Raw genomic sequence first — 57,671 nt, 5'->3', positions numbered from 1 at the left:
GAAGAAGCATGGCCATTTGCTAGTGTATCTACTGAAATTACTTATAGAGTTCAAGATGAAGCATTTGATTATTTAGATGCACCAATTAAAAGAATTACTACTGCAGATACACCTGCGCCTTATTCACCAGTATTGTTAGAAAAATGGATTCCAAATTCTAACGATGTAGTAAAAGCAGTAAAAGAAGTTATGTACTTATAAAAGTATACTTATCATATTATAAAACCCTTTTCCAATGGAAAAGGGTTTTTTGTTTTAAATACCGAAAACCATTAAGTAAATTTTAGCCTAAAATCAAAAATAAACCTCATATATTCACTATTTTTGAACAATATTATTTTAAATAAAAAACAATGAGTAAAGAACAAAAGAAGCCGATAACATTTGATGTACTAATAGAAATACCTAAAGGAAGTAGAAACAAATATGAATATGATTTTACATTAAATAAAATTAGATTTGATAGAATGTTATTTTCCTCTATGATGTATCCTGGTGATTATGGATTTATTCCTGAAACTTTGGCATTAGACTCAGATCCTTTAGATATATTAGTATTAGGACATCAACCAACATACCCAATGGTTGTTATGGAAGTTAGACCAATTGGTGTTTTTTATATGACGGATGAAAAAGGACCTGATGAAAAAATAATTTGTGTTCCTGTATCAGATCCTATTTGGAATAACAAAACTGATATTTCTGATTTAAATCCTCATAGATTAAAAGAAATAGAACATTTCTTTAAAGTTTATAAAGACTTAGAAAAGAAAAAAGTTGATACAGGTGGTTGGGGTAATGCAGAAGAAGCAATTAAAATATACCATGAATGTGTAAAACGTTATGATAATAGTGAACACAAGAAAAAAAGAACCTTCACTATATAATTATCATATCCTTAAAATATCGCTAAAAATTTAAACCATCTTTAATTTAAGGTGGTTTTTTTTATCAATTTGGTTTTTATACTTTTGTTTCCGTTATAAACTAATCAAATTATAAATATTTATGGAATCAATAATGATTTACATGCCAATTGCCATGGCAGTTTTAGGCTTAATCTATATGTGGGTTAAGAAATCTTGGGTTATGAAACAAGATGCAGGAAATGGTAAAATGAAAGAAATTTCTGATTACATCTACGAAGGCGCATTAGCTTTTTTAAGTGCCGAGTATAAACTACTCACTATTTTTGTTGTTATAGTAAGTATTGCTTTGGCAGTGGTATCTTTTATAGTGCCAACAACAGACATCCTTATTGTAGTCGCTTTTATTTTTGGAGCTGTTTTTTCTGCTTATGCAGGAAATATTGGAATGAAAATAGCAACTAAAACAAATGTTAGAACAACTCAAGCGGCAAGAACAAGTTTACCAAATGCTTTAAAAGTATCTTTTGGAGGAGGAACAGTAATGGGGCTTGGAGTTGCTGGTTTGGCTGTTTTAGGCTTAACTATTTTTTTTATCATTTTTTACAACTATTTTATGAATGGCGCATCAGGAACTTTTTCTGTTGATAAAATGACAATTGTTCTAGAAACCTTAGCAGGGTTTTCTTTAGGTGCAGAATCTATTGCTTTATTTGCTAGAGTTGGAGGAGGAATCTATACAAAAGCTGCCGATGTTGGTGCTGATTTAGTGGGTAAGGTTGAAGCAGGAATTCCTGAAGATGATCCTAGAAATCCTGCTACAATTGCAGATAATGTGGGTGATAATGTAGGTGATGTAGCAGGTATGGGAGCAGATTTATTTGGTTCTTACGTAGCAACAGTTTTAGCCGCAATGGTTTTAGGAAACTATGTGATAAAAGATATGGGAGGAAGTATTTCTGACGCTTTTGGTGGTATTGGCCCAATCTTATTACCAATGTCAATAGCCGGTGTAGGAATCATTATTTCTATCATAGGTACAATGTTGGTAAAAATTAAAAGTAACGATGCTAAAGAAACACAAGTTATGGGTGCTTTAAATCTAGGAAACTGGGTTTCTATTGGTTTAGTAGCTGTAGCATGTTTTGTATTATGTAAATGGATGTTGCCAGAAACTATGCAAATGGAATTCTTTGGTGAAGGTTTACAAGAAATATCTTCTATGAGAGTTTTTTATGCAACTTTAGTTGGTTTAGTTGTTGGTGCTGTAATATCATCAGTAACTGAATATTATACAGGATTAGGAAAATCTCCAATCTTAAAAATTGTTCAACAATCTTCAACAGGGGCTGGAACAAATATTATTGCTGGTTTAGCTACTGGTATGATTTCTACTTTTCCATCAGTACTATTATTTGCTGGTGCAATTTGGGCTTCTTATGCTTTTGCTGGTTTTTATGGGGTTGCCTTAGCAGCTTCTGCAATGATGGCAACAACTGCTATGCAATTAGCAATTGATGCTTTTGGACCAATTTCTGATAACGCAGGTGGTATTGCAGAAATGAGCGAACAAGAACCAATTGTTAGAGAAAGAACTGATATTTTAGATTCTGTTGGTAATACAACTGCTGCAACTGGTAAAGGTTTTGCAATTGCTTCTGCAGCATTAACATCATTAGCATTATTTGCTGCCTATGTAACATTTACAGGAATTGACGGAATTAACATTTTTAAAGCGCCTGTTTTAGCAATGCTATTTGTTGGTGGAATGGTACCTGTTGTATTTTCTGCCTTAGCAATGAATGCTGTTGGTAAAGCTGCTATGGAAATGGTGCAAGAAGTACGTAGACAATTTAAAGAGATTCCTGGAATTATGGAAGGAACTGGAAAACCTGAATACGATAAATGTGTGGCAATTTCTACACAAGCATCTTTAAAAGAAATGATGTTACCAGGTTTATTAACTATTGGTTTTCCTTTAATTATTGCTTTTGTTCCAATGATTTTTGGAATGAATAATTTAGCAATTGCTGAAATGTTAGGTGGATATATGGCTGGAGTTACTGTTTCTGGTGTTTTATGGGCAATTTTTCAAAATAACGCGGGTGGTGCTTGGGACAATGCTAAGAAATCTTTTGAAGCTGGTGTAGAAATTAATGGTGAAATGACTTACAAAGGTTCTGAAGCTCATAAAGCTGCCGTAACTGGTGATACTGTAGGAGATCCTTTTAAAGATACTTCTGGACCATCAATGAACATTTTAATAAAACTTACTTGTCTAATTGGATTAGTAATTGCTCCTATTTTAGGAGGTCATTCTACTAATAATCATGCAATGAAAAATGAAGTTAAGAAAGAAGTTAGTGTTGAGGTTAAAAGCAATGATTCAGAAATGGCGGTGGCTACAATTACTACTACTAAAACAATAGATGGTAAAACAACTACTAAGGTTCAAGAAATTGAAGGTACAATTGCAGAAATTGAAAAGAAAGCTAATGAAGCAGGAGAAATTGTTTCTGTAAATATTGAAAAATCTGACGAAAAAGTAACCCAAGAAATAAAAGTTATTGTTGAGAAGAAAGAATAACTCTTATAAATATTATTTCATAAAACAAGTATCCATTTTTGGATGCTTGTTTTTTTTACGAAATAATCATATAATTTCTTTTCCATAGAATTTAATATTCTTGCTACTAACAAATTTTAGATGTTTTAATGCTTTCCAAAAACAAAAAAAAACTTTTCATTCGTTGTTTTTTGACTTAACTTACTTATAGAATTATTTGTTAATTGTAAAACTCTTGGATAACCACCAGTAACTTGGCAATCTTTCATCAAAACAATCAATTTACCAGATGGGGTTAATTGTACTGTACCAGGTAAAACCGCAGATGTAAGAATTTGAGGTAAATTATTTTCTATAATTTCAACAAGCCTATACCCCATTCTATTATTATCTATAGAGATAGTAAATAACTGACTTTCTAATTGTTTTTTTTGAGATACATTTAATAAATTAAATTCAGGACCTATATTACATGCTATTTCTTGTGATTGAAAATGTGCATTTTGATTTTTTATTGAAGAGTTTGAAGTTTTTAAATCACTTTTTAAAGAAGAAATTGGTAACATGTCTCCTTTTTTAATAAAAAGCTGATGAGTTACATTAGAATAAAAACTTCTACTATTTAAAACTTTATCTGTTAAAAAACCACCTTTTACAGCCAAGTAACAACGTACTCCTGAGTTTATTTTTCCAAAAGATAATATATCATTTTTAAAAACCTTAATTCTTGAATTCAAATTAATAGACTTGTTGTTTATCTTAGGTGAAAAATTACCTCCAGAAATACAAATAATGGTTTCTGTAAAAAATTCTAATTTACATCCACTAAAAGTAATTTCTAAAACAGCATCATCTAATGTGTTATTTAAAACATTGTTTGCTAAATTTGAAGAAAAAGAATCCATAACACCAGAAACTGGTACGCCAATGGAAGCAAAACCATCTCTACCTCTATCTTGAATAGAAGTAAAAAAACCAGCTTTTATTACTTTAATCATACAATAACTTTTTTAGAAATTATATAATTACTTTTTTCTACTTCTTTTTCTAACGCTATAAATTCTTTTAAAGAAATTTGTTTAAATTTTATTTGATCTCCAGCTTTTGCAAAACAGGGATTTTCTTTTTGAACATCAAAAAAATTGATTGGAGTTAAACCTATAATATTCCAACCTCCAGCAGATTCCGATGGATAAATCCCAGTTTGTTCTCCTCCAATTGCAACAGTACCTTTAGCAACTTTTAATCTAGGATTTGGCTTTCTATTAAAGAATAATTTTGAATCTAACCCACCTAAATATAAAAAACCAGGTAAAAAACCGATAAAGAATACTGTATAGATTTTTTCTGAATGCAATTTTATTATTTCTTGAATTGACAGGTTAGATTTGGTAGAAATTTCTTCTAAATCTACTCCAAATTTAGTATCATAACAAACAGGAATTTCCCAAATAAAATTATCCTTTTTTAAAAATTGGAAATCTATTTTATATATCGATTTTAAATATTCTACTTCATTTAAAAAATTATTAATTTTTTCTTTATATTTAATTGTAAGAGAATTGTAGCCAACTATTAAATCGGTATAAAGATCCGGTTTTTTATTTCTTAATTTTTCTTTGAAAAGCAAAATATCATTTAAAATATTTTTATCGATACTTGCATTCCACTCTATTAAAACAGCTTGTTTCCCAAAAGGTTTATATGTTAGTTTATGCACCAATTTTAACGCATTCTTTTTTTAGTTTTTCTGATAAATATTTTGCAATTTCTACGGCATTTTTTGTATCACCATGAATACAGAAAGTGTCCCCTTGTATTATTTTTTCTATACCAGAAATAGTTTTTACCTTTTTATTTTTTAGCATATAAAAAACATGATTAAAAACTTGGCTTTTATCAATTATTAAAGCATTATTTTCACTTCTAGAAACCAATGTTAAATTATCATTGTAATTTCTATCTGCAAAAACTTCATATTTTATTTTGATATTATTTTTTATAGCAATTTTCTCAATCACAGAATTAAACGGTACATATAAAAAAGTAGTTTTTGAGTATTTTTTTATCGATTTTATAAATACCTCTGCATAACTTTTATCAACAGCAATTAAATTATACAAAGCTCCATGAGGTTTTATATGATGGAGTTTTGCCCCAAAAAAAGATAATCTTTCAACAAATAAATTTAATTGATTTTCAATACTGTCTTGCAATTGTTGAAATGATATATTCATCACCTTTCTTCCAAAATTTTCTTTATCTGGAAATGAAGGATGCGCCCCAATTAAAACATTGTTTTTTATTGCTAATCTAACAGTTTCATCTATTGTTTTAGCAGTTCCAAAATGACCTCCACAAGCAATATTACAAGAAGAAATATAAGGCATTAGCAAATATTCATTTTCTATACCTTCACCAACATCACAATTAATATCAATTATCATTTTCTAAATCAAATTAAATACTTTTAAAATTCCTTTTATTCCTAAAAAAATGGTGATCATTAAAATTACAAAACCAAAAATATTTTGAGTTTTAGAATTTACAAAATCCCCTAAAAGGGCTTTTTTATTCATAATCCATAATAAAATTCCTGCAATTACTGGCAATAGCATTCCATTTGCAACTTGTGCAAATTTTATTATTTCAATTGGTTTTATTCCAATTGATGAAAATAAAACACCTAAAGACAAAATAAAAATCCAAACAAACCTAAAACGTTTTGATTTTAATCCACCTTTCCATCCTAAACACCCTTTTGCAACATAAGCAGCTGCTAAAGGAGCAGTAATTGCTGACGTAATTCCTGCAGCAAATAACCCCAATGCTAAAAAATATTTAGCAAAATCGCCATATAAAGGTGCTAATCCTTGTGCTAAATCTGCAACATTAGAAATATCTTTATATGGTATTGCTGCAGCAGAAACAATAATTGCCATAGAAACTAATCCTCCTAAAATAATAGAAACTATTGTATCCTTTTTAGCTAATGGTAAATCTTCACTTTTATTCCATCTTTCTTTTACCAAAGAAGCATGTAAAAATAAATTATAAGGCACTACCGTAGTACCGATTAAACCAATAATAGTTAGCAAACTTTTTTCTGGAAACTTTGGAATAAACATCCCTTTTAAAACTTCTATAACATTAGGTTTTGTTACAATTGCAGTAATTATAAATGAAACACTCATAATTAAAACAAGTGTTACGAGTACTTTTTCTAAAAATTTATAATTTCCAATATATAAAAGCACAAATCCAATAACACCAATTAAAAGACTCATTAAATTAATTGATATATCACCAATATTTAAAATTGATTCTCCAAAAACAGTTTCTAAACCTAAAATTCCGCCACTTATATTTGCTGCTTCGTAAGATGCATTGCCAATAACAATTGCCGATAAAATTAATAATGTAATAAACTGTTTTAAAAAAGGAATTTTTATTTCTTCTCTAATAACTTCTGATAATCCTTTCTGTGAAATAATACCTAATCTTGCAGCCATTTCTTGTAAAACAATGGTTGCAATGATAGAAAGTAACATTGCCCACAATAAATTAAACCCAAAATTTACACCTGCCAAAGTACATAATGTTACCGTACCTGGACCTATAAAAGCCGCTGCAACTAAAGTACCTGGACCAATATTTTTAAAAATATTTTTAATCATTATCTATAGAGTTTAAAGCATAAATAGCAAAACTACCTAACCAATGACCTCCTTCATAACTATCTCCAACAATACTTGGTAATGAATAATTAATATGCTGATTTGCAATATTTTTTAAATGATCATACTCTGGCATTCCTTTAATTATTTTATTAATTGCCCAAGCTCTAGAAAAATTTACACCATCTAAATGCACTAATTTTCCATCTGTTCTATCAGAGACTTTACCAACCTCAAAAACGAAATTTTTATCTTTTAGTTCAGGAAGAAAATCTGAAAACCATACACTATATTCTTCTTTAGACAAAATACGTTTCATAATTGCTGCTTCTTGCAAACAAGGTGATAGAAAATCATAGCCACTTGGCTCCCATGATAATGGACAATTTGCGTCTTTTAAATAAAAATATTTTGCTCTTTTTTTTATAAGTTCTTTTAATTTTAAATTTCCAAGTGTAGTTGCATAATCCCAAGCAAAAGTTAATCCAAAAGCGGTATTGGTATGCTCTCCTACCCTAATTGGGTAATTTAATTTTGGTAAAAAAGCCATGTAATTTTCAACAATTAAATTGGTTAACGGTTGTAAATTAGTTTCCAATTCTCTTGCAGTTTCATCATCCCAAGTATGTAGTTCTTCTGCTAATTTTAAAAGCCAAGCCCACCCATAAGTACGCTCGAAAGTTTTGTTATGTTCTCCATAAAAATAGCTGATTTCTTTTGCTATTTTTTCTTTTGTAATATTTGCTAAAAGTTTTTGTTTTATCTCAGATGAGTTTTTTAAACCAGGAAACTGTTTTAATAATGATACCAAACTCCAATGACCATGAACAGAAGAATGCCAATCGAAACAACCATAAAAAGCGGGATGCAATTCTTTTGGTGATTGTAAATCTTCACTACTTCCAATAGTTTGATTTAACCTATTTGGGTATTCAACATTAATACAATTGATAGGTAAACTTGCTAAATTATTAGCTTGTTTTAAATTTAATACCGGAGTTTCAACTTTTTTTATTTGACTTCTGTTTTTCTTAACTGAAGTTTTACAAGCTATTATTGATAAGAGAATAAATGAATAAATAAGTTTTTTCATTCTATTTTTTTTTTAGATTATTTATAAAAATAGTAAAAAGATTCCACAAAAAAAGCATCTAAATTTAGATGCTTTTAAAAAATTATTTTTATTTAAAAAGAATAGCGTTGTGGACCTCCTCTACGTATATCTTCACTAGCAACTTCTTCAAATTGCGTAAAGTTATGTCTAAATGCATTTGATAATTTAAATGCTGTTTTATAATAAGCTTCATCATCATTCCAAGTTGCTCTTGGGCTCAATAATTCTGTTGGAACACCAGGGCAAGTTCTTGGTTGTGCAACGCCAAATACGGAATGAATATGATAATCTTCATATCTGTAGCTACCTAAATCACCATTTAAAACAGCAGAAATCATTGCTCTTGTATATTTTAAAGGCATTCTTCTACCAACGCCATATTGTCCGCCAGACCAACCTGTATTAATTAACCAAACGTTTACACCAGCATCTTTCATTTTTTTACTTAACATCTCTGCATATTTTGTTGGATGCAAAGGCATAAAAGGCGCTCCAAAACAAGCTGAAAAACTTGGTGTTGGCTCATTAACTCCTGCCTCTGTTCCTGCAACTTTTGCTGTATAACCAGATATAAAATGGTATGCTGCTTGGTTAGGTGTTAATTTTGAAATTGGAGGTAAAACCCCAAAAGCATCAGCAGTTAAAAAGAAAATATTTTTTGGGTTTTTCCCTATTGATGGTTTTTGGATATTATCTATATGATAAATTGGATAACTTACTCTTGTATTTTGAGTAATTGAAGTATCAGTAAAATCAACAACACCTTTGTCATCCATTTTTACATTTTCTAAAATTGCACCTTTTTTTATTGCTGCAAAAATTTCTGGCTCCTGTTCTTGCGATAAATTAATCACTTTTGCATAACAACCTCCTTCAAAATTAAAAACGGTGTTTTCGGCTGTCCAACCATGTTCATCATCACCAATTAAACTTCTATTTGGATCTGTAGATAATGTGGTTTTTCCTGTTCCTGAAAGTCCAAAGAAAATTGCTGTATCACCATCTTTACCAACATTTGCAGAGCAATGCATTGGCAAAGTGTTTTTATAAACTGGTAAAATAAAATTTAATGCTGAAAAAATTCCTTTTTTAATTTCACCAGTATAACCAGTTCCACCAATTAAAGCTATTTTTTTTGTAAAATTTAAAATTGCAAAATTATGTTGACGAGTTCCATCTTCATCAGAGACAGCCATAAAACCAGGAGCATTAATAACCGTCCATTCTGGAGAAAAATCTTTTAACTCTTCTGCAGTTGGTCTTAAAAACATATTGTAAGCAAACATATTGCTCCAAGGGTATTCATTTACAACCCTAATATTTAATTTGTAATTTTCATCTGCACAAGCATAACTATCTCTTACAAAAATTTCTTTTTCAGATAAATAATCAACTACTTTGTTGTATAATTTATCAAACTTATCTTCTTCAAAAGGTAAATTTATTTTGCTCCACCAAACTTTATCTTTTGTAATTTCATCTTTTACGATAAATCGATCCATTGGAGAACGCCCTGTAAATTCTCCAGTATTAACAGCAATTGCTCCTAATGAAGATACAATCCCTTGTTCTTTATCAATTGTTTCTTGATGTAATTCGTTAGATGTTAACTGATAACGAACTGTTGCATTTTTGATTCCTAGATTATTTAACGAAATCGATTTCGTATTTGTATCTACCATATCAATATTTTTTTGTTTTTATTAAGTAGCAAAATTAAACAATATTTTAAAGCAGACTTATTTTTGTGAAAGAAATATGAAATTATTATTAATTTTTGATTTTTTTTACAAATAATACAATCATTGAAATCCAACCTATTATAAAAAATAAACCACCTAAAGGTGTAATAAACCAAATAGATTTTGCTGTTATTGTAGTTAATTGAATTACATAAATTGACCCTGAAAAAAATAAAATTCCAAAAAAGAAAAGAAAACTAATGTTTCTTTTTTGTTTTATAGAAAAACCATCATAAGTATTCACAAATAATAAAACAATTACATGATACATTTGGTAACGAACAGCAGTTTCAAAGCTAGAAAGTGCTTCTGATGATAAATTTTCTTTTAATGCATGAGCACCAAAAGCTCCTAAAATAACAGCTGATAATCCTAAAAAACAAATTAAAATTAAATTTTTAAACATTTTTAGTGATTTTTGTTAAATTTTAAACAATTATAGTATCTTCGTCAATACACAAAAATACATTATTCTTCATGAAAAATATATTGATTATTGGCGCAGGAAAATCGAGTTCATTTTTGATTGAATATTTGTTAGAAAAATCTGATATTGAAAATTTATTTTTAACAATTGCAGATATTTCTACTGTTAATTCTTTAAAATTAATTAATAATCATAGAAATGCAAAAGCTATTATTTTAGATGTTTTTAATAAAGAAGTGAGAGAAGAAAATATAAAAAATTCTGACATTGTTATTTCAATGTTACCCCCTCGTTTTCATATACAAATTGCTAAAGATTGTATTACTTTTAATAAGCATTTAGTTACCGCTTCTTACATTACAAAAGAAATGAAAGAGCTAGATAAAGCTGCAAAAGAAAAAGGATTAATTTTTATGAATGAAATTGGTTTAGACCCTGGTTTAGACCACATGAGTGCGATGCAAATTATTGATAAAATTAGAAATACCGGAGCAAAAATGTTGCTTTTTGAATCTTTTTGTGGTGGAATTGTAGCTCCTGAAAGTGATACTAATTTATGGAATTATAAATTTACATGGAATCCTAGAAATGTTGTTTTAGCAGGGCAAGGAGGTGCTGCAATGTTTATTCAAGAAGGTACTTATAAATACATCCCTTATCATAAATTATTTAAAAGAACTGAGTTTTTAAACATCAACGGATATGGAAAATTTGAAGCATACGCAAACAGAGATTCTTTAAAGTATAGAAGTGTTTATGGCTTAGATAATATACCAACAATGTATAGAGGAACTATAAGAAAAGTTGGTTTTTCTAGAGCCTGGAATATTTTTGTACAATTAGGAATGACTGACGATTCTTATACTATTGAAGGTTCTGAAAACATGAGCTATCGAGATTTTGTAAACCTTTTCTTAGCTTATTCTCCATCAGATTCTGTTGAATTAAAATTACGATCTTATTTAAAAATTGATCAGGATGATATTATGTGGGAAAAATTAATTGAGTTAGACATTTTTAATCCAAAGAAAAAAATTGGATTAAAAAAAGCTACTCCTGCACAAATGCTACAAAAAATACTTGAAGACTCATGGACATTGCAACAAAATGATAAAGATATGATTGTAATGCAGCACCTTTTTGGCTATGAAATAAATGGAAAAAAACAACAAATTGAAAGTAGTTTGGTTGTTTTGGGAGAAAACCAAACTTATACAGCTATGGCAAAAACAGTTGGCTTGCCAGTGGCAATTGCAGCATTAAAAATTTTAAAAGGAGAAATTAAAACACCAGGTGTTCAACTTCCAATTACGAAAGAAGTATACGAACCTATTTTAAAAGAGTTAGAAAACTATGGTATTAAATTTACCGAAAGAGAAACATCTTATTTGGGGTACAATCCAAACAATGTAATTGGTTAATTACATTTTTAAATAGAAGTCTTTTGTTAAATTAATATACGCTTCTGTATATTGATGACGCTCAATTTCTATAATTAAACTTTCTTCTTTTAATTCAATTTTATTAAAAGAAAACTCCATTAAGCTTCTTTTTACTTCGGATTTTTCATTTCCTTTTACTCTGCAAACTCTATTTAAAAACAAGTTATTTTCTTTGGCTAAAGAGATAAAATTTTCTTCTTCTTTAAAAGGAATTACAACAGAGAAATTTCCGCTTTCTGATAAAATTTTTACAACTCCAGAAATTAATTCTTCAAAAGATAAAGAACTAGTAAATCGGGCTTTATTTCTAGAATCATCATTAGTTTCATACATATCAGTATAAAATGGTGGGTTTGAAATTATTAAATCATAGGTTTCTTCTTCTTCAGAAATTTCTTCTGCAAATTCTTGAAAAGTTGAGTTGTAACAATACAATCTATCTCCCCAATCAGAATTTTCAAAATTTTCTACAGTTTGTTCGTAAGCATTTATATCAACCTCAACAGCATCAATAGTCATCGCATCGCATCTTTGAGTTAACATTAAAGAAATAACTCCTGTACCGGCACCAATATCTAAAATAGAATCTGGATAAGCATCAATAGAACACCAAGCACCTAACAAAACTGCATCTGTACCAATTTTCATGGCTGTTTTATCTTGATTAACAATAAATTCTTTAAAAATAAATGGTTTGGACATTATTAATATTTTATAAACTAAAACAAGTTTCTATTTTTTACTATAATCTAAATATTAAAGTAAAGTTTATCTTATTTCTTCATTTTAAACGAAGGTAAGAATTTTGAGTATTTTGATTGAAAAACATCAAAGATTAAAAAAAGCCTCGCAAATGCAAGACTTTTTATTAAAAATATAATTTTAATCTAAAATATCATCAATACTTTCAATAATATCTTGTAAGTGATACCTTGTAATCATATTAGATGCGGAAGACAAAGCTTTTTTAGCATCTTTTTTTATTATTTTTAGTTCTCCTTTTACAATTGGCTTTAGATCAAAAGAGTTAGATTCTTCTATTATTTTTTTTAATTTATTTATATAAACTCTCTGTAAATTTCTTCTATAAGCATTAATTGGTTTTTTAGAATATAATTCTGACCAAATTCCTTTTCTTAAATCAGAAACCATAGACAAAACTGTATAGGCTTTAGAACCATTTAAAATTTCATTTTCAATCATTCTACCTATTCTACTTTTATCTAAAAGCTTACCTAATATCGCTTCTTGAGATTTTGTGAAATTTTTAAAAAAACCAAAACTATTATTTACACTCCCTAATCTATTAATAATATTTTCATTAATTATCCAGGTTGGTGTTGTAAACACTTCTTTATTAAAAAAGTTTATGGCTTCCTTTTGATTTTCTTTAGATACATGTGTATAAATTGCCCCGTTTTGATCTGATGTTTTTAAATTCTCATAAACACCTCCAACAAGAGTTAAAACATGATTTTGGTAATTTTGAAATTGTATTAAAAGGTAAGAATACATCCCATTTAATTGAAAATAATCCTCTCCCTTTTCACTAGTCCATTTTATTAAGTTTGGCACAATGCGTTTTAAGTTTGCAATTCCGTACCTACTTGCTTTTATAGGATCATCTCCTAAATCTTCTGTTTGAGAACTTGGATCTATAAAATTTTGTTTTCCGAAACGATATAATGGATCTCCAGCATGTTTTAAAATCCAGCTATCTAAAATAAGTTTTTCTTCTTTTGCTACTTTATCTAAAATAGGCCTATACCCCCAATTAACTGCATATTTATCATATATTCCTATTTTTGGATAAATAGAAACTCCTTTATCATTTGGCTGAGCAATATAATTAAAACGAGCATAGTCCATAATTGAAGGTGATATACCAAATTTTTTTGTAAATGTAGCGGAGCGTAAAGAGTCTACTGGATACGCTGAGCTACTACCCATGTTATGTGATAAACCTATTGTATGACCTACTTCATGTGAAGACACAAACCTAATTAACTCACCCATAACCTCATTTTTAAACTGAATTCTTTGGGCCTCTGAATTGATTGCTGATGTTTGAGTTATAAACCATGCTCTTAATAAACTCATTACATTATGATGCCATAAAACCATTCCATTTAATATCTCACCAGAACGTGGGTCACTTATATACGGGCCTTCTGCACCTAAAGTTTTTGAAGCTATATAACGAATTACAGAATAACGAATATCTTCAGGAGTATATTCTGGATCTTCTTCTTTTGTTGGTGCTCTTTTTGCTATAATTGCATTTTTAAAACCAGCTTGTTCAAAAGCAACTTGCCAATCATTTACACCTTCTATAATATAAGGTATCCATTTTTCTGGTGTTGCTCTATCTATATAATAAACAATTTGTTTTTTTGGTTCTACTAATTCTCCTCTTTTAAACTTTTCAATATCTTCATCTTTTACCTCTAAACGATATCTATCTATATATTGTAATTTTTTAACCCCCTGAAATTCAGAACCAAAATCAAATTGAGTTCTTTCAAAAAAACCTATTCGTTTATCAAAATAACGTCGTTTCATTGGTACTTTAGGCAATAAAACTATAGAATTACTCATCTCTACAGTTAGAGAACCTAATTCTTTATTAGAAGGTGGTTCTTTGGCGAAATATGTTTTTATATGACGAGACTCTATATTTTTAGGATAACTACTAATTTTATGAATATAAGATCGTTTTTTATCTACCCTAGAAACTTTATATTTTTTCCTTATCCGACTAGGTAAACCAAGTGGTTTTATGTCAGAAGAAAATAATGAAGTAACATCTATTACTATTGATTTATTGTCCTCCCCAAAAGCTTTAATAGGAAAAGACATAAATATAGGGTCTAAATTAGAGTTAACTACCGCTTCGTGTATAGGTAAAGTACTATCTGCTGTAGCGTTGTAAGAAATTACTTTTAAAAATAGCACTTCTTTTCTTCTTTCCCAACGTAAAACTTGCTGTTCTTTTGATAATAATCCTCCATGACTATATTGGGCTTCAGAATTATTTTGAATTTTAGCAACTCTTGTTACCAACAACATATCTCTTTTTAAAAGAGAATCTGGGATTTCAAAAAGATATGTATCATCTTTTGAATGAACTTTAAACAAACCTTCATCTGTTTTATACTCTTTTGTTACAACTTTTTCATAAGACTGAACAACACTCTTTTTAGCTTGCGCACTCACTTCTACAGATAAAATAAACATTATCAAAAGTAGATACAAAAATGTTTTTTTTGTCATTACATTATAATTTAGTGTTCTATTAAAAATATACCCTAAAGAAGATTTTTCTTCTTTAGGGTATTATAAAATTTTATAAATTTTAAATAAACTTATTGCTTAATTAAAACCATGTCACGGAATGTATTAACATCAAAACCTGTAAAAAGTGGTCTTCTAAACTGAAAGCTGATGTTACCTGTTACTGGATCTACTGACCCACTACCAGAAATACAATACCAAGCACATGCACTAGGGTATGCATCTCTAATTTCTCCTCCAGTAATAGTCACTTCATTACAGATATCTGAAATATAAAATGCTCTATACTGTCCGCCTACAAAAGATAGAGGTAAAAGGTTGTCTTCACTTACTATATACGTATTAGTTCCAGTAGCTGTTACAGTAACTATTCTACCTACCTTTTCATCTATTGGGTTTTCAAAAATATATTCTCCCTCAAGATTTGATGGACAAACTGCTTGTAACGTTATCGTAACTAAATTATCATCAGATATTGTTTGAGATGAAGAAGTAATAGCTAATACAATATCAACTGGGTTATCTATATCTAATGGTATAGTGCTTACTTTTAATATTGCTGATATAGTTCTAGAACCAGCAGGTATCGTAAAATTAGTTTCTGATAATGTAAACTCTAGACCTTCTGTTGCTGTTGAAGTAGAGTCTATTGCTATTGTTACACTAACATCCTCATCTAAAACTTCTCCTCCAGCTCCAACATACCCTATTTCAACTTCATAATCATAAACGTTATCTAAACCATCTTTTAAAAATTCAGCAGTAACTTCTTTTTCAGAAAATCGTGTAATAATTGGGCTTTTACCAAAATCTGTAATAGCGTCTTCTAAACATGATGTTGCAGCTACTGCAAACATTACAAGTAAGATTATTTTATTTATTATTTTTTTCATTTTAATATTTTTTAATTATTATTTCCAAAAAGGTGGTGAATTAAATGCATCACTTTCAGATTGAGCTGGTGTATTCCAATTTGTTAACACTTCATTTCCTGAGTAAAGAAGTCTAACAGGTCTAATACTTTCGCCTTCAGGCAGTGGTAAACCGCTAGGAAAACCAGTTCTAGTTAACTCTATCCAAGATTCAATTGCATTTGTACCGTTTAAGGCAATCCATTTTTGTGTAAGAACAGCTTCAATTTTATCAGGCGAGCTTGCCCAATTTACATTTACAATATCTTGACTGTAATAAGTAATTGCTTCATTTGTAGCATCAGTTACTCCTAAATAAATATAAGACTCTTCAATTGCTGATTTGTATAAAGATTCAGCAGCAGTATCTCCACCAGGAATATAGCCTCTTAACATAGCTTCAGCTTGTAAAAATAAACTCTCTGAATACAACATAATTGGTTGATCTTGTTCTGAACTTTTTACTAAACCAGGTCCTATATGAGAAAGATCATCGCTTGTAAATCCAATATCTGGTAAGTCTGTAGTTTGTTGAGAACCTTTATAACCCCCATTAACAGCTTCAGAATAGAGTCTTGTATATCTTTGATCGTTTATAGATTGTAAATATTCAAGAACAAAATCACTAGCAGCAGTTGCAGCATATTGATCTGTAAAATCACCTGTTGTAGATTGACCGTAAGCAGCAAAAAAAGGATTTTGTTTATTCTGTTGATTAAGATATCCTGGGTTTACATTTACATCACTTGTAATGTATCCTGCACCATTTGCATTAATTTTATCGATTTCAGCAATAATATAATCATCTTGATTCGTATTACTTAAACGTATTAACATTCTAAGTTTTATTGTGTTTGCAAACTGTGCCCATTTATCCATATCACCACCAAACATTACATCTACTTCTGAAGGATCTTCAAAGGTACTACCTTGAACAAAATTAAAAGTAAGACATAAATTAGCAGTCTCTGTTAATTCATCAATAACTGCCTTATAGATAGTTTCTGCATCATCAAATTTAGGGTAAAGATTTTCTGCTCTTAAGCCTGCTTCTGAATATGGAACATCTCCATAAAGATCAACTAAATATTGAAACAGAAATGCTCTTAAAATTCTTGAAAGAGGTCTAAACGCATCATAGTCTAAATCACTTTCTGCAGCATCATAATTAATTACATAATTTAAATTTGACAAAACTTGTTCGTAAGAATCATCAAAAATTTCGTCATAAAAAGTATCGGTAAAATTATATATTAATAAATCTCTCAAATCCTCTTCTGCGTATACGCCTGAGTAATTATACACCATAAAATTACCCAAATAGTTCATTGTACTTCCGTGTAGTTTTGCTAAATAAGTTTGACCAACTGGAAATGTTAAAGAAGGATTAGAACTATAGCTAGTAATTGTATTATCAAAAAAATCACTACATCCAATATTCAACATTAATAAAAGTAGTACTAAAGAAGTTTTTAATTTATATATTGTTTTCATTTTTTTTTTTTAAAATTTAACATTTAAAGAAAATCCCATTTGTCTTGTAGAAGTTCCTTGAGCAGAACCACTTACCCCAATAGCATTACCTTCATAAGAAGAAAATTCTGGATCAGCAAAAACATTTCCAGAAGGTCTAAATGTAAATAAATTTCTACCATAAAGCTTCAAGTCTAATTCACTAAGCCCAATAGAATTTAATACCTTTTTATCAAACTTATAAGACAGGGATACTTCTCTAAGTCTTAAAGTTGTAGCATCATTAATATAATTAGATCCTATATTTCTATAATGATCATTAAAGAAATCTTGCCCTCCTCCTGAAGTTAATCTATTTGTATTTTCAACATACCCACCATTTCCATCAGAATATACAGAGTTAGGAAATACAAATGGCTCTCTATTAGAACTTACACCATGCTCAGTAAGACCTAAAGATTCTAATTGACGAGCTAATCCGTTATAAAATATATGTCCTGTTCTATAGGTCATATTAGCCATTAAAGACAAGTTTTTATACTTTAAAGTAGTGTTTAAACCCATAATAAATTTTGGAGTAGACTGACCTTGTCTTATAATTTCTCCACTAATTGGGTCACCATCATCATCAACAACTACTCTTCCTTGGTCATCTCTTTCATAATCTCTAGCCACAATATATGGATAAGCATCACCTACTATTGCTGTAATTATGGTACTATAATTATCTGGTGCAATTCCTATAACAACATGATTAACCTCATTAGCTAATGAAATAACTTCATTTTTATAATTAGTAGCATTTATTCCTAAATCCCATGAGAAATCTTTTTTCTTAATAACTGTTCCATTTAAACCAATTTCTAAACCTAAATTTTCAACTTCTCCTACATTACCTAGTAATTGTAATGAACCAGAACTTCTTGGAGTATATATAGTTGCTATTTGATCGGTAGTGTTAGTTTTAAAACCAGTAATATTTGTAATTAATCGGTTATTAAATAAACCAAACTCTAAAGAAGCTTCAATTGATGTAGTAAATTCTGGAGTTAAAAAAGGATCAACAAGACGATGAACTTCTGTACCAGATAAATCTCCATAAGGAAATCCATCAGCAGTTTTAAATAATACAGTACTTCCATTAGTACCTCCAGGGCCTCCAACTCTGGCAATATTTGTACTAAGTTTTAAATAACTTAATCCTCTTTTAGAACTCACAATTTGAGGAAAGGCATCTGAAGCTACAAACGAAAGACCTGCACTTGGATAAAAGAAAGACCTACTATTTTTTGGTAAAACTGATAATATATCATTTCGTCCTGATACGTATAAAAACAAGTAATCTTTATATGCTAATGTAGCATCTGTATAAAAACCCATTTTTGAATAAATAGTATGGCTAACAGATGTTGTATTACCTACTTTTAGAGTTCTAAATTTTTTGTAAAACATGTTATGACCTAAATTAGCTTTTAATTTAAAATCGTCTGTTAACTCTTTTTTATAATTTAATATAAAATCCGTATTAAAAGTGTAGTTAAAATACTGACTTTCATCAACATAAGAACCATACTCAGCAGGGTTTCTATATGCATCACTCAATTGAAACTCGTATGTGAGTGCTCCATATCTTGAGGTAGTTCCACTTGATCTACTATTATAATTCGCTTTAAAAGTTGCATTTAAAGCATCGCTAAATTCATATGCTAAATCAGATGCAAGAGCAAACTCATATGTAGTTTCATCAAATCTTTGTGAATCAATAATAAAATACGGATTCTCTGTATATCTAAAAAATGAAACCTCATTTCTAGAAAACTCACCTGTTTTCCAGTTTTTAAGTTTACTAATAGGTACATGTAAAGGTGTTTGTAAAAGAAGAGAGTAAATAGATCCTCCTTCTGATCTACCACCTATAGCAATATTTTTATTCTCTCTAGTAAAGGATACATTACCCCCAGCCTTTAACCTTCCATATCTTTTATTAGCTTTAAACCTAAAGTTGGTTTTACTATACGTATTTTTAGGTGTAACTCCCGCAACATTTGCATGACCTATAGACATAAAAAAGCTACCTTTATCAGCATCTCCACCACTTAAAGTAAATCCATGCCTTGTAGTTACTCCTGTATCATAAAATTTTTTATTTCTATTTTTTATTGGTGAATATGGTGCTTGTAAAACTCTACCGTCATCATAAGTTTCACTAATATCTACTAATCTACCATCAAAACGGGGACCAAAATTAACATTTCCAAGAGGAACTAATTCACCGTCTACTCCAACTCCAAATTCTTCTTGTAATTTAGGTAAATATGCTACTGTTAGTATTTCTGATGCGTGAGAATAAGAAGCTGCAAGCTTTCCTTCACCACTCTTAGTAGTTACTTGCACAACTCCATTAACAGCACCAGAACCATATAACGCAGCTGCATTAGCCCCTTTAAGAATAGTTATACTTTCTATATCATCAGGGTTCAAATGTTCAAGATCATCTAAACGACTTCCCGGAATTCCATCAACAACTATTAATGCTCTATTATTACCTGCAATAGACCTACTACCTCTTAATAAAATTCTAGTAATAGGGTTAACACCATTAGTAGATGTGTTAATTTGTAAACCTGCTACTTTACCTACCATACCTGTAACTGGGTTTATAGCTCTTGTAGCAGTTATGTCTTTAGTTTTTAACGTTTGAACCGCATAGGTAATCTCTTTTGGACTTTTCTTAATTCCCAAAGCTGTTATTACAACTTCATTTAAAGAGTTTACATCTTCTTCTAAAACGACATTAATAATATTTGAGGAGCTACTTACTACTTTCTCTACAGTTTTATACCCTAAAAAACTAAAAGATAAAACATCTCCTGCTTTTGCTTTGATACTATATTTTCCTCCGAAATCAGTAGAAACACCTATACTAGTAGTTTTATTAATTATAACTACTCCCGGTAATGAGCCTGAAATATCAGAAACCACACCTGTAACTTTCTTTTCTTGTAAAAATGCTACTTTAGTTTTTTGCTTAACAACAACTATATCGTTCGTAAATTCATAAGTACAAGAAACAGGGTCTAGACCTTTTTTTAACAACACACCTGCTTTAATTATACCTTTTTTTAAAAATACAGATGGAGCATCTTTTATTAAATCATACCTATACACAAACTTGTAATCTGTTTGTGTTTTTATTAGATTGAAAATTTCCTCTACAGAAACAGATTTATCTTGATCAATTTCAATTTCCGCATCTTGCGAAAATCCAATTTCAGAATTAAAACTGAATACTACAGTACAGAAGAAAAAAATAAAAGCTCTCATAATTGTTTTTAACACCTTATAACATAAAAAATCATAAGGTAATCTTAATTTTAATTTCATAAATTTGCGTTTGATTTAGTTAAACATTGTTTTAATTGATTCACACTTTAAAGGAATTTAGCTACTACTTTGGACGGTTACAGCTTTATTCCTTTTTTATTTTATTTTTATTTCTTTATCACTTATTTCAAAATCTATTTCTCCGGTTTTCTCTAGGTAGTCTAACAATTCATTTATATTATCTTTTCTATTTAAAAAACCTGAAAAAATAACATTACGTTTTTCAACATTTTCATAAACAACATTTACATCATACCAGCGAGCAAGTGTTTTCATTATATCTTCAAGAGATTCTTTATCAAACATGAAAAAACCGTTTTTCCAAGCGATCTCATAAGAGACATCAACCTTTTTTAGATCAATTTTTTCGTTATTAATATTGATAATAGATTGCTCTCCAGGTGACAACAACTTTCTTACAACTCCATTATTTACTTCAACTGAACCTTCTACTAAAGTTGTTTTAATGAAATTACTATTTTGATTTGCCTTAATATTAAATTCAGTTCCTAAAACAACAATATCTTGTGCATTGGAATTAACTCTAAAATCTGATCCGTTATGATTTTTACTAGAAGATACCTTAAAATACGCTTCACCATAAATAAGCTCTACTTTACGTGATTGCCCTTCGATGAATTTAACAGGGTATTTTAATTTAGATTCGGAATTTAACCAAACTTTTGTACCATCAGATAGTTGCACAAAAAACTGCCCTCCTCTTGGAATAGTTAAATAATTATAGGCAATTTTACTATTCTCTTGCGATTTATTTTGATTGTAAAATAAGTTTTCTCCATTACTTTTTACATTATTCTTTTTATAATTTTTTCCTTTTTCTAAAAAAACATTTTCTCCATCTTGAAGTGTAAGAATCGCCTTATCTTCACCCGGCAAGACAGGCTCTTGATACACAACTGGTTTTTTACTAAAATCTGATTTTTTAAATATAAAAGGTAAAGAAACAATGAATATAATAGCTACTGCAGCAATATATTTTAATGGTATTAACAGTTTACGTTTTTTATTAACTATTGTTTTTTCTTCAATAGAACTTAAAAATAAAAGTTTTGCTTTCTCCTTATTAAAAGAAGACAAATTAAAATCTGCTACGTAATTTAATTTTATATATTCATAAAAAAATTGTTCATTTTCTTTATGTTCTATCCATTCAGACAAAATATCCAATTCATCTGCTGAAATGGATTTTGTAATAAATTTTACTATAATTTCTTCTATTCTATCTCTATACATCTAATTATTATTACGAAGGGATTTTACAAAACCCTATGTTATTTTAAACTTTTTTTTTTTTAAAACTAAAATAAAGCTAGTTTTGTCTTAATCAATGAACTTTAAAAACACATATTTTTTAACAAATCGTCTAAAAGAAGGTGATAAAAAAGCATATGCTTTTTTAATAGACAACTATCATCATAAACTATGTGTTTATGCTAATAGTTTAATAAATAATCACACTCAATCTGAAGATATTGTACAAAATGTTTTTGTAAATTTATGGGTAAAACGCGCTAAGTTAGACCCTAAACAATCTATTAAAAGTTTTTTATACAAATCTGTATATAATGAATTTATAGACCAATATAGAAAAACACAATCTGTTATGAAGATTGAAAAAATGTATATTGATTATATAAATTCTATAGTACTAGATGAAGATAAGGAAGATACTCAAAAGTTAATAAAACAAGTAAAAATAATTATTCAGAATCTACCTCCTAAATGCAAACATGTTTTTGAACTTAGCAAAAAAGAAGGTCTAACAAATATTGAAATATCCGAGCATCTAAATGTTACAGTAAAAGCTGTTGAAGCACAAATTACTAGAGCATTTAGTATTATTAGAAAGAAACTAAAAGGCAAGACTGATCTTATTTTATTTTTATTATTTGATGTAAAAAATGAATTAAAATTAACGTTATTTAAACATCAAAAATAAGTTTTCAGGCTTCAATCATTTTCTAAAATTATTTGAATAAAAACAAAAAAACATTGTAATTATTTAATTTACAATGTTTATATTTTTTAAAAAATTAATTCAGCAGAAAGGAAGGGATTCGAACCCTCGGTACCGTTGCCAGTACACTACCTTTCCAAGGTAGCTCTTTCGACCACTCAGACACCTTTCTAAATATACAAAGCAATTAGACCATCTGGAGTCTCAACTTCAATTGTATTATTTTCTCTATCTACTTTTTTAATAAAGTCATCAACCATAGGAATAAAAATTTCTGTTCCATCTCTATCAATCTCAAAAAGTGGTTGTGCAGCTTTATCATTTATATAAACAATTTGCCCAACTTTTCCAAAATTAGCATCTACAACAGTAAACCCAATTACTTCGTGATAGTAAAATTTATCACCAGATAATTTTGGTAACATTGTTGTAGGTAGATAAACGCCACATTTTAATATCCTATCGGCCTCTTCTTCAGAGTATATATCTTCAAATTGAACACGTAATTGATTTCCTTTATGAAGTGAACTTTTATCAATAAAAAATGGAACCAGATTAGTGCCGAATTCGACATAAACTGATTCCATTTCTGTGTACAACTCAGGCTCGTCTGTATCTAATTTGATAACTACTTCACCTTTAAAACTATACTTTGTTACAATTCTGCCTAAATAAAAACAATCTTCTTTACGCATTGTTGTAATAAATATTTATTCTGCTGCTTTTTCTGCTGCTTCGTCAATTGTTTCTGGTGCTGCTTCAGCCTCAGAAACTACTTCTTCTACAACTTCTTCAACAACTGGTTTAGCTGCTTCAATTCTTGCTTCGTTAACTGCTTTTTCTGCTGCTAAAGCTGCTGCTTTTGCGTCCGATTGTGCTTTAGATAACCCAGCTTCTTTATCAGAAATTTTAGCTGCTTTTTCTTCTAACCAAGCTGCAAATTTTGCATCTGCTTGTTCTTGAGTTAAAGCTCCTTTTCTAATACCACCAATTAAATGATTTTTTAACATTGCACCTTTATAAGATAAAATGTTTTTTGCAGTTTCTGTTGGTTGCGCACCATTTTGTAACCACTCTACAGATTTATCAACGTCTAAATCAATAATTGCAGGGTTTACATTTGGATTATACGTTCCTAATTTTTCTAAGTAACGACCATCTCTTTTTGCACGAGCATCAGCGGCAACTACCCAATAGAATGGTTTTCCTTTTTTACCGTGTCTTTGTAATCTAATTTTTACTGGCATTCTGTTAATTTTTTAAGGTTCACGACCTTGGTTATTAATAATCTTACTATCTCGTAGTAAGTGGGCGCAAAAATACTAACTTTTTCTTATTATAAACTACTATTATTCAATAATTAATAATATTTTTTTAAAAGAAATAATTACTTTACAAATTCTTCAAAAGTTTTTAAGTTTAGTTTCTCCAAAAATTTAACTTTCTTTTTAATTTTTGAATAATCTTTTTTAGCCTTTATAAAACGTTCTTCTATTATTGATAAACTTTCTAATTCTGAATTTGAAGGTTTATCAAAGTTTATTGCAAGTTTGCTATATAAATCTGTCATTTTTTCTCTTAATTGAGTTTCTGCAGAACCTGTATAATTATCTCCTGTAGTTATTACTAAAGTTTTTTTAAGACTTGTTAATTTTTCTACAATTTTTTTCTTTTTAAGCTCTTTTGCTTTTATTAAAATTGCATCTAATTCGTAAACCATGTATGCTAATTCTTCAGTCATATCATACATTTTCATTGTTGTCATATGTTTAAAAGCTCTTTCTGATTTTGTTAAATTAGATGATGAATCATATACTAACTCTATTTTTTGAGTATACGTTTCTTTACCTTTCTTTAACACAACAGTATAAATTCCTGCTTCTACTACTGGAGAAGTAAACCCACTTAAACTAAATGTTTTTCCTTTTGCAACTTTGGGGTTTTTTAATCTATAATTCCAATTTACAATATTGATTCCTTTAGATTTTCCTGGGCTCAGTTTACTAATTATTTTTTCATTCTCATCTTGTATTTCTAATGTCATTTTTCCAAATGTGTGACGTTTGTTTAAATGATATTTAATTTGTGCAGCCCTACTTGGATTCGCTCCAACAAATTGAGTTTCTGCTCCAAAACCACCAGAAAAACCTCCTTCTTCAAAAATTACAGTTGGTTTTGTTTCAAAAAAGTGTACCTTTTTAGCTAATACCTTTTCATTAATTTCTCTTAAAAGAGAAATATCGTCAATAATTATAACTCCTCTTCCGTGAGTTCCCATTACTAAATCGTTTGTTTTCTTTTGTAAATCAATAAAATGAACAGCTACAGAAGGCATATTGTTTGTAAATTTATTCCAGTTTTTCCCTCCATCAACAGTAATATACAAACCAAATTCTGTACCTAAAAACAATAAATCTGGGTTTACATAATCTTCTTGAATATTTCTAACAAAACCAACTACTTGATCAGTGATTATACTTTTCCAAGTTTTACCAAAATCTGTAGTTTTATATGCATAAGGTTTCATATCATTCATTGTATGACCATCAAAAACCGCATATGCTGTTCCTTTATTAAAAACACTCGCTTCTATATGATAAACCCATGTATTTTTTGGTAAACCTGGAATATTCATAGAAGTATTTTCCCAGTTTTTTCCTCCATCTTGTGTTACTTGCACATTACCATCATCTGTACCAACCCAAATTACATTTTGATCTAAGGTAGATTCTGCAATTGTAAAAATAGTTGTGTGATTTTCTGCCCCAGAATTATCCATAGATAAACCTCCAGAACTTTCTTGATTTTGTTTTAAAGGATTATTAGTTGTTAAATCTGGCGAAATAATTTGCCAAGTATCTCCCATATCTTCAGATTTATGTAAGAATTGACTTCCCATATAAAATCTATCTGGTTGATGAGTACTAACAGCCATAGGTGCATTCCAATTAAAACGTAATTTTGCAAATCCTTTTTGAGGTAAAGGTTGTATTGTTTTTACTTTCTTAGTATCAACATTATATCTCCAAACGTTTTCCGCTCCTTGCATTTCTGAGTATATAATACTTTTTGTGGGGTGTTTTAAAACTCTAAAACCATCTCCTGCACCTACGGAATTCCAATCTCTAGCTTGAACTCCACCAGTTGAAGAAGAAGGACCATACCAAGAGCCATTATCTTGTAAGCCACCATAAACATTATAAGGTTCAGCATCATCTACACTTATATGATAAAATTGTGATAAAGGTAAATTTTCTACAATTTCCATTGTAGTTCCTCCATTTAAAGAGCGATATACACCTCCATCTGTTCCTGCATACATTCTATCCGAATCGTTGATATCAAAAGTAATATCATGAATATCACTATGCATGTTTCCTAAGTTTTTAAATGTTTTTCCGCCATCTCTAGAAATAGAACCTGTTAAACCTCCTTTAACAACAACATCAGGATTTTTTGGATCTACAACTATTCTAGAAAAATAAAAAGGACGAACTGTAATACCAAAATCATTATTTAATTGCTTCCAACTTTTACCCGCATCATCACTTCTGTACAAACCTTTTCTCTCTTTTTTTTCGGCTTCAATAACAGTATACAAAACTTTAGAATCTGATGGTGCTACAGCAATTGCTAGTCTTCCTAATTTCCCTTCAGGAAAACCATTATGAATTTTATTCCAAGTTGCTCCACCATCAATAGATTTATACAAGGCACTATTTTTCCCTCCAGATTCAAAAGACCAACCCGTTCTTCTAAACTCCCACATAGAGGCATATAAAATATTTGGATTATTAGGATCCATAGTTAAATCTGCACATCCTGTTTTTTGGTCAGTATATAATATCTTATTCCATGTTACACCTGCATCAATAGACTTATACACACCTCTTTCTTCACTATCACCCCACAAAGCACCTAAAACACCTACATAAATTTCATTAGAGTTTTTTGGATTTACAATTATATTAGCAATATGTTCTGATTTTTCAAAACCTATTTTATTCCAACTAGAACCTCCATCAATAGATTTATACATTCCATCTCCAACAGAAATACTATTTCTTGTCCAAGTTTCTCCTGTACCAACATAAATAACATTATCAGGGTTATTTGGATCGATTTCTACTGCTCCAATTGATTGGCAATAATCATCAAAAATAGAATTAAAAGTAACTCCACCATCATTTGATTTCCATACTCCACCTCCAGCAGTTCCTGCATAAATAATTCTATTATTTGTTGGATGGTTTTCTAAATCATTTATTCTTCCACTCATTAAAGCCGGACCAATATGTCTTGCGCTTAAATCACCAAATAATTGTTTTCCTTTTGAATTCTTTTTTTTCTGTGCGTTAACCTCTATGTGCAAAGAACAAAGCACAAGAGCAATTAATAGGAATTGTTGTTTCATAGTGTTTGGGTTTATTGATTAAAAAAATCCTCAAAAATAAATTTGAGGATTTTAAACTAATTTTTTAATTATTCTTTTTCTTCAGGAAAAGCAAATGATACAGCATCTACTGTTGGGTTTAACTCTATTTTAGCAAAAGTTATTGGTTGTTGAGTTTCAGGTTTTCCTTTTATTCCTTGTGTCATAGAAAAAGGAAAGTACAAACCATCTACTTCTTGATAGTCACTCATTGTAACTTCAGATATCATCCCTTTTCCAGGACCAGATTTAATTTCTGACTGTATTGCAATTGGCACATAATTTTCAGTATCAAAAAAGTAGTAACTAACACTATCTTCTTTTTTGCCATCTACAGTAACGGGTTCTTTTGTTAATTTAATTTTAAAAGTTTCTGCTCCATCAATGGTTTCTTTACCCATCAACTCTACTAAATAACCTTTTTCTTTATAGTCTATAAAAGCATCAGGAAAATCATTCATATCTAATTTCATATTTGCAGTTGCTTCTGCATCACTTTTTTCAGCTTTCATTGTTCTAAAGTTATGCCCCCACAAAGTTTCTCCATCAAAAACACCCTGCTTTAATTCTTTTCCTTGAAAATTAATTACCGTCATCTGTTTACCATCAGACATTTGATAAATCTCTAAAGGTATTTCCATTCCTCCTTGATTCACACTAGCAGACATCTTAATTCCAGTAATCTTTTTAAGGTTTTCTAATCCTCCAATATTTTCATAATATGATGATAAAATTTCATCTACTGTTTGAGCGTTTGTAACTAACCCCAAAAACATAACAATTACTAATCCAATTTTTTTCATTTTTAAATATTTAATTATAATTCTATTATTTGTAGAGCAAATTACAAAAATGTTACACTTTTTCTTAATTATTATTGTAAATAAAATTGAACTTATTTTTTGTTGATAAGTCAAGATAAAATATCAACCAAATATCTTTATTGATTTTGTATTTTTAACCTTCCAAAATCATCAACAAAAAAGCCATTTTATGTACTTAATTTTTGATACTGAAACCACAGGTTTACCCAAAAGTTGGAACGCTCCAATTACAGATACAGACAATTGGCCAAGATGTGTGCAAATTGCATGGCAATTGCATGATGAAATGGGAAATCTTATAGAGCACAACGATTTTCTAATTGAACCAGATGAATTTAACATTCCTTATGATGCAGAAAGAATTCATGGAATATCTACTGAATTAGCCCAGGAGCAAGGAATCTCTTTAAACAAAGGTTTAGCTTTATTTAATGAAGCATTACAAAAAACAAAGTTTATAGTAGGACAAAATGTTGGGTTCGATATCAACATTATGGGGTGTGAATTTCATAGATTCGGCATTGAAAACAACCTTACTACTTTACCACTTTTAGATACTTGTACAGAAAAAACAGCTTTAATGTGTCAACTTCCTGGTGGACGTTATGGTAAATTTAAGTTGCCAACCTTAACAGAGTTACACAATCATTTATTTGGTATTGGTTTTGGCGAAGCGCACAACGCAACTGCCGATGTTGAGGCAACAACTCGCTGTTTTTTAGAACTGATTCGTTTGCAAGAATTTACCAAAGAACAATTAGATGTTGATGCAGATTATTTTAAAAAATTCTCTGAAGCCAACCCTAAACCAATTCAGGTAATTGGCCTAAAACACATCAATCTAAAAAAAGAAAGTGATAAAATTCGTAAACGTCTTGATAAGTTAAAAAATACAGAAAATACAAAATCTACGTCTGCAGGTTTAGCAGAGTTAGAAAATGTACAGTTTGCGCATTTACACAACCATACTCAGTTTTCGGTTTTGCAATCTACCATGCAAATTGGTAACATTGTAAAAGCAGCTGCAAAAGATAATATGCCTGCTGTTGCTATGACAGATACAGGAAATATGATGGCTGCTTTTCATTTTGTTAGTGCTGTTTTAAATCATAATAAATCTGCAGAAACGCCTATAAAACCAATTGTTGGCTGCGAATTTAATGTCTGTGAAGATCACAAAAATAAATCTCAAAAAGACAATGGTTATCAAGTTGTTTTATTAGCAAAAAATAAAAATGGCTATCATAATTTAGCAAAAATGTCCTCCATCGCTTTTGTAGATGGTTTTTACTACATTCCAAGAATTGATAGAGAAGTCATCAAAAAATACAAAGAAGATATTATTGTTTTAACAGGGAATTTATATGGCGAGGTTCCTAGTAAAATTTTAAATCTTGGGGAAAAACAGGCTGAAGAAGCTTTACTTTGGTGGAAAGAACAATTTAAAGACGATTTTTATATTGAGTTGATGCGCCATAATCAGCAAGATGAAAAAATTGTAAATGAAACCTTATTAAAATTTTCTAAAAAGCACGATATTAAAATTGTTGCCACCAATAACACTTTTTATCTAGAAAAAAAAGATGCAAATGCACACGATATTTTATTATGTGTAAAAGATGGTGAAAAACAAGCTACTCCTAAAGGTAAAGGTCGTGGTTATAGATATGGTTTACCAAACGAAGAGTATTATTTTAAATCTTCGGATGAAATGAAAGCTTTGTTTGCAGATTTACCTGAAGCAATCATCAACATACAAGAAATTGTAGATAAAATTGAAGTTTTTACACTTGCAAGAGATGTTTTATTACCCGCTTTTGATATTCCTGAAGAATTTAAAGATACAGAAGATGAAAAAGACGGAGGAAAACGTGGAGAAAATAATTTCTTAAAACACTTAACCTATGTAGGTGCTAAAAAACGATATGGAGAAATTACAGAATCCATTAAAGAACGTTTAGATTTTGAACTTTCAGTAATTGAAAAAACAGGGTATCCTGGTTATTTTTTAATTGTTGAAGATTTTATTAGAGAAGCCAGAAATATGGATGTAGCTGTTGGCCCAGGACGTGGTTCTGCTGCTGGTTCAGTTGTTGCTTACTGTTTATGGATTACCAATATAGATCCAATTAAATATGATTTACTTTTTGAGCGTTTCTTAAATCCTGAGCGTGTTTCCATGCCTGATATTGATATTGATTTTGATGATGAAGGAAGAAGCAGAGTAATGGATTATGTAATTGATAAATATGGAGCAAATCAAGTTGCACAGATTATTACATACGGAACTATGGCTGCAAAATCATCTATTAGAGATACCGCCAGAGTTTTAGATTTACCTCTTTTTGAAGCAGATAGAATTGCAAAATTAATCCCAGGTGTAAAACTCAAAAATATTTTTGGTGACGATGCCAAAAGTAAAGGTAAAATTGCAGGTTTACGAGCAGAAGAAAAAGTGATGGTTGAAGAACTGCAAATGATGGCTAATGGAATTGATTTAACTTCAGAAACCATCAATAAAGCCACTATTTTAGAAGGGTCTGTTAGAAATACAGGAATTCATGCCTGTGGTGTAATTATTACACCTGGAGATATTACCAACTATGTTCCCGTTGCATTGGCAAAGGATTCTGACATGTATGTTACCCAATTTGATAACTCTGTTGTAGAATCTGCAGGTTTGCTAAAAATGGATTTTTTAGGGTTAAAAACGTTGACTTTAATTAAAGACACCGTAAAAATTGTAAAAGCTAGACATAATGTAGATTTAGATCCAGAAAATTTTCCTTTAGATGATGTAAAAACATATGAATTATTTCAAAGAGGAGAAACGATTGGTATTTTTCAATACGAATCTCCAGGAATGCAAAAACACATGCGTTCTTTAAAACCAACTGTTTTTGCAGATTTAATTGCAATGAATGCCTTATACAGACCTGGCCCAATGGAATATATTCCGAGTTTTATCAACAGAAAACACGGAACTGAAGATATTGAGTACGATTTACCTGCCATGGAAGAATATTTGGCAGAAACTTACGGAATTACAGTATACCAAGAGCAAGTAATGTTACTCTCGCAAAAATTAGCGGATTTTACCAAAGGTGAAGCTGATGTTTTGCGTAAAGCGATGGGAAAAAAACAAATTGCGGTTTTAGATAAAATGAAACCAAAGTTTATAGAACAAGCTGCAGCAAAAGGTCATGATGCTGATAAATTAGAAAAAATTTGGAAAGATTGGGAAGCCTTTGCAAGTTACGCCTTTAACAAAAGTCACTCAACTTGTTATGCTTGGATCGCTTATCAAACTGCTTATTTAAAAGCACATTATCCAGCAGAATATATGGCATCTGTACTTTCAAATAATATGAAAGATATTAAAGCAGTTTCCTTCTTTATGGAAGAGTGTAAACGCTCTGGACTTACTGTTTTAGGACCAGATGTAAATGAATCTTATTCTAAATTTTCTGTAAATAAAGAAGGTGCAATTCGTTTTGGAATGGCTGCAATAAAAGGTGTTGGAAATTCTGCTGTAGAAGCAATTATTAATGAAAGAAAAGAAAACGGTCATTTTACATCAATTTTTGACATGGCAAAACGTGTAGATTTACGTGTAGCTAATAAAAAAGCTTTTGAGGGTTTGATTTTAGCTGGTGGTTTTGACTCTTTTGAAGACACGCACAGAGCACAGTATTACCAATTAGATGAGAAAGGACAGACTTTTTTAGAACGCGCTATTAAGTTTGGAAATAAATACCAAGAAAATGAAAATTCTTCTCAAGTTTCTTTATTTGGAGAAGCTTCTGTAATTCAGTTTCCAGAACCAGAAATGCCTATTTGCGATACTTGGGGAACTATGGAATTATTAGGTAAAGAAAAAGAAGTTGTAGGAATTTATATTTCTGCACATCCTTTAGATGATTTTAAAAATGAAATGATTTTTTGCAATGCTAAATTACACGATTTTAAAGGAGATTTAAATAATATTGTTGGTAACAATTTATCTTTTGCTGGTATTGTTACCGATGTGCAACATAGAGTTTCTAAAGCGGGAAAAGGTTGGGCTTCTTTTATTATTGAAGACTATGGTGATAGTAATGAATTTAGACTTTTTGGTGAAGATTATTTGAAATTTAAACACTTTTTAGTGCCAAATTCATTTCTATTTGTAAGGGTTACAGTACAAGCTGGATGGATGAATAAAAACACAGGAGTTATGGGGGAACCTCGTCTAAAGTTTACTGATTTTAAACTTTTACATGATATTATGGACGAGCTTTGTAAAAAAATAACAATTAAAATTCCGTTACAAGAAATTAAAGAAGACACTATTTTAAATTTAGAGTCTATCTTAAAAAACAGTCCTGGTAGTCAATCATTAAATTTTACAGTTTGGGATGCAAAAGAAAAAATTGAAATCAATTTACCTAGCAGAAATACTAAAATTAAAATTACTAATGAGTTATTATCTACCTTAGAAAGTCAGCAAATTAATTTTAAACTGAATTAATTTTTACAATCATAAAAAATAAAAAAAATATGCTTAAGAATTAATTGATGCTTACTTTTGCATCTTACTTCTAGATAAATTAATGAAACAAGAAAAAAATGGTATTTGGAAAAGCTGGAATGAAAATATTACCTACAAATACAAATCATTATATAGCATAACATCAGAAAAAGAACTACAAGAAATTATTTTAAAATCTGATAAAGTTCGTTTTTTTGGCAGCAAGCAATCTTCCGCAGATATTGCTTCTGGCACGCAAACTTTAATCGATATTTCTGGCTATAATAAAATTTTATCTTTTAATGATTCTGATTGTACGATTACAGTTCAATCAGGTATTATTCTTGGTGATTTATTAGAAGCAATTGAAGCTAAAGGCTGGTGTATACCTTGTTTACCAGACATAAATACGATTACAATTGGAGGAGCTTTAGCAACCGGAACACATGGTACTAGCGGTAAATTATTATGCGAATACATAACAAACTGCACATTAGTTTTAGCAGACGGATCTATAAAAACCATTAATGAAAGTGAAAAAATAATGGATGCTATAAGAGTTTCTCTAGGAGTTTTGGGCGCAATATCTACCATTACTTTTAAATGCGAACCTTTATACACATTACATGTAAAAGAGTTTCCTGAAAATGATTCTGATTGGTTACCTAAAATTAAAGAACGATTACAAAAACATGACTTTTTAAGGGTTTTATGGTTGCCACATACTGATAAAGGATATGTAATTACAGGCGATAAAATTGATATAAACACGGAAATAAAGGAAGATTTAGGTCCATCGTATTTAAAGCATAGAAGAACTGCATCAAAAATATTATACAAATACACACATATTTTTCCTTGGATTACCGCAATTGCAAATAAGATTTTATACAAAGGTTTTTTTAGCTCAACAAAAGAACATAAAGGTTCTTTATATCAAGCCACAGTTACAAAATCTAGAGGCTCAACTTTAGAATTAGCTGAATGGACAATTGGTTTGGATAAATTTGCTGAAGTTTTTGAGGAATTAAAAACAGAAATAAACAAATGGAGTAACAAATCTTTTATTCATATTCCAATGGATATTCGCTTTGTATACAAAGACAAATCTTGGTTAAGTTATGCTTATAAACAAGATATTGTTACAATGGGTTGTGTTTCTAGAAACGCTGCAACTGCAGATACTTATGAAGCATTTAAAAGTGTTGAAAAAATATTTTTAAAACATGGCGGAAAACCTCATTGGGCAAAGCGTTTTACTGCAAAAAATGCAGAATTATCTAAAGTTTATGAAAAATGGGAAGATTTTAAAACTCTAAGGCAAACAATGGATCCTACAAATAAGTTTTTAAATCCGTATTTAACAGAAATATTTAACGAAAAAAAATAGATTTTAAATGAATCCAAAAGGAATATTATTTGATTTTGATGGTGTAGTTGTAGATAGTTTTGAAAGTCATTATTCAGCTTGGAAATCTGCTTTTAAAGAGTTATTTAATGAAGAAATTGTTCCATTTCCTAAAAGCTATGCAGGTAAATCTCCCATGATAATTGCAGGATATTTTTGTAGTGTTATTGGCAAAGAAAATCAAACTGAAGAATTATTTTTACTAAAAGATAAACATTTAGACATCTATTTTAAAACTCCAAAATTATTACCAGGAGTACATGAAATTGTGAGTTTTTTGAGTGATAAAAAAATTCCTTATGGAATTGCAAGTAATGCAACCAAACAGTTTTTAAAGAATAGCATCTATCATTTAAATTTAAACTTTACTACAGTTTTTGGAGTACAAGATTACGAAAAGCCAAAACCATATCCAGAAGCCTATATCACTTTAGCAAAAGCATTAGGTTTTACAAAAAATGATTTTAAAAATATTTGGGTTTTTGAAGATAGTTTAACAGGCACAAAAGCTGCAAAATTAGCTGGTATGATTCCTATTGGAATTTTAACACAGTATTCTGAAGCTGAATTGAAAGAAGCTGGAAGCATTTTAACTTTTCCTACTTTATTAGAAGCTTATAATTTTTTAAACAATAATTAATTAGAAGTAACTTCTCTAAACAATGTTTCTAAGTTTTTATTATGCGCATTTAATCCTAAAATTTTTAATCCATTTTCTTGGGCAAAATCAAAGATTTTTGGACGCATGTCCTCCTTACTTTCAAAAGTGATATACCAAGTATTGTCATAATTATTTTTATACGAAACTATGTTTGGTAATTTTTGAATAAACTGCTCTTCAAGCTTATAATCAAACGTAACTTCTATATTTTGAAGGTTGTTTTGTTTTAATTCTGATAACTTTTTATCTACTAAAACTTGCCCTTTTTTTATAATAATAACCCTCTCACATACCGCTTCTACTTCTTGCATTATATGGGTAGAAAATAAAACCGTTTTTTCTTTGCCTAATTCCTTAATCAATGCTCTAATTTCTACTAACTGATTTGGGTCTAAACCTGTTGTTGGCTCATCTAGAATTAATACCGTTGGATTGTGTAAAATTGCTGCTGCCAAACCAACTCTTTGTTGATATCCTTTAGATAGTTGATTAATTTTTTTGTGCGCTTCAAGTGTTAAACCTACTTTTTTAATACAAATTTCAATTTGACTTTTTTCAATCTTAAAAATAGCAGCCTGAAATTGCAAGTATTCACGTACAAACATATCTTTATACAAAGGGTTATGCTCTGGTAAATATCCGATGGTTTTTTGAGCTTGAATAGGGTTTTGTAAAACATCTATTTCATTTACAAAAACCTCACCCGAGTTTGGTTTAATAAAGCCTGTTAAGATTTTCATCATGGTAGATTTACCCGCTCCGTTTGGGCCTAAAAAACCAATAATCTGACCTTTATCAGCAGAAAAAGAAACTTTATTTAATGCTTTTTGAGTTTTGTATGTTTTGGTAATTGATGAAACTTTTATTGACATTTATTAGAATATAATGTTATATAAATTTAAACGAAGTTATTACTTTTTTAGTTTACAACTTCAGAGATATTTAAACGTATTTTTCTAATATTTTTCATTCTTCTCCAAGCTGGTTTGTGTCTTTGTTTATACAACCACAAACATCCTAAATCTAGTAAAAAATAGAAAAAACTTATTCCACTTGGTGGATTAAAACTTGGCAAAAAATCGAAAACTCCCCAAGCTGTAGCTGGCCATTTCCAACACAAATAATTGGTGCCAATAATTTCTAAATAAGCAACCGAAATATACATTGCAAGGTAAAAAAGACGTTCTCTAGGTTTGTTTTTTAAAATTAATAAAGTTGCTATTGTCATTACAAAACCAAACACATCATTCTTAAAAATTAAAAAAACTAATGCATAAATAAAAATAAAAATTGCAAATATTTTTTCTAAAGATACTCTATGCTTGATAATTGATTTTGCCTTCGAAAAGTACAAAACCCCGACATAAACTATTGCATGACCTGGCGGCACATAATGAGGCACATTTCCTAATCTATAGCTATACATACCTAAAACAATTGAAAATAAATATTCTCCTAAAATTGCTATAATTACAGCAGAAATCATTTGTTCTTTAACCCGTTTATTTACTTGCCAAAAGACAATTACAAAACCTAAAAACATGCTAATATTGGCGTACAATTGAGCATTTTCTGTAATTTTTACAATATAAAAACTATCTAAAAAAAGCCCAAAAAGGATAAATAAGTAAAGCAACCCTAAACTTTTAAAAGTTGCATAAAATGGCGATTTTGTAGCTAGTAAACTCATGTTGTAAAAATAAGTAAACTAAATAAAAAATGGCTCAATTTCTTGAACCATTTATATTAAATTGAAATGTGTTTTATAATTGATAACGAACTCTAAAACTAAGTAATCTTGGTAAAATAAAAGTTTCATTAATAGAAAATAAAATATTAGTAGAATTTACTCTAGCTCTTGAACTTGTACCTAATAAGTTACTTCCTTGTATTTCATATTCCCATTTTGCATCTCTATTTTTTCTATAAGATAAAGAAGCATCCCAAATACTAAAAGTGTTTTGAATTTCATCATTTTGTAATACTTCATTATAAGAAAAATCTGAACGAAGTGTAACTGAATTCCAAATATAGGCATCAAAATTTATAGAAGGCATACGTGTTATTCCTTTTATTACATCTTCTCTAGCACTGTTTGTTTGATTTGTATACGATACTGCATATTTTAAACTAACATTTGGTGCTTTTGTAAAATTAGTACCTATACTGGCATTATAACTTTGCACATTACTTTCATTTACATTTTCATCAGAATTAATAAATTGATATGTTTTGCTCCAAGAATAACTTCCACCTAAAGAGGTTCTGATTTTTTTGATAGTTTTACCATATCTACCAAATGCAGAAAAATTTTCGTTGTTAAAAGGTGAATTTATTGTAGTTGAACTTGTTACAACAGAACCAGGTTCGAAAATTGTATTAGTATTAACCTGATCTATTGTTTTATTGTAACTTACTCTTGCAAACATGCTACTTCCATTATATAAATTAAAGTTTCTGTAGTTTAAACTTAAATTATGTAAACTAGCATTTACTAAATCTGGATTTCCTCCAAAATAAGAACTATAGCTATTTGCTACTATACCTCTTGCAATTTGATTTACATCTGTAAAATTAACTTCTTGTTTGTAGGTTAATGTTAAACTTTCGCTTCTTTTAAATTGTGCAATCATTTCAAATTCGGGTAAAAACTTTTCAAAGGAATCTTTAAAAGTTTCTGTACCATATTGAGTGTTATTAGAATTATATGAATGTACAGTAAAACCCGGTGTAAATGTAAATATACCCGATTTTATTCTATATCTTAAACCTGCATAAATATCTACAAAATTGTATTCAGTATCATTTGTTGTTTGTGGATCGTTAATTCCAGGAATGGTTGGGTTTGGATCTAAAATACTTCCATTATCTAAAATTTGAAAAAATTTAGAATCGAAATTTTGTTTACTTAAAATAGTACCTCCAACAAAGTTTAAATTACTTTTATCATTTAAAATATAATAATAATCTAATTTTGCATCTAATTGATTGGATTTTACACGCCTGTCTTGTTCTAATTTATAAAATTCATTATCTCTATTTAAGCCTAAAGTTTCTGCTGCATCATCAAAACCATCATTATCTGTGTCATCATTATTGTTTGGATTGTTTTCCAAAGAAGCTATATAAAAAGGATCTTCATCTTGTAATAAATGCTGTAATTCAAAAGCAAAAATACTTTTTTCACTTGCTGTATAAAAATAACTGAAATTTTGATTTATCTTATAAGGTGTTGCTCTTTCGCTTTCAGAAATATCACTTAAAACTCTTGAGTTTACATTATCTGTTCTAAATTCATTTGAAAAACGACCAATAACATCATAATTTAATTGATTGTTAAAATTCTTCTTATAAATTGAACTAAACTTAAACAAACCTGTATTACTTGTTTGATCTGTAATACTTTGTGTAAAATCATCAGGAGTTAAAACGTCTACATAATCTGTTGTAACATTATTTTGCTGACCGTTACTATTACTAGAAAAAATTAAAAAACCATTTAAATCTAACTTTGGATTTGGAGAGTAACTAAAGTTTAACGCAGTTAACTTAGTTTCAATTCTGTTAGCATTTCTTGCATTGGCATTTAAAAAACCAATACCTGCACTTGCTAAATTAATATTTGTACCATTTGAAGGGCTTTGACTTCTAAAACCTCCACTAAAATTTCTAATATCAGATCTATCTAAAACCACATCTCCAATATTATTTACATCTCCAATAATATTAATGGTATATTTTGGTGTGTAATAAAATAGTTTTGGTTGAAAAAGATACAAGCCTTCGCTTGGCGATTTACCTACACCTGCTGTAACATCTCCAAACCAAAAATTCTTTTTACCCTCTTTTAGTTTGATATTTATAGCAACTCTATCTTCGTTATTTTGCACACCTTTGAGTTGATTAACATCACCATAATTTCTTAAAACTTGAATTTTATCTACAGCATTAGAAGGTATGTTTTTTGAAGCTAGTTTGGTATCTCCGCTAAAAAATTCTTTTCCATCTACCATTATTTTTTCAACTACTTTACCTTCAACTTCAATTTCTCCATCATCATTTACCTCTACTCCTGGTAATTTTTCTAAAACGTCTTCTAACTTTCTTTCAGAACCATTTTTAAACGAATCTGCATTATAAATAATAGTATCTCCTTTTATAGTAACTGGCATTTTAGAAATAATGTTTATACCATCCAGCATATTATCCTCATACATCGTATAATTTTTAGAGATATTAGCTTCTCTTACTCTAATAAACTCACTAATTTCTTTAAAACCTACATAACTTATCTTTATATTATATGCCTTATTTATTGCTAAATCTAACTTAAAATTACCTTTACTATCCGTAAACCCGAAAGAACTTATTTTTTTTGCAACTGTATCTATTGCAATTACATTTGCCATTTCTAATGGTGCTCCAATAGAATCTTTAACAACACCTCTTAGTTCAATTTGAGCAATAGAAGCAAAAGAAACCATTAAAATGGTTACTAATATTATTTTTTTCATGTTAATTTATTAAGTTTAGTTTTATTAAAAACTATTAGAACCTTCTGCGCCCTTCTCCTCTATTACCTCTATTTTTAAAACGCTCTTTAAGTTCTTCGGTTTTAGTTTTAATAATTTCATTGTATTCATTTCTAGAAACCTCTTTTCCTTTAGTTGGCTTTTTAATTTCTATAGCATCTGTTGGATTAATAATAATCTCTGTACACAACATTGTTGTTCTACCTGCATTTAACTCTAAAATTAAACCTGGCAAACCGTAGTATTTATCTGGACCTGTGCTTACAGGGATCTGTGGAGCATACCAAGCCGTTACAAATAACATCTTTTTTTCGTTTTTCTTTTCCTTTGTTTTTGTTGAATCTTTCTTTTGATCATTACCTCTTCCTCTTCTACCAAAAATACTTGCAAAATCTATATTTGTATCTTCTTTTACTAATGTGGCTTTGTAACAGGTATAATTTCCTATTTTTTTAGTTTCAGTACCCAATTCCCACTGTAACGGTTCCATATTTTCTGTAATCAAAAAACGTTTGCTAAATTGCTCAACGTCTTCTATCAATATTTTGTCTTTTGAGTTTTTATAAACAGAACCTTGTCCATTACCTCTACCAAAACGACGCCCATTTGTAGATCCTGGAGCTTCTAGTTTAGCGTTTTCTTTAAAAGCAGAAACAGTTTTATTAAAAGACAATGTATACGTTTTCTCTAAAAAGCTTTTAGCACGAGCCATTATTTGTTTTTTCCTTTGCTCGCTAATTTGATCCCCAAAACGACTCATATCCATAGTTGTCTTAGACATATATGTAGCCTTTCCTTGAAACTCTTTTTGAGCAAAAGTAGTTATAGTAATAAAGGCTAAAAGAAGTGTAGATATTAATTTCATAAACTATGTTTTTTTATTTTTAATGCGAAAATAAACGCTTTCTTTATAAGACTTAAAAAAAATTGAAAGGTTTAATCTCGATAAAAAAATAAACAAAGCCTAACTTAACCTCCAATTTTTATATTCATACCATTACCCAAATCTACACCTCTTCTACTCTTAAACTTCTCTAACATTTCTTTTGATTTTTTATCTTGAATTTCATCAAACTTCTTTTGATTCACAACTTTTCCTTTTTTTGGCTCAACAATTGTAATTTTTTTAGATGGATTTAATATAATTTCCGTACAAACTATCATTCTTTTCCCATCATTAATTTCTAAAATTAAACCTGGTAAACCTTGATAATCATCAGGGCCATTATTTAAGGGAATTTGAGTTGTATACCAAGCTGTGGTAACAATAATTTCTTTTTCTTTTACTTCTTTTGCATCTCCATTTGCCAAACTCATATGCATCTTTTCTACCTTTTTAGAAAAAGTAGCTTTATAACAAGTATAGTTTCCAATATTTTTGGTTTCTGTAGATAACTCCCATTTTATATCTTCTAATTTATCTTTAACCAAAAAACGTTTTCCCATAATTTCGGTTTGATTTACATAACGTTTTTCTTTAATATTTTTATAATAAACACTACCATTTCCTGAACCTCCATAAGACATTATAAAAACTCCACCTTTAGCTGCTTTTGGATTTGGAGCATTTAATTTTTCTTCTTCTTTGTAGATAGAAGTATTCTTATCAAACTCTAAAAAAAATGTTTTTTGATTCATTTTTTGCAGCCTTGTTTCTAACTCTTTTTGCATTTTATCGGTAATTCCCTTTTGATTTTCTTCAAATTTAATACTCGATTTACTACTTGTTTTATAAATTGCTTTTCCTGAAAATTCTTGAGCATTTATAGAAAAAATAAATACTGATGTTAAAATTGTAATGAATGTTTTCATAAAATAATTTGTAAAATTTATATTTAATTTCTGTTTTACAAAGATGCCATAATATTATCTTTTATAAAGTTAACAAGTGTTAACGAGTGTTAACCAACTGTTATTATAAAATTTACTGGCTATCTTTGAAACATGAATACGCAAAAGCATAGATGGATTCTTTACTTAATTATAATAACAATTATTACAACAATTACTGTACAATTTTATTGGAACAATAAAAATTATCAAGAAAATAAACAAAGAGTTGCTAATGAAATTCAGTTGAGTTTAGATAATGCTATTGAAGAATATTATGCAAAATTAGCTAAAGAAGATATTACTACAATTATCAATTTTGGAGATACAAATACAAAAAGTGATTCTATTTTTCTTCAAAATTTACGTTTTGATTCTATTGTTAGTCATTCTAAAAGTTTAAAAAAATTAAAATCTTTTTTTAAAAAAGATACTTTAAAAAATAAACCCAAACTTGAAATAACAAATATTTCTTTTTCAACTGATGACAATGAAGATGCTAGAAAAACAGACTCAATAATTAAAAATTATGGTACAAAAAATAATTCAAAAAACTATACTAGTTTTAAATACTTTAATGGTCAAAAAGCTGCAGATAGCATAAGAATGTTGAAAAATTTAAAACCAATATTTTTCTCAGTCACTTCTAATTCTATTGAATATTACCAATTAGACTCTTTAATTAAAAATCAACTTAAAGCTAAAAAAATTCCCATTCAATACATTTTTAATCATTTTAAAAAAGATACTATTTTTTACACTTCAAAAGATTCTTTAATTTTTAAAGAGTCACCAACCATAATCAGCTCAAAATCCACTTATTTAAAAAATGATGAAGAGTTACAATTAGTATATAATAACACTAATTTTGAAGCTTTAAAAAGAAGTTATTTTGGCATTTTCTTATCCTTTTTATTATCATTAGCTGTTATTGCTTCGTTATTTTATTTGCTAAAAATAATCAATCAACAAAAAGAATTAGCAACTATTAAAAACGATTTAATTAGCAATATTACACACGAATTTAAAACACCGATAACAACTGTTTCTACAGCTATTGAAGCTATTGAAAATTTTAATGTTTTAGATGACAAACAAAAAACTCAAAAGTATCTTTCTTTGTCTACTATTCAATTAAAAAAATTACATCAAATGGTTGAAAAATTATTGGAAACTGCTACATTGGATAGTGAGCAATTATTACTAAAAAAAGAGCAAATTGATATTATTGAAATAACAAATAAAATTGTAAATAAGCATCAATTATTAACTGACAAAAAAGAATTAACTTTTACTTATAATTTAGAACCCATTTTTATAAATGTAGATGTTTTTCATTTTGAAAACGTTATTTCAAACTTAATTGATAATGCTATAAAATATGGGGGAAATCATATTGAAATAAATATAAATTCATTTTTTAAATCTACGGAAATTAGTGTTTCTGATGACGGAAATGGAATAGAAAAAAATCAACAAGAAAAGATTTTTGATAAATTTTATAGAGTTCCAAAAGGTAATACTCATAATGTAAAGGGATTTGGAATTGGCTTATATTACAGCAAAAAAATCATCGAAAAACATGATGGTAATCTCACCCTTTTATCAAACAATAAAAAAACCGTTTTTAAAATAACACTTCCAAATGAGTAAGATAAAAGTACTTTTAGCTGAGGATGAAGCTAGTTTAGGAATGATTGTAAAAGAGAGTTTAGAAACAAGAAACTTTGTTGTTTTTCATGCCGAAAATGGAGAAGAAGCTTTTGAATCATATCAACAAGAAAATCCTGATATTTTAGTGTTAGATGTAATGATGCCTAAAAAAGATGGATTTACTTTAGCCAAAGAAATAAGAGTAAAAAACAAAAGTATTCCAATAATATTTTTAACAGCCAAATCACAAACTATTGATGTTTTAGAAGGCTTTAATCATGGAGGAAATGATTATTTAAAAAAACCTTTTTCTATGGAAGAGTTAATCGTTAGAATTAAATCTTTATTAGATAGAATAGAGTTAAAAACGAATATTGAAAATATTAAAATTGGTAAATTCTCTTTTAATTCTACAAAACAGACATTACGATTTTTGTCAGAAACTGCTGAACAATTAACTCATAGAGAAGCTCAACTTCTTTTTTACCTTCATGAAAAGAAAAATGAAGTTTTAGACAGAACATTTATATTAAATAAACTTTGGGGAAATGATGATTTTTTTAATGCTAGAAGCATGGATGTTTTTATTAGTAAACTACGTAAAAAGTTAAAAAAAGATAAAAACATCAAAATTATAAATATCAGAGGGTATGGTTATAAATTAATCTGTTAATCATTTATTATTTTTAGTACCTTAGCAATCCTTATAATTTATAACTCTTTTATATGCACGTTGCAATTGCTGGTAATATTGGCGCTGGAAAAACTACACTAACTAAACTTTTAGCAAAACATTATAAATGGAAACCTCACTTTGAATCTGTTGATGAGAATCCGTATTTAGATGATTTTTATTCAGAAATGGAGCGTTGGTCTTTTAATTTACAGGTTTATTTTTTAAATAGTCGTTTTCGTCAAATTTTAGAGTTAAGAGAATCTGGTAAAAACATTATTCAAGATAGAACTATCTATGAAGATGCCCATATTTTTGCCCCAAATTTACACGCCATGGGTTTAATGACAAATAGAGATTATAACAACTATAGTTCTTTATTTGATTTGATGGAAAACTTAGTTTCTCCTCCCGATTTATTAATTTATTTACGTGCTGATATTTCAACCTTAGTTGGGCAAATTCACAAACGAGGAAGAGATTATGAAAACTCTATAAGTATTGATTATTTAAGCAGATTAAATGAACGCTATGAAGCTTGGATTTCCACTTACACAAAAGGTAAGCTTTTGATAATTGATGTTGATAAATTAGACTTTGTTGATAACCAAGAAGACCTAGGCTTTATTATTGATAGAATTGACTCTCAAATAAATGGTTTATTTTAAAAAATAAAGTATAACTTATAAAAATAAAAAGACCGCTGTTAAGCGGTCTTTCTTTTTGTGATTAAATCACTCATGATAGTTAGTCCCCCAACTTCCTATCAGATTGTAATTGAGTTGTTAACTCAACAATTGTACTTTATTATCAACTATCTCTTTTATAGGATAAATTATTTTTCCCTTTTCAGTAGATAGCACCATACATATATTATCTATAGATTCAACAACACCTTCAACATCATTGATTATAATTCTATTTCCAACATTTAAATTCTTTCTAGAATAATAACCAAATAATAATCTTTTTATTATATCTGTTGAACCTATTCCAAAAGCAATTGTAAATGCCGCTAAAATTGATGCAAAGATAATAGATAAATTATTAGTAATCAAATCTGTATTAACACCTGCTTGGTTTAACGCTGTAACACTTACTATTATTGAAATTATATAAAAAATAATGTTACCAATTAAGTTTCCTCCACTCAATTCTAAAGAAGAAAACATACCAAAAACAGCTTTTTTTGCAATATTAGCAATATAAATACCTATGGCAAATATCATTAAAGCGCTAATAAATTTAGGCAAATATGCAATTATATTACTTAATTGTTCTGAGACCATTCTTAAACCTAAAAACTCAGAGCCAACGATTACAAAAATTAAAATTAATATCCATTTTATAGTAGTTACTATAACTTTGGTAGGCTCTATTTTAATGGCAGCATTTCCAAAAATTTCATTAACATTTAGTTTTTCTGGTAAACTATCAATATTGGTAAAACCAAGTCCTTTTTTAATAACATATAAAATAAATTTTATAATAATCCACCCTAAAATAATAAAAGCTAGCCCTTTAAATAATTGTGGTAAAAAGCTTAAAAAATTACTCCAAAGATCTTGTAAAAAACTTAAATCTAATTCAGATTGCAAAGGCATTAATAATTTCATTATTGTTGTTTTTATTTAGTCTTTATTTTCTTTTTTGTAGTATCACCCTCAAAGAAATCGGCAATAGTATTTGGACATTTTACCAAAAACAAATCTGCAATATCTAAAGTGAGTCTGATCAAATTAACATCATTTAATACCTTCTTCTTTAATACTTCTGGTACTTCGTAATGACTTAATATTTTTTTAAAGGGATTACTCATATTTTATAGTTCTTCATAGGTACTAATCACCCTGGCTTTTGCTCTTTTAACTCTCATTTTAACAGCACTTTCTCCGACACCCAATACCTCTTTAATTTCTTTAATACTCATATCATCTTGATATTTCATTAATAAAATCATTTTATCTTTTGGGTCTATAAGCGATAAAGCTTTTGCTAACTTTTCTGATTTTAATTCAAATAATTTTACATCTTCTACTTCTTCAAATGCACTATCTTCTTTAATATTATCTGTAACTACAGTATTTCTTTCTTGCTTTTTATGTTTATCTCTTTGTACATAATTTACACAAAAATTATATGTAAAAGAATACAACCAAGTAGAAAACTTAGAGTTTCCTTTAAAAGTTTTTAGCTTTACAAATAACCTTACAAAAACATCATGTGTTAAATCTTCCGCTTCCTCTTTATTTTTAGCAAAGCCATAACACTTATTATAAACTATCTTAGAAAACCTATCATATAAAATTGCAAATAATTGCGAGTTGTTAGTTTCTACAATTTTAAAAACCAATTCTTCATCAGAAAATTTATGTACATTAATGTTTGTCAAATTCAATTATTTTTTTGACACAAATAAAAATAATAAGTCACACACATTTTTTTTAAAAAGCTAAGTTGATATTTTTACACGTTGAAAAGTATTATTTTATCTTTTAAGAAAAAAAATGATTTTTTTTGTAACATAAATTTAAAAACCAACGTATAAGTAGTTGTAGTGTGATTATTAATCCATTAAAAAATTTTTAGATAATTAGATGAGACAACTTAAAATTACAAAGCAGGTTACTAATAGAGAAACTGCTTCCTTAGACAAATACTTACAAGAAATTGGTAAAGTAGATTTAATTACTGCTGATGAAGAAGTAGAATTAGCTCAACTTATTAAAGCTGGAGATCAAAGAGCTTTAGAAAAATTAACAAAGGCCAATTTAAGATTTGTTGTATCTGTTGCAAAACAATATCAAAATCAAGGATTAACATTACCAGATTTAATTAATGAAGGAAACTTAGGTTTAATTAAAGCTGCTAAACGTTTTGATGAAACTCGTGGATTCAAATTTATATCATATGCTGTTTGGTGGATTCGTCAATCAATCTTACAAGCCTTAGCAGAACAATCTAGAATTGTACGTTTACCGTTAAATAAAATTGGTTCTATCAATAAAATTAACAAAATGTATGCTTTCTTAGAGCAAGAAAATGAAAGACCTCCAAGTCCGGAAGAAATTGCTAAGAAATTAGACATGACCGTAAATGACGTAAAAGAATCGATGAAAAATTCTGGACGTCACGTATCTATGGACGCTCCTTTAATTGAAGGTGAAGATTCAAATTTATACGATGTTTTAAATTCTGGAGAATCTCCAAACCCTGATAGAGTTTTAATTCATGAATCTTTAAGGATTGAAATAAACAGAGCTCTTGAAACCTTAACACCTAGAGAAGCAGACGTTGTAAAACTATACTTTGGTTTAGGTGAACACCAACCAATGACATTAGAAGAAATTGGTGAAACTTTCGATTTAACAAGAGAACGTGTTCGTCAAATTAAAGAAAAAGCAATTAGAAGATTAAAACACACTTCTAGAAGTAAAATTTTAATGACATATTTAGGCTAATGATCAGAGACCATTTTAAGTATCTCACTCATACTTAAATGCTTAATTTTAAATAAAAACTTAAAACTCTCAAATTCATTTTTGAGAGTTTTTTTTGAAGCTATTTCCCGCTTTCACTACTCGCTTTTTTTATCCAAAAAAGGAATAAAAAAGAGCTCAAACAAACCGTTCAATCGGGGCTAAGCTTGTTTAAATAGCACATTACATATAAATGAACCTTTATATTAATTATTGTCATATTTTTAAGAGACTGCTTCGCACCTTGCAATAACAATTTAATTACCTTTGCACAATAAAATAACAACACAACAATAAACTAATGAGTAATTTAATTGCACCTTCAATTTTAGCAGCAGATTTTGCTAATTTACAAAGAGACATAGAAATGGTTAACAATAGTGAAGCGGATTGGTTTCATATTGATATTATGGATGGCGTATTTGTACCTAACATTTCTTTTGGAATGCCCGTTTTAAAAGCAATTACAAAACATGCTACCAAAACAATTGATGTGCATTTAATGATTGTAAATCCAGATCAATACATACAAACTCTTGCAGATTTAGGCGCAAATATACTAACCGTACATTATGAAGCCTGTACACATTTACACAGAACTGTTCAAGCTATAAAAGCAGCAGGAATGAAAGCAGGAGTTGCATTAAACCCTCATACACCAATCTCTGTTTTAGAAGATATTATTGCAGATTTAGATTTGGTTTGTATTATGAGTGTAAATCCTGGTTTTGGAGGGCAATCTTTTATAGAAAACACTTATAAAAAAGTCAATCAATTAAAACATTTAATAGAATTTACTGAATCTTCTTGTCAAATAGAAATTGATGGTGGGGTAACAAATCTAAATGCTAATAAATTAATAGAAGCTGGAGCTAATGTTTTAGTTGCTGGAAGTTATGTTTTTAAAAGTGAAAATCCGACTGAAACAATTGAAGATTTAAAAAACTTAATCAATTAATTGTTATATACAGTTGTAGACATAGAAACTACTGGGAATGGATATAAAGGTTCTAAAATAACCGAAATATCCATTTTTGTTTTTGACGGAAAAACTGTAATTGATGAATTTACATCTCTTGTAAATCCTGAGCAAAATATACCACCTTTTATAACCAATCTTACAGGCATCACAAATGCCATGGTTAGAAATGCACCTAAGTTTTACGAAATAGCAAAACAAGTTGCAGAAATTACACAAAACACTATTTTTGTGGCACATAATGTTAATTTCGATTATAATATTATTCAAGAAGAATTTAAAAATTTAGGCTTCGATTTTAAACGAAAAAAACTATGCACAGTTCGTTTATCTAGAAAAATAATACCTGGTTTAAGCTCTTATAGTTTAGGTAATATCTGTACATCAGAAAACATTCCTATAAATGGAAGACACAGAGCAAAGGGCGATGCAGAAGCAACCACAGAACTATTTAGAAGATTAATACAAAGAGATAATAATTTTATCATTAATTCTTTTCTAAATCCTAAATCTAGACAAGCAACTTTACCGCCACTCTTAGATAAAAAAGTAGTCGATAATCTTCCTGAAAAACATGGCGTTTATTATTTTAAAAACGTAGCCAAAGAGGTTATTTATGTAGGTAAAGCAAATAACATCAAACAAAGAGTTATCAGTCATTTTTATGATAAAAAGAAAAAAGAGCAGAACATGTGTTTAGAAACCGCTGATATTTCTTTTTCAGAAACTGGCAGTGAATTATTAGCCCTTTTATTTGAGTCTTCTGAGATTAAAAAACTCTATCCTAAATATAATAGAGCACAAAGAAGAGCTGGTGAATCGGTTGGTTTATTTTCTTATGAAGATCAAAAAGGAATTATTCATTTAGCTTACAATCGCTTAAAACTAACTCCAAATGCAATCATGAAATACTATTCTGTTGCAGAATGTAGAAATCATTTAGAAACTTTGTGTAAAGAATTTGAATTGTGCCCTAAATATTGTCATTTACAAACCAATGTTTCTAGTTGCTTTCATTATCAGATTAAAGAATGTAAAGGTATTTGTTGTGATAAAGAATCTGTTTCAAATTATAATAAACGAGTTACAGAAGCTATCAAATCAGTAGGAATTGGCGCAGAAAATTTAGTAATCAAAGAAAAAGGAAGAACCAAAAATGAAATTGGTTTTGCGTTAATTTTAGACGGAATTTATAAGGGTTTTGGTTATGTTAATACTCAGCAATCTGAACAATTGGAAAACCCAGAAGATTATCAGTTTTTTGTAGAACCTAAAAAAGATAATAGAGATATTCAGAGGATTCTTAGTACTCATCTAAAAAAGCAAAAAACAGCAACCTAAATTGCTGTTTTTTGCTTTTTTAGTGACTCCAGCAGGATTCAAACCTGCAACCCTCAGAGCCGAAATCTGATATTCTATTCAATTGAACTATGGAGCCTTCTTTCTACAGAAGTAGAAAATCGTTTTTATATTACATTAAATTTTTCTTTACTAAGGTAGAAATTGTTTTACCATCTGCTTGTCCCGCTAATTCTTTAGAAACAATCCCCATTACTTTTCCCATATCTTTCATTCCAGAAGCACCAACTTTATTTATTGTAGCAATTACTACTTCTTCAATTTTTTCTTCAGATAAAGCTTCTGGTAAAAATTGCTCTAAAATAGCAAGTTCTGCTAATTCTGGCTCAGCCAAGTCTTGTCTGTCTTGTTTTATAAAAATTGCTGCACTATCCTTTCTTTGTTTTACTTGTTTTTGGATAATTTTTATTTCTTGCTCTTCTGTTAATTCTGCTTGAACACCTGTTTCTGTTTTTGCTAATAAAAAGGCAGATTTTACTGCTCTTAAAGCCTGTAAAGCAACTGTATCTTTTGCTTTCATTGCTTCTTTCATTTTATCCATTACTTGTTTTTGCAAACTCATTCTTTTCTATTTTTAAATTAATTATTTCTTTGCCTTTTTTAAGTATAAGACATTTTTATTATAGTCTATAAAAGCCTTTCCTTTTTGTAAAATATCAGCTCCTATTATACCATGAACTTCATTAGCATTATGTTGTGTTAATGCAGTATTTACATGTGATAAATCAAACATTACTAAATGACACTCTTTGGTTTTCCAACCTCCAATTTTTAATGTATTGTTTTTAGATTGTTTCGTTTCCATATCTGTAGCTCCAGCTCCAGCAGCCTTTGTTTCACTCTCTTGAGCATCCAAATTAAAATATGTAATCATATCTAGACCAACACATGAATTTGAAGCTCCTGTATCTAAAATAAAACGACCTTTAACACCATTAATCTTTGTTTTTAATTCTAAATGATTGGTAGCAATTCTCTTTAGTTTTATTTTGATATATTTTTTCTTTTTTAATATTTTTTGGATAATTTTCATTCACAAAATTTAATTAATCTCAAAAATACAATATATAAAATTCACAAAAAAACCGATACAAATTTGTATCGGTTTTAAATATTTATATTCTAATTTGAAGTTTATCCTCCAAAGTCATCAAATCTAATATTTTCATCAGCAAGGCCAAAATCTTCTCCCATTTTCTGAACTGCTTTGTTCATTAATGGTGGTCCACAGAAATATAATTCTAAATCTTCTGGAGATTCATGATGATTTAAGTAATTATCAATTACACAATTGTGTATAAACCCTACAAAACCATCACCAGCTTCATCATTAATATCTTTCTTTTCTATCCAATTATCTGCTTCAGTTGGATCAGATAAAGCGATGTAAAATTTGAAGTTTGGAAAATCTTTTTCCAAAGCTCTAAAATGCTCTATATAAAATAATTCTGCTTTTGAACGCCCACCGTACCAATAAGTAACTTTTCTACCTGTTTTTAATGTTCTAAATAAGTGATATAAATGAGAACGCATTGGCGCCATACCTGCTCCACCACCAACATACAGCATTTCTGCATCAGATTCATTAATGAAAAACTCTCCATAAGGCCCAGAAATCACACATTTATCACCTTTCTTTAGGTTAAAAATATATGAAGAAGCAACTCCAGGATTTACATCCATCCATCCACCTTTAGCTCTATCAAAAGGAGGAGTAGCAATACGTACATTCAACATAATTTCTCTACCTTCTGCAGGGTAAGAAGCCATAGAGTACGCTCTTTCTACAGTTTCAGTATTTTTCATTACTAATGGTCTTAAACCAAATTTATTCCATTCAGCCTCAAACTTATCTGGTGTATCATGCTCTTCTGGATGTGCCGTAATATCCATATCAGCATAGTTTATTTCACAAGCTGGAATTTCAATTTGAATATATCCTCCTGCTTTGTAACCCATATCTTCAGGTATTTCTACAACAAATTCTTTAATAAAAGTAGCTACGTTATAATTTCTAACTACAACTGCATCCCATTTCTTAATTCCAAAAATTTCTTCAGGAATAGAAATATCCATGTCTTGCTTAACTTTTACTTGACAAGCTAAACGAATTCCATGTTTTAATTCTTTACGTGTAAAGTGTGGTGTTTCTGTTGGTAAAGCTTCTCCACCACCAGAATTTACATGGCATTCACATTGAACACAAGATCCACCACCACCACAAGCAGATGGTAGAAATATTTTTTCGCTTCCTAATGTGGTTAAAAGTGTGCTACCAGAAGCTACTTCTATTTTCTTTTCTCCATTAATAGTAATTGTTACTGGACCAGAAGGAGATAATTTTTGTTTCACAAATAATAACAACGATACTAGTATCAATGTTACTAATAAAAAAGCTGCTACTGTTGCAATAATGGTTCCTGTTGTACCTGCTGCTAATATCATTCTTCTATTCGTTTATAATTGTGTTTTCAGCTACAATTTCTTTAGCTTCTTTTATTTCTTTTTTCTCAACCTTTGCCTCTACTTTTGGACTTTCTTTTTTCTCTTCATCTCCTCCAGTTAGCATCCCACCAAAACTCATAAACCCAATTGCCATTAATCCTGTAATTATAAATGTAATTCCTAAACCTCTTAAGGCTGGAGGTACACTTGAGTATCTTATTTTTTCTCGAATAGCTGCAATTGCTAAAATTGCTAAAAACCAACCAATTCCTGATCCAACTCCATAAGTTAAAGATAATCCTAAGCTAGCTATTTCACGAGATTGCATAAATAAACTACCACCTAAAATAGCACAGTTTACAGCAATTAATGGTAAGAAAATACCTAATGAGTTGTATAATGATGGTGAGAATTTTTCAACAATAATTTCTACCAATTGTACCATGGTTGCAATTGTTGCAATAAACATAATAAATGATAAGAAACTTAAATCATAATCAGCGTATTCTGCTCCTAACCATTTTAATGCTCCAGGTTGTAAAATATATTGATCTAATAACCAGTTTAAAGGCACTGTTACTGCTAATACAAAGATTACAGCAGCTCCTAAGCCTACGGCTGTAGATACTTTTTTAGATACAGCAAGGTAAGAACACATACCTAAAAAGGTTGCGAAAACCATGTTATCTATAAATATCGATTTGAAAAATAATTCTATATGTTCCATAAATGTATTTTAAGATTCTGAAAATAAATTCAGAATGACGTTTGGCGTCTAATTTTCTTCTATTAATGCTTTGTTTTTACTACGTTGAATCCAGATAATAATACCAACTACAATTAATGCCATTGGAGATAATAACATAAAACCATTATTTTCATATCCTATTGCATACAATCCAGTTTTTTCTATCGGATCTCCTAAAACTTTAAATCCTAATAAAGTTCCAGAACCTAATAATTCTCTAAAGAAACCTACAATAATTAAAATTACACCATAACCAACTGCATTTCCTATTCCATCTAAGAAAGATCTCCAAGGTTTGTTTCCTAAAGCAAAAGCTTCAAAACGTCCCATAATTATACAGTTAGTAATAATTAGCCCAACAAAAACAGAAAGTGTTTTACTAAGTTCATATTGAAAAGCTTTTAAAACTAAATCAACAATAATTACTAAAGTTGCAACTACAATAAGCTGAACAATAATTCTAATTTTTGATGGAATAATGTTTCTCATTAAAGAGATAACTACGTTTCCTAAACCTAATACAAACATTACAGAAACTGCCATTACAATAGATGCTTTTAACTCTGCTGTAATCGCTAATGCAGAACAAATACCTAATACTTGGATAGTAATTGGATTATTATCTGCTAATGGGTCTGTAAGTAATGCTGCGTCTTTTTTTGATAAAAGTCCCATACTTATTATTTGTTTTTTAATGATTTAAAATAAGGCACATATAAAGCTAAATCCGCTTTAATCATTGCAGAAACTCCATCACCTGTAATTGTTGCACCTGCAATTGCATCTACTTCATAATCTGTTTTATCTTCGTTCTTTGGATCGTTATTTCCTTTGGCAACTGTAATTCCTTTAAAGTCTCCAGAAGTAGACATTAGGTGTTCTCCAATAAAATCATCCATAAAGTAACGTTGTTTTATGTTTGCTCCTAAACCTGGAGTTTCACCTTTATGATCAAAATAGGCACCTTGTACAACCATATTTTCATCCATAGAAACATACCCCCAAATAGCATCCCATAAACCTTTTCCTCTAATTGGTGCTACATAAAATATTTTACCATCTTTTTCACCAACAAATAAAGGTAACTTTCTTACTTTACCTGCTTTTGCATTTGCTTGTTCTTTTTTAACATCAATTAAATAGGCATCATCGCTTTCAGAAATTTTATCTCCTTCAATAACTATTTGTTTTTTGATATATTTTGCAAACTCTTCTCCAGCAACTGTTGTAGAAACAAAATTTGCGCTAGATTCGTCATTTTCATTTACACCCATAGCATACAAAATGTTTTGCTGCTTCTCTATTCTTTCGTTTTCTTTGATTCTAGGCTTTAAAGACGATGCTAAAAAAGCTAACAAAGAACCAACAATTAAAACCATAACGATGGCAAAAATCATTGTATAACCATTACTATCTGTTCTCTTACTCATAATTAGGCAGTTTTAACTTTAGTACGTTTTAATCTTTTCTTTACGTTTCCTTGAACCACATAATGGTCTATTGTTGGAGCAAAAACATTCATCAATAAAATTGCTAAAAATACTCCTTCTGGATATGCAGGGTTAAACACACGTATCATAATTGAAATAAATCCAATTAAGAAACCATAAATCCATTTTCCTTTATTTGTTTGTGATGCTGTTACAGGATCTGTTGCCATAAACACAGCTCCAAATGCTAAACCACCAATCAACAAATGTTGCCACCAAACGGTATTCATTAATCCGTAAAATTTGCTAGATTCTGTAATAATATCTGCAGCAACTACTTGATTAAAAATGAAACCCATTACTGCTGCTCCTAAAAATGTAGAAACAATAATTCTCCAACTTCCAATTTTTGTAAAAATTAAAAACGCTGCTCCTAATAGAATTAGTAATGTTGATGTTTCTCCTACTGAACCTGGAATGAATCCCATAAACATATCCCAATTAGAATACACTACTTCTTGGTTTTGTGCATAGCTTCCTAAAATAGTTTCACCAGAAATTGCGTCTGGAGTTCCTACTCTATTTACAGCATCATGTACCCAAACTTTATCTCCCGACATCCAAGTTGGATATGCAAAAAATAAGAATGCTCTAATTGTTAAAGCTGGATTTAAGATATTCATACCTGTTCCTCCAAATACTTCTTTACCAATAACAACTCCAAAAACAACTGCTACAGCCAACATCCAAAGTGGCGTATCTACAGGTACAATTAATGGAACTAACATACCAGTTACTAAATAACCTTCTTCTACTTCATGACCTTTTATTACTGCAAAAATAAATTCTACTAAAAGCCCAATTCCATAAGAAACAATTACTAATGGTAATATTTTTACAATTCCAATCCAAAGATTATCCATTGTAAAAAAGTTAGCTAACACGTCTGTTCTTAAAGAACTATCTATAGCTGCATAATGCTGGAAACCTGCATTAAACATTCCAAAAATCAAACAAGGAATTAAAGACATAATTACAATATTCATTGTACGCTTTAAATCATCTGCTGCTTTTATATGAGTTCCTCCTTTATGAGTAACTTCGTTTGGTAAATATAAAAAGGTATGGATTGCATTAAATGCAGGTGCCATTTTGGTTCCTTTATATTTTTCTTTTAAATTATGTAAATTTTGTTTTAAGCCCATAATCTTATCCTAATTCTTCTCTCATTAAATCTAAACCCTCTCTAATAATTTGCTGATGAGGTTGTTTAGATACACAAATAAATTCTGTAAGTGCAAAGTCTTCTGGTGCTACTTCATAACCTCCTAAAGCTTCCATTTCATCTAAATCTTTATACATAAATGCTTTTAACAATTGCATTGGATAAATATCTAAAGGAAATACTTGCTCGTAAGAACCAGTTACTACAAAAGCTCTATGCTCACCATTTGTATTGGTGTTAAGATCGTATTTTTTCTTTGGTGTTAACCAAGAAAAAGTCAATGCTCTTGATGCAGAAATTTTATTAAAAATTGGTTTATTCCAACCAAAGAATTCATAATCATTTCCTTCTGGAATTGCAGTAATTTGATTATCATAATACCCTAAAAATTCATCAGCTTTCACTTCTTTACCAGAAAGTACATTTCCGCTAATAATTCTTGTATTATTATCTTCTAAATTATTTGCTGTTATATCAGAAACAGTTGCTCCTGCAATTGCAGTTACATATTGTGGCTTGCTAAATTGAGATCCTGTTAAAGCAATTGTTCTTGTTACATTTAATTTTCCTGTTAAAAATAACTCACCAATTACTATTAAATCTTGAGGATTAACTACCCAAACAACTTCTCCTTTATTAATAGGGTCTATTTGTGCAATTTGTGTACTTACATTTCCTGAAGGATGAGGTCCAGAAACCTTATGTAATTCAATTCCTTTTAAACCTGACAAAGGTGAATTTGAATTTGCAGCAACTGAAACATGTACTTTACCTTCTGTTAATTTAGAAATTGCTGTAACTGCTGCTTGCAATTCTGCTTCTTTACCTGCTAAGGTATAATCTAAATCTGCAGCTAAAGGTGCACTTGCGTATGCAGAAATAAAAATTGCTTTTGGTGCTTGATTAGGGCTTGCAACAACATCATAAGGACGCTGTTTTACAAATGGCCAACAACCTGAAGTAAATAAATGGCATTTAACCTCTTCCGCAGACATGATATCTGCATTTTTGGTTCCAAAATCTTTATAAACTTGGGTTGTATCTGCTGCAATTTTAACAGTTAATACTTTTCTTCTTGCTCCACGAATTACCTCTACAACTTTACCAGAAACTGGACTTGGAAATAAAATACGTTCATCACCTTTAGAATAAAAAAGTGTATCTCCCGCTTTTACTTCTGCTCCTTCTTTGGCAACAAGTTTTGGTATAATTCCGTGAAAGTCTTCTGGTTTCACTGCATAAACACTACTTAGAGAAATATCTGTAGTGTTTTTTTCAGCTTCACCAACAAGCTTAATATCTAAGCCTTTTTTAATACGAATGTCTTTTGACATAGTAAATTGGAATTTTAGTTATCTAAAAAAATCATGCAAATTTAATGTTTTTAGACATTATTTATCTTATGGTTTAAACTATATATTCATTCAAAAATCTTATTTATATTTATTCTAAATAATAAGCGGTAACCTATTAAATTATATTATCAATAATACAGAAAACATTTACAATTAATTTAACGAAATAAACCCTTTATATAATTAATTTCATAAATCTCTACATATTTATACCCTAATTAAAATTAATATTAATTCTATTTTTCTTAGCACATTCTATACCTTGAAAGAAAACTTTCTATTCTATTTGACATATATTTTCCTTTATTATTTTCAGGTTTTATTATGGCTGTTTTTCTTATAGTTACACAACTATAAAAGTAGATAATAATAATATTCTTTATATACTGTACTAGTTAATAAAAATACACCATAAACAAAAAGAAAAGGTAGCAATTTAAAATTACTACCTTGTATCTATTGAATTCTCGATTACTATTTCAGAGTTTCACAATTATTTTTTAATTATTTTTCTCAAAAACACCCCTTCATCTGTTTCAAACCTCATAAAATAAATACCTTTAGGTAAAGACCCTATATAAATACTATCATTATATATTTCTAATCTTTTAATCAATCTACCAGAAAAATCAAATACCGATAAACCAAAAACATTTAAACCTCCAATTAATTCAAAATTTAAATTATCAACGACAGGATTGGGATATAACTTAACTTCTTTATTTTCTCTAAAATCAAGTAATGAAGCTGTATTAGTTATTTCAAAATTTGCTGTTATAAAAGTAATATCATAATTATCCCCTAAAGATAGAGTCCCTATTTCAATCAAGTAAATTCCAATACTTTCTCCTTCTTCTCTACTTAAACTTCCTGTAAACTCATCATCAAAACTTAAACTACCTGATGTTAACTCATAACTCAATTCTGGATCTGACTCCCCAAAAGCTTTTGTTTTAGCTTCAGCTGTTACTGTAATTGCTTTTGAAGTAATTGTTAAATCTGATGAATTATAAGTGATAGCATAATTCGGGTTAGATAAACTTGAAGTGATTAAATAAGCTCCTACATCTTCCCCTTCTTCTCTACTTAAACTCCCTTCTAAAGCATCTTCTCCAACTAATCCTTCTGATGTATAACTAAACTCTGGATCTGATTCTCCATAAACTTTCGTTGCTGATTCAGCTGTTACTGTAATTGCTTTTGAAGTAATTGTTAAATCTGATGAATTATAAGTGATAGCATAATTCGGGTTAG

Annotated in this window: 48 protein-coding genes and 2 tRNA genes (1 of these 50 running past the window's edge); 14 read left to right on the top strand and 36 right to left on the bottom strand. The window is 29.3% G+C overall.

Translation table 11 applies throughout. The features are described 5' to 3' along the window. From Q0733_RS05700 to Q0733_RS05690, 3 genes are all read left to right on the top strand, one after another. Positions 1 to 201, top strand: partial view of a pyruvate dehydrogenase complex E1 component subunit beta gene (locus tag Q0733_RS05700; RefSeq protein ID WP_298780043.1) — the end only. The gene continues 777 nt to the left of window position 1, outside the view; only the last 201 of its 978 coding nucleotides appear in the window; its start codon lies off the left edge, out of view; it ends in the stop codon at positions 199 to 201. 152 nt (positions 202 to 353) lie between these two features. Further along, positions 354 to 887: an inorganic diphosphatase gene (locus tag Q0733_RS05695; RefSeq protein ID WP_298780041.1), complete on the top strand. Its 534-nt coding sequence runs from the start codon at positions 354 to 356 to the stop codon at positions 885 to 887. A gap of 121 nt (positions 888 to 1,008) precedes the next feature. Beyond that, positions 1,009 to 3,453: a sodium-translocating pyrophosphatase gene (locus tag Q0733_RS05690; protein WP_298780039.1), complete on the top strand. Its 2,445-nt coding sequence runs from the start codon at positions 1,009 to 1,011 to the stop codon at positions 3,451 to 3,453. Positions 3,454 to 3,578: 125 nt separating this feature from the next. Here Q0733_RS05690 and Q0733_RS05685 read toward each other — a convergent pair whose 3' ends face one another. The 7 genes from Q0733_RS05685 to Q0733_RS05655 all read right to left on the bottom strand — a co-directional run bounded on the left by Q0733_RS05685 (position 3,579) and on the right by Q0733_RS05655 (position 10,371). Next, positions 3,579 to 4,430, bottom strand: coding sequence for a biotin-dependent carboxyltransferase family protein (locus Q0733_RS05685; protein WP_298780038.1), 852 nt, complete (start codon positions 4,428 to 4,430; stop codon positions 3,579 to 3,581). Further along, entirely contained in the window at positions 4,427 to 5,152 is a 726-nt protein-coding gene (pxpB, locus tag Q0733_RS05680) for a 5-oxoprolinase subunit PxpB (RefSeq protein WP_298780036.1), read from the bottom strand. The genes Q0733_RS05685 and pxpB overlap by 4 nt, the downstream gene beginning before the upstream one ends. After that, complete coding sequence (gene pxpA / locus Q0733_RS05675) at positions 5,145 to 5,879, bottom strand: 5-oxoprolinase subunit PxpA (RefSeq protein ID WP_298780033.1); 735 nt, start codon at positions 5,877 to 5,879, stop codon at positions 5,145 to 5,147. The genes pxpB and pxpA overlap by 8 nt, the downstream gene beginning before the upstream one ends. Before the next feature lie 3 nt (positions 5,880 to 5,882). Then, positions 5,883 to 7,109, bottom strand: coding sequence for an Nramp family divalent metal transporter (locus Q0733_RS05670; protein WP_298780031.1), 1,227 nt, complete (start codon positions 7,107 to 7,109; stop codon positions 5,883 to 5,885). Further along, positions 7,102 to 8,202: a DUF2891 domain-containing protein gene (locus Q0733_RS05665; RefSeq protein WP_298780029.1), complete on the bottom strand. Its 1,101-nt coding sequence runs from the start codon at positions 8,200 to 8,202 to the stop codon at positions 7,102 to 7,104. Before Q0733_RS05665 ends, Q0733_RS05670 begins: the two co-directional genes overlap by 8 nt. A 92-nt stretch (positions 8,203 to 8,294) precedes the next feature. Next, a complete protein-coding gene (gene pckA, locus Q0733_RS05660) occupies positions 8,295 to 9,905 on the bottom strand; it encodes a phosphoenolpyruvate carboxykinase (ATP) (protein WP_298780026.1) in 1,611 nt (536 codons plus the stop codon). 88 nt (positions 9,906 to 9,993) lie between these two features. Beyond that, positions 9,994 to 10,371 (bottom strand): DUF423 domain-containing protein, encoded by a 378-nt coding sequence (locus Q0733_RS05655; protein WP_298780024.1) that lies wholly within the window; start codon positions 10,369 to 10,371, stop codon positions 9,994 to 9,996. 71 nt (positions 10,372 to 10,442) lie between these two features. Between Q0733_RS05655 and Q0733_RS05650 the strand changes: the two genes are divergently transcribed. Next, the gene (locus Q0733_RS05650; RefSeq protein WP_298780021.1) at positions 10,443 to 11,813 is read left to right on the top strand and encodes a saccharopine dehydrogenase family protein; all 1,371 of its coding nucleotides are present in this window, start codon (positions 10,443 to 10,445) and stop codon (positions 11,811 to 11,813) included. Here the strand turns inward: Q0733_RS05650 and Q0733_RS05645 are convergent, their stop codons facing one another. The 6 genes from Q0733_RS05645 to Q0733_RS05620 form a co-directional block, all read right to left on the bottom strand. Continuing rightward, a complete protein-coding gene (locus Q0733_RS05645) occupies positions 11,814 to 12,536 on the bottom strand; it encodes a methyltransferase (protein WP_298780018.1) in 723 nt (240 codons plus the stop codon). It abuts the gene before it with no gap. A 180-nt stretch (positions 12,537 to 12,716) separates the two neighbouring features. Beyond that, positions 12,717 to 15,107, bottom strand: a complete 2,391-nt coding sequence (locus Q0733_RS05640) for a zinc-dependent metalloprotease (protein ID WP_298780015.1) — start codon at positions 15,105 to 15,107, stop codon at positions 12,717 to 12,719. A gap of 92 nt (positions 15,108 to 15,199) precedes the next feature. After that, positions 15,200 to 16,021: a hypothetical protein gene (locus Q0733_RS05635; RefSeq protein ID WP_298780012.1), complete on the bottom strand. Its 822-nt coding sequence runs from the start codon at positions 16,019 to 16,021 to the stop codon at positions 15,200 to 15,202. A gap of 18 nt (positions 16,022 to 16,039) precedes the next feature. Next, positions 16,040 to 17,533 (bottom strand): SusD/RagB family nutrient-binding outer membrane lipoprotein, encoded by a 1,494-nt coding sequence (locus tag Q0733_RS05630; RefSeq protein ID WP_298780010.1) that lies wholly within the window; start codon positions 17,531 to 17,533, stop codon positions 16,040 to 16,042. A gap of 9 nt (positions 17,534 to 17,542) precedes the next feature. After that, positions 17,543 to 20,896, bottom strand: a complete 3,354-nt coding sequence (locus Q0733_RS05625) for a SusC/RagA family TonB-linked outer membrane protein (RefSeq protein ID WP_298780007.1) — start codon at positions 20,894 to 20,896, stop codon at positions 17,543 to 17,545. A 96-nt stretch (positions 20,897 to 20,992) separates the two neighbouring features. Further along, positions 20,993 to 22,150, bottom strand: a complete 1,158-nt coding sequence (locus Q0733_RS05620; RefSeq protein ID WP_298780004.1) for a FecR family protein — start codon at positions 22,148 to 22,150, stop codon at positions 20,993 to 20,995. Between the two features lie 94 nt (positions 22,151 to 22,244). Between Q0733_RS05620 and Q0733_RS05615 the strand changes: the two genes are divergently transcribed. Beyond that, a complete protein-coding gene (locus Q0733_RS05615) occupies positions 22,245 to 22,856 on the top strand; it encodes an RNA polymerase sigma factor (RefSeq protein ID WP_298780001.1) in 612 nt (203 codons plus the stop codon). A gap of 103 nt (positions 22,857 to 22,959) precedes the next feature. Here the strand turns inward: Q0733_RS05615 and Q0733_RS05610 are convergent. The 5 genes from Q0733_RS05610 to Q0733_RS05590 all read right to left on the bottom strand — a co-directional run bounded on the left by Q0733_RS05610 (position 22,960) and on the right by Q0733_RS05590 (position 28,109). Next, positions 22,960 to 23,046 (bottom strand) — tRNA-Ser (locus Q0733_RS05610). Then, the gene (rimM, locus tag Q0733_RS05605; protein WP_298779999.1) at positions 23,045 to 23,569 is read right to left on the bottom strand and encodes a ribosome maturation factor RimM; all 525 of its coding nucleotides are present in this window, start codon (positions 23,567 to 23,569) and stop codon (positions 23,045 to 23,047) included. The genes Q0733_RS05610 and rimM overlap by 2 nt, the downstream gene beginning before the upstream one ends. Before the next feature lie 15 nt (positions 23,570 to 23,584). Beyond that, complete coding sequence (locus Q0733_RS05600) at positions 23,585 to 24,121, bottom strand: 30S ribosomal protein S16 (protein WP_298779996.1); 537 nt, start codon at positions 24,119 to 24,121, stop codon at positions 23,585 to 23,587. Positions 24,122 to 24,261: 140 nt separating this feature from the next. Next, positions 24,262 to 27,288 (bottom strand): hypothetical protein, encoded by a 3,027-nt coding sequence (locus Q0733_RS05595; RefSeq protein ID WP_298779994.1) that lies wholly within the window; start codon positions 27,286 to 27,288, stop codon positions 24,262 to 24,264. A gap of 68 nt (positions 27,289 to 27,356) precedes the next feature. Next, positions 27,357 to 28,109, bottom strand: coding sequence for an outer membrane lipoprotein-sorting protein (locus Q0733_RS05590; RefSeq protein ID WP_298779992.1), 753 nt, complete (start codon positions 28,107 to 28,109; stop codon positions 27,357 to 27,359). 190 nt (positions 28,110 to 28,299) lie between these two features. On the opposite strand from Q0733_RS05590, the gene dnaE reads away from it, so the two are divergent. From dnaE to Q0733_RS05575, 3 genes are all read left to right on the top strand, one after another. Beyond that, positions 28,300 to 32,640 (top strand): DNA polymerase III subunit alpha, encoded by a 4,341-nt coding sequence (dnaE, locus tag Q0733_RS05585; protein WP_298779990.1) that lies wholly within the window; start codon positions 28,300 to 28,302, stop codon positions 32,638 to 32,640. 82 nt (positions 32,641 to 32,722) lie between these two features. Beyond that, on the top strand, positions 32,723 to 34,030 hold the full coding sequence (locus Q0733_RS05580; RefSeq protein WP_298779987.1) for a D-arabinono-1,4-lactone oxidase: 1,308 nt from the start codon (positions 32,723 to 32,725) through the stop codon (positions 34,028 to 34,030). Between the two features lie 7 nt (positions 34,031 to 34,037). After that, positions 34,038 to 34,688 (top strand): HAD family phosphatase, encoded by a 651-nt coding sequence (locus Q0733_RS05575; protein WP_298779984.1) that lies wholly within the window; start codon positions 34,038 to 34,040, stop codon positions 34,686 to 34,688. Here the strand turns inward: Q0733_RS05575 and gldA are convergent. The 5 genes from gldA to Q0733_RS05550 form a co-directional block, all read right to left on the bottom strand. After that, positions 34,685 to 35,581 (bottom strand): gliding motility-associated ABC transporter ATP-binding subunit GldA, encoded by an 897-nt coding sequence (gldA, locus tag Q0733_RS05570; protein WP_298779982.1) that lies wholly within the window; start codon positions 35,579 to 35,581, stop codon positions 34,685 to 34,687. The two genes, Q0733_RS05575 and gldA, sit on opposite strands and share 4 nt — an antisense overlap. 47 nt (positions 35,582 to 35,628) lie before the next feature. Continuing rightward, positions 35,629 to 36,399, bottom strand: a complete 771-nt coding sequence (locus Q0733_RS05565) for a hypothetical protein (protein WP_298779978.1) — start codon at positions 36,397 to 36,399, stop codon at positions 35,629 to 35,631. Between the two features lie 73 nt (positions 36,400 to 36,472). Further along, entirely contained in the window at positions 36,473 to 39,223 is a 2,751-nt protein-coding gene (locus Q0733_RS05560) for a carboxypeptidase-like regulatory domain-containing protein (protein ID WP_298779976.1), read from the bottom strand. 34 nt (positions 39,224 to 39,257) lie between these two features. Beyond that, the gene (locus tag Q0733_RS05555; protein ID WP_298779973.1) at positions 39,258 to 40,106 is read right to left on the bottom strand and encodes a GLPGLI family protein; all 849 of its coding nucleotides are present in this window, start codon (positions 40,104 to 40,106) and stop codon (positions 39,258 to 39,260) included. 104 nt (positions 40,107 to 40,210) lie between these two features. After that, on the bottom strand, positions 40,211 to 41,053 hold the full coding sequence (locus Q0733_RS05550; RefSeq protein ID WP_298779971.1) for a GLPGLI family protein: 843 nt from the start codon (positions 41,051 to 41,053) through the stop codon (positions 40,211 to 40,213). A 132-nt stretch (positions 41,054 to 41,185) separates the two neighbouring features. On the opposite strand from Q0733_RS05550, the gene Q0733_RS05545 reads away from it, so the two are divergent. From Q0733_RS05545 to Q0733_RS05535, 3 genes are read left to right on the top strand one after another with little or no spacing between them, the layout of a single operon-like run. Continuing rightward, on the top strand, positions 41,186 to 42,724 hold the full coding sequence (locus tag Q0733_RS05545; RefSeq protein WP_298779968.1) for a sensor histidine kinase KdpD: 1,539 nt from the start codon (positions 41,186 to 41,188) through the stop codon (positions 42,722 to 42,724). Continuing rightward, complete coding sequence (locus Q0733_RS05540) at positions 42,717 to 43,397, top strand: response regulator transcription factor (protein ID WP_298779966.1); 681 nt, start codon at positions 42,717 to 42,719, stop codon at positions 43,395 to 43,397. Before Q0733_RS05545 ends, Q0733_RS05540 begins: the two co-directional genes overlap by 8 nt. Positions 43,398 to 43,450: 53 nt before the next feature. Then, the gene (locus Q0733_RS05535; protein ID WP_298779964.1) at positions 43,451 to 44,065 is read left to right on the top strand and encodes a deoxynucleoside kinase; all 615 of its coding nucleotides are present in this window, start codon (positions 43,451 to 43,453) and stop codon (positions 44,063 to 44,065) included. 117 nt (positions 44,066 to 44,182) lie between these two features. On the opposite strand, the gene Q0733_RS05530 is transcribed toward Q0733_RS05535, so the two are convergent. Genes Q0733_RS05530 through Q0733_RS05520 form a run of 3 tightly spaced genes read right to left on the bottom strand, consistent with a single transcriptional unit; the run spans position 44,183 to position 45,789 of the window. Next, on the bottom strand, positions 44,183 to 45,013 hold the full coding sequence (locus tag Q0733_RS05530; protein ID WP_298779963.1) for a mechanosensitive ion channel: 831 nt from the start codon (positions 45,011 to 45,013) through the stop codon (positions 44,183 to 44,185). 11 nt (positions 45,014 to 45,024) lie between these two features. Next, positions 45,025 to 45,216, bottom strand: coding sequence for a hypothetical protein (locus Q0733_RS05525; RefSeq protein ID WP_298779962.1), 192 nt, complete (start codon positions 45,214 to 45,216; stop codon positions 45,025 to 45,027). A gap of 3 nt (positions 45,217 to 45,219) precedes the next feature. Further along, positions 45,220 to 45,789 carry a sigma-70 family RNA polymerase sigma factor gene (locus Q0733_RS05520; RefSeq protein ID WP_298779960.1) on the bottom strand — a complete coding sequence of 190 codons (570 nt, stop codon included), beginning with the start codon at positions 45,787 to 45,789 and terminating at the stop codon, positions 45,220 to 45,222. A 205-nt stretch (positions 45,790 to 45,994) separates the two neighbouring features. On the opposite strand from Q0733_RS05520, the gene Q0733_RS05515 reads away from it, so the two are divergent. The 3 genes from Q0733_RS05515 to Q0733_RS05505 all read left to right on the top strand — a co-directional run bounded on the left by Q0733_RS05515 (position 45,995) and on the right by Q0733_RS05505 (position 49,196). Next, positions 45,995 to 46,858 carry an RNA polymerase sigma factor RpoD/SigA gene (locus Q0733_RS05515; RefSeq protein WP_298779958.1) on the top strand — a complete coding sequence of 288 codons (864 nt, stop codon included), beginning with the start codon at positions 45,995 to 45,997 and terminating at the stop codon, positions 46,856 to 46,858. 319 nt (positions 46,859 to 47,177) lie between these two features. After that, positions 47,178 to 47,834, top strand: coding sequence for a ribulose-phosphate 3-epimerase (rpe, locus tag Q0733_RS05510; RefSeq protein WP_298779955.1), 657 nt, complete (start codon positions 47,178 to 47,180; stop codon positions 47,832 to 47,834). Beyond that, positions 47,835 to 49,196 (top strand): exonuclease domain-containing protein, encoded by a 1,362-nt coding sequence (locus Q0733_RS05505; RefSeq protein WP_298779953.1) that lies wholly within the window; start codon positions 47,835 to 47,837, stop codon positions 49,194 to 49,196. 23 nt (positions 49,197 to 49,219) lie between these two features. On the opposite strand, the gene Q0733_RS05500 is transcribed toward Q0733_RS05505, so the two are convergent. From Q0733_RS05500 to Q0733_RS05455, 10 genes are all read right to left on the bottom strand, one after another. Further along, a tRNA-Arg gene (locus Q0733_RS05500) sits at positions 49,220 to 49,293 on the bottom strand. Positions 49,294 to 49,326: 33 nt separating this feature from the next. Next, complete coding sequence (locus tag Q0733_RS05495; protein WP_298779951.1) at positions 49,327 to 49,776, bottom strand: GatB/YqeY domain-containing protein; 450 nt, start codon at positions 49,774 to 49,776, stop codon at positions 49,327 to 49,329. A 21-nt stretch (positions 49,777 to 49,797) separates the two neighbouring features. Beyond that, positions 49,798 to 50,247 carry a retropepsin-like aspartic protease gene (locus Q0733_RS05490; RefSeq protein WP_298779948.1) on the bottom strand — a complete coding sequence of 150 codons (450 nt, stop codon included), beginning with the start codon at positions 50,245 to 50,247 and terminating at the stop codon, positions 49,798 to 49,800. 101 nt (positions 50,248 to 50,348) lie between these two features. Then, positions 50,349 to 51,659, bottom strand: coding sequence for an NADH:ubiquinone reductase (Na(+)-transporting) subunit F (gene nqrF / locus Q0733_RS05485; protein ID WP_298779946.1), 1,311 nt, complete (start codon positions 51,657 to 51,659; stop codon positions 50,349 to 50,351). Between the two features lie 4 nt (positions 51,660 to 51,663). Beyond that, positions 51,664 to 52,386: an NADH:ubiquinone reductase (Na(+)-transporting) subunit E gene (gene nqrE, locus Q0733_RS05480; RefSeq protein ID WP_298779943.1), complete on the bottom strand. Its 723-nt coding sequence runs from the start codon at positions 52,384 to 52,386 to the stop codon at positions 51,664 to 51,666. A gap of 48 nt (positions 52,387 to 52,434) precedes the next feature. Beyond that, complete coding sequence (locus Q0733_RS05475; protein WP_298779940.1) at positions 52,435 to 53,082, bottom strand: NADH:ubiquinone reductase (Na(+)-transporting) subunit D; 648 nt, start codon at positions 53,080 to 53,082, stop codon at positions 52,435 to 52,437. Between the two features lie 5 nt (positions 53,083 to 53,087). Beyond that, on the bottom strand, positions 53,088 to 53,837 hold the full coding sequence (locus tag Q0733_RS05470) for a Na(+)-translocating NADH-quinone reductase subunit C (protein ID WP_298779937.1): 750 nt from the start codon (positions 53,835 to 53,837) through the stop codon (positions 53,088 to 53,090). Positions 53,838 to 53,839: 2 nt separating this feature from the next. Further along, the gene (locus tag Q0733_RS05465; RefSeq protein WP_298779935.1) at positions 53,840 to 55,042 is read right to left on the bottom strand and encodes an NADH:ubiquinone reductase (Na(+)-transporting) subunit B; all 1,203 of its coding nucleotides are present in this window, start codon (positions 55,040 to 55,042) and stop codon (positions 53,840 to 53,842) included. 4 nt (positions 55,043 to 55,046) lie between these two features. Continuing rightward, the gene (locus Q0733_RS05460) at positions 55,047 to 56,396 is read right to left on the bottom strand and encodes a Na(+)-translocating NADH-quinone reductase subunit A (protein ID WP_298779933.1); all 1,350 of its coding nucleotides are present in this window, start codon (positions 56,394 to 56,396) and stop codon (positions 55,047 to 55,049) included. Between the two features lie 514 nt (positions 56,397 to 56,910). Next, positions 56,911 to 57,671, bottom strand: a 761-nt coding sequence (locus Q0733_RS05455) for an MBG domain-containing protein (RefSeq protein WP_298779931.1), incomplete at its 5' end; no start/stop codon positions are given.

It is taken from the genome of uncultured Polaribacter sp., assembly GCF_947500975.1.
Classification (GTDB): Bacteria; Bacteroidota; Bacteroidia; order Flavobacteriales; family Flavobacteriaceae; genus Polaribacter.
The sequence above is the reverse complement of the archived record's forward strand: the minus strand, read 5'-3'. Positions and strand labels throughout refer to the sequence as shown.

Coding starts and splice junctions, on each gene's coding strand:
- Q0733_RS05695 (WP_298780041.1), top strand. CDS start 354: ATGAGTAAAGAACAAAAGAAGCCGATAACATTTGATGTACTAATAGAA.
- Q0733_RS05690 (WP_298780039.1), top strand. CDS start 1,009: ATGGAATCAATAATGATTTACATGCCAATTGCCATGGCAGTTTTAGGC.
- Q0733_RS05685 (WP_298780038.1), bottom strand. CDS start 4,430: ATGATTAAAGTAATAAAAGCTGGTTTTTTTACTTCTATTCAAGATAGA.
- pxpA (WP_298780033.1), bottom strand. CDS start 5,879: ATGATAATTGATATTAATTGTGATGTTGGTGAAGGTATAGAAAATGAA.
- Q0733_RS05670 (WP_298780031.1), bottom strand. CDS start 7,109: ATGATTAAAAATATTTTTAAAAATATTGGTCCAGGTACTTTAGTTGCA.
- Q0733_RS05665 (WP_298780029.1), bottom strand. CDS start 8,202: ATGAAAAAACTTATTTATTCATTTATTCTCTTATCAATAATAGCTTGT.
- pckA (WP_298780026.1), bottom strand. CDS start 9,905: ATGGTAGATACAAATACGAAATCGATTTCGTTAAATAATCTAGGAATC.
- Q0733_RS05655 (WP_298780024.1), bottom strand. CDS start 10,371: ATGTTTAAAAATTTAATTTTAATTTGTTTTTTAGGATTATCAGCTGTT.
- Q0733_RS05650 (WP_298780021.1), top strand. CDS start 10,443: ATGAAAAATATATTGATTATTGGCGCAGGAAAATCGAGTTCATTTTTG.
- Q0733_RS05645 (WP_298780018.1), bottom strand. CDS start 12,536: ATGTCCAAACCATTTATTTTTAAAGAATTTATTGTTAATCAAGATAAA.
- Q0733_RS05640 (WP_298780015.1), bottom strand. CDS start 15,107: ATGACAAAAAAAACATTTTTGTATCTACTTTTGATAATGTTTATTTTA.
- Q0733_RS05635 (WP_298780012.1), bottom strand. CDS start 16,021: ATGAAAAAAATAATAAATAAAATAATCTTACTTGTAATGTTTGCAGTA.
- Q0733_RS05630 (WP_298780010.1), bottom strand. CDS start 17,533: ATGAAAACAATATATAAATTAAAAACTTCTTTAGTACTACTTTTATTA.
- Q0733_RS05625 (WP_298780007.1), bottom strand. CDS start 20,896: ATGAAATTAAAATTAAGATTACCTTATGATTTTTTATGTTATAAGGTG.
- Q0733_RS05620 (WP_298780004.1), bottom strand. CDS start 22,150: ATGTATAGAGATAGAATAGAAGAAATTATAGTAAAATTTATTACAAAA.
- Q0733_RS05615 (WP_298780001.1), top strand. CDS start 22,245: ATGAACTTTAAAAACACATATTTTTTAACAAATCGTCTAAAAGAAGGT.
- rimM (WP_298779999.1), bottom strand. CDS start 23,569: ATGCGTAAAGAAGATTGTTTTTATTTAGGCAGAATTGTAACAAAGTAT.
- Q0733_RS05600 (WP_298779996.1), bottom strand. CDS start 24,121: ATGCCAGTAAAAATTAGATTACAAAGACACGGTAAAAAAGGAAAACCA.
- Q0733_RS05595 (WP_298779994.1), bottom strand. CDS start 27,288: ATGAAACAACAATTCCTATTAATTGCTCTTGTGCTTTGTTCTTTGCAC.
- Q0733_RS05590 (WP_298779992.1), bottom strand. CDS start 28,109: ATGAAAAAAATTGGATTAGTAATTGTTATGTTTTTGGGGTTAGTTACA.
- dnaE (WP_298779990.1), top strand. CDS start 28,300: ATGTACTTAATTTTTGATACTGAAACCACAGGTTTACCCAAAAGTTGG.
- Q0733_RS05580 (WP_298779987.1), top strand. CDS start 32,723: ATGAAACAAGAAAAAAATGGTATTTGGAAAAGCTGGAATGAAAATATT.
- Q0733_RS05575 (WP_298779984.1), top strand. CDS start 34,038: ATGAATCCAAAAGGAATATTATTTGATTTTGATGGTGTAGTTGTAGAT.
- gldA (WP_298779982.1), bottom strand. CDS start 35,581: ATGTCAATAAAAGTTTCATCAATTACCAAAACATACAAAACTCAAAAA.
- Q0733_RS05565 (WP_298779978.1), bottom strand. CDS start 36,399: ATGAGTTTACTAGCTACAAAATCGCCATTTTATGCAACTTTTAAAAGT.
- Q0733_RS05560 (WP_298779976.1), bottom strand. CDS start 39,223: ATGAAAAAAATAATATTAGTAACCATTTTAATGGTTTCTTTTGCTTCT.
- Q0733_RS05555 (WP_298779973.1), bottom strand. CDS start 40,106: ATGAAATTAATATCTACACTTCTTTTAGCCTTTATTACTATAACTACT.
- Q0733_RS05550 (WP_298779971.1), bottom strand. CDS start 41,053: ATGAAAACATTCATTACAATTTTAACATCAGTATTTATTTTTTCTATA.
- Q0733_RS05545 (WP_298779968.1), top strand. CDS start 41,186: ATGAATACGCAAAAGCATAGATGGATTCTTTACTTAATTATAATAACA.
- Q0733_RS05540 (WP_298779966.1), top strand. CDS start 42,717: ATGAGTAAGATAAAAGTACTTTTAGCTGAGGATGAAGCTAGTTTAGGA.
- Q0733_RS05535 (WP_298779964.1), top strand. CDS start 43,451: ATGCACGTTGCAATTGCTGGTAATATTGGCGCTGGAAAAACTACACTA.
- Q0733_RS05530 (WP_298779963.1), bottom strand. CDS start 45,013: ATGAAATTATTAATGCCTTTGCAATCTGAATTAGATTTAAGTTTTTTA.
- Q0733_RS05525 (WP_298779962.1), bottom strand. CDS start 45,216: ATGAGTAATCCCTTTAAAAAAATATTAAGTCATTACGAAGTACCAGAA.
- Q0733_RS05515 (WP_298779958.1), top strand. CDS start 45,995: ATGAGACAACTTAAAATTACAAAGCAGGTTACTAATAGAGAAACTGCT.
- rpe (WP_298779955.1), top strand. CDS start 47,178: ATGAGTAATTTAATTGCACCTTCAATTTTAGCAGCAGATTTTGCTAAT.
- Q0733_RS05495 (WP_298779951.1), bottom strand. CDS start 49,776: ATGAGTTTGCAAAAACAAGTAATGGATAAAATGAAAGAAGCAATGAAA.
- Q0733_RS05490 (WP_298779948.1), bottom strand. CDS start 50,247: ATGAAAATTATCCAAAAAATATTAAAAAAGAAAAAATATATCAAAATA.
- nqrF (WP_298779946.1), bottom strand. CDS start 51,659: ATGATATTAGCAGCAGGTACAACAGGAACCATTATTGCAACAGTAGCA.
- nqrE (WP_298779943.1), bottom strand. CDS start 52,386: ATGGAACATATAGAATTATTTTTCAAATCGATATTTATAGATAACATG.
- Q0733_RS05475 (WP_298779940.1), bottom strand. CDS start 53,082: ATGGGACTTTTATCAAAAAAAGACGCAGCATTACTTACAGACCCATTA.
- Q0733_RS05470 (WP_298779937.1), bottom strand. CDS start 53,837: ATGAGTAAGAGAACAGATAGTAATGGTTATACAATGATTTTTGCCATC.
- Q0733_RS05465 (WP_298779935.1), bottom strand. CDS start 55,042: ATGGGCTTAAAACAAAATTTACATAATTTAAAAGAAAAATATAAAGGA.
- Q0733_RS05460 (WP_298779933.1), bottom strand. CDS start 56,396: ATGTCAAAAGACATTCGTATTAAAAAAGGCTTAGATATTAAGCTTGTT.